This window comes from Pollutimonas subterranea (assembly GCF_002849655.1).
In the GTDB taxonomy this organism is placed as follows: Bacteria; Pseudomonadota; Gammaproteobacteria; order Burkholderiales; family Burkholderiaceae_B; genus Pollutimonas; species Pollutimonas subterranea.
This window is the reverse complement of the sequence record NZ_PDNW01000012.1, coordinates 57,672-115,342: the sequence shown is the minus strand read 5'-3', so window position 1 is coordinate 115,342 and position 57,671 is coordinate 57,672. Positions and strand designations below refer to the sequence as shown.

Annotated in this window: 51 protein-coding genes and 1 pseudogene (2 of these 52 cut by a window edge); 38 read left to right on the top strand and 14 right to left on the bottom strand. The window is 58.3% G+C overall.

Translation table 11 applies throughout. From position 1 onward, the window contains the following. A protein-coding gene (locus tag CR159_RS14465) for an NUDIX hydrolase (protein ID WP_233208327.1) crosses the window boundary here: on the top strand, nt 1-381 show its 3' portion. It extends 315 nt beyond the left edge of the window; only the last 381 of its 696 coding nucleotides appear in the window; the start codon falls outside the window, past its left edge; the stop codon is at nt 379-381. 21 nt (nt 382-402) lie between these two features. Here the strand turns inward: CR159_RS14465 and rsgA are convergent, their stop codons facing one another. Then, entirely contained in the window at nt 403-1,308 is a 906-nt protein-coding gene (rsgA, locus tag CR159_RS14460; protein WP_102074665.1) for a ribosome small subunit-dependent GTPase A, read from the bottom strand. Next, nucleotides 1,301-2,545 (bottom strand): M48 family metallopeptidase, encoded by a 1,245-nt coding sequence (locus tag CR159_RS14455; protein ID WP_102074664.1) that lies wholly within the window; start codon nt 2,543-2,545, stop codon nt 1,301-1,303. Before CR159_RS14455 ends, rsgA begins: the two co-directional genes overlap by 8 nt. A 45-nt stretch (nt 2,546-2,590) precedes the next feature. Here CR159_RS14455 and orn point away from each other — a divergent pair, with 45 nt between their 5' ends. After that, the gene (gene orn / locus CR159_RS14450) at nt 2,591-3,136 is read left to right on the top strand and encodes an oligoribonuclease (protein WP_102074663.1); all 546 of its coding nucleotides are present in this window, start codon (nt 2,591-2,593) and stop codon (nt 3,134-3,136) included. On the opposite strand, the gene paaX is transcribed toward orn, so the two are convergent. Continuing rightward, entirely contained in the window at nt 3,126-4,073 is a 948-nt protein-coding gene (paaX, locus tag CR159_RS14445) for a phenylacetic acid degradation operon negative regulatory protein PaaX (RefSeq protein WP_102074662.1), read from the bottom strand. The genes orn and paaX overlap by 11 nt on opposite strands. 138 nt (nt 4,074-4,211) lie before the next feature. On the opposite strand from paaX, the gene paaA reads away from it, so the two are divergent. The 9 genes from paaA (at nt 4,212) to paaK (ending at nt 12,312) form a co-directional block, all read left to right on the top strand. Continuing rightward, the gene (gene paaA / locus CR159_RS14440) at nt 4,212-5,204 is read left to right on the top strand and encodes a 1,2-phenylacetyl-CoA epoxidase subunit PaaA (protein ID WP_102074661.1); all 993 of its coding nucleotides are present in this window, start codon (nt 4,212-4,214) and stop codon (nt 5,202-5,204) included. A gap of 53 nt (nt 5,205-5,257) precedes the next feature. After that, the gene (paaB, locus tag CR159_RS14435) at nt 5,258-5,545 is read left to right on the top strand and encodes a 1,2-phenylacetyl-CoA epoxidase subunit PaaB (RefSeq protein ID WP_102074711.1); all 288 of its coding nucleotides are present in this window, start codon (nt 5,258-5,260) and stop codon (nt 5,543-5,545) included. 8 nt (nt 5,546-5,553) lie between these two features. After that, nucleotides 5,554-6,318, top strand: coding sequence for a 1,2-phenylacetyl-CoA epoxidase subunit PaaC (paaC, locus tag CR159_RS14430; RefSeq protein WP_102074660.1), 765 nt, complete (start codon nt 5,554-5,556; stop codon nt 6,316-6,318). A gap of 32 nt (nt 6,319-6,350) precedes the next feature. Beyond that, the gene (paaD, locus tag CR159_RS14425; protein ID WP_102074710.1) at nt 6,351-6,821 is read left to right on the top strand and encodes a 1,2-phenylacetyl-CoA epoxidase subunit PaaD; all 471 of its coding nucleotides are present in this window, start codon (nt 6,351-6,353) and stop codon (nt 6,819-6,821) included. A gap of 1 nt (nt 6,822) precedes the next feature. Continuing rightward, nucleotides 6,823-7,905 carry a 1,2-phenylacetyl-CoA epoxidase subunit PaaE gene (paaE, locus tag CR159_RS14420; RefSeq protein ID WP_439650546.1) on the top strand — a complete coding sequence of 361 codons (1,083 nt, stop codon included), beginning with the start codon at nt 6,823-6,825 and terminating at the stop codon, nt 7,903-7,905. 100 nt (nt 7,906-8,005) lie between these two features. Then, on the top strand, nt 8,006-9,670 hold the full coding sequence (paaN, locus tag CR159_RS14415) for a phenylacetic acid degradation protein PaaN (RefSeq protein ID WP_102074659.1): 1,665 nt from the start codon (nt 8,006-8,008) through the stop codon (nt 9,668-9,670). A 24-nt stretch (nt 9,671-9,694) separates the two neighbouring features. Next, nucleotides 9,695-10,483, top strand: coding sequence for a 2-(1,2-epoxy-1,2-dihydrophenyl)acetyl-CoA isomerase PaaG (gene paaG, locus CR159_RS14410; RefSeq protein WP_102074658.1), 789 nt, complete (start codon nt 9,695-9,697; stop codon nt 10,481-10,483). Continuing rightward, nucleotides 10,483-10,956: a hydroxyphenylacetyl-CoA thioesterase PaaI gene (gene paaI / locus CR159_RS14405; protein WP_102074657.1), complete on the top strand. Its 474-nt coding sequence runs from the start codon at nt 10,483-10,485 to the stop codon at nt 10,954-10,956. The genes paaG and paaI overlap by 1 nt, the downstream gene beginning before the upstream one ends. 36 nt (nt 10,957-10,992) lie before the next feature. Next, nucleotides 10,993-12,312 (top strand): phenylacetate--CoA ligase PaaK, encoded by a 1,320-nt coding sequence (gene paaK, locus CR159_RS14400; protein WP_102074656.1) that lies wholly within the window; start codon nt 10,993-10,995, stop codon nt 12,310-12,312. A gap of 149 nt (nt 12,313-12,461) precedes the next feature. Here the strand turns inward: paaK and CR159_RS14395 are convergent, their stop codons facing one another. Beyond that, entirely contained in the window at nt 12,462-12,740 is a 279-nt protein-coding gene (locus CR159_RS14395) for an AbrB/MazE/SpoVT family DNA-binding domain-containing protein (RefSeq protein WP_102074655.1), read from the bottom strand. Between the two features lie 170 nt (nt 12,741-12,910). Here CR159_RS14395 and acpS point away from each other — a divergent pair, with 170 nt between their 5' ends. The 5 genes from acpS to CR159_RS14370 are packed head-to-tail and all read left to right on the top strand — an operon-like array spanning nt 12,911 to nt 18,122. Further along, nucleotides 12,911-13,336 (top strand): holo-ACP synthase, encoded by a 426-nt coding sequence (gene acpS, locus CR159_RS14390; protein ID WP_102074654.1) that lies wholly within the window; start codon nt 12,911-12,913, stop codon nt 13,334-13,336. A 46-nt stretch (nt 13,337-13,382) separates the two neighbouring features. After that, nucleotides 13,383-14,441: a beta-N-acetylhexosaminidase gene (gene nagZ / locus CR159_RS14385; RefSeq protein WP_102074653.1), complete on the top strand. Its 1,059-nt coding sequence runs from the start codon at nt 13,383-13,385 to the stop codon at nt 14,439-14,441. Continuing rightward, nucleotides 14,404-16,227 carry an excinuclease ABC subunit UvrC gene (uvrC, locus tag CR159_RS14380; protein ID WP_102074652.1) on the top strand — a complete coding sequence of 608 codons (1,824 nt, stop codon included), beginning with the start codon at nt 14,404-14,406 and terminating at the stop codon, nt 16,225-16,227. Before nagZ ends, uvrC begins: the two co-directional genes overlap by 38 nt. A gap of 15 nt (nt 16,228-16,242) precedes the next feature. Further along, nucleotides 16,243-16,827, top strand: coding sequence for a CDP-diacylglycerol--glycerol-3-phosphate 3-phosphatidyltransferase (gene pgsA, locus CR159_RS14375; protein ID WP_102074651.1), 585 nt, complete (start codon nt 16,243-16,245; stop codon nt 16,825-16,827). Beyond that, a complete protein-coding gene (locus tag CR159_RS14370; RefSeq protein WP_102074650.1) occupies nt 16,824-18,122 on the top strand; it encodes an MFS transporter in 1,299 nt (432 codons plus the stop codon). Before pgsA ends, CR159_RS14370 begins: the two co-directional genes overlap by 4 nt. Nucleotides 18,123-18,130: 8 nt before the next feature. Here CR159_RS14370 and queF read toward each other — a convergent pair whose 3' ends face one another. After that, on the bottom strand, nt 18,131-18,955 hold the full coding sequence (gene queF, locus CR159_RS14365; protein WP_102074649.1) for an NADPH-dependent 7-cyano-7-deazaguanine reductase QueF: 825 nt from the start codon (nt 18,953-18,955) through the stop codon (nt 18,131-18,133). 293 nt (nt 18,956-19,248) lie between these two features. On the opposite strand from queF, the gene aceA reads away from it, so the two are divergent. The 10 genes and pseudogenes from aceA to CR159_RS14315 all read left to right on the top strand — a co-directional run bounded on the left by aceA (nt 19,249) and on the right by CR159_RS14315 (nt 27,357). Further along, the gene (aceA, locus tag CR159_RS14360; protein ID WP_102074648.1) at nt 19,249-20,574 is read left to right on the top strand and encodes an isocitrate lyase; all 1,326 of its coding nucleotides are present in this window, start codon (nt 19,249-19,251) and stop codon (nt 20,572-20,574) included. A 125-nt stretch (nt 20,575-20,699) separates the two neighbouring features. Then, complete coding sequence (locus CR159_RS14355; RefSeq protein ID WP_102074647.1) at nt 20,700-21,665, top strand: P-type ATPase actuator domain-containing protein; 966 nt, start codon at nt 20,700-20,702, stop codon at nt 21,663-21,665. A 3-nt stretch (nt 21,666-21,668) separates the two neighbouring features. Further along, a pseudogene (gene ccoS, locus CR159_RS22240) lies at nt 21,669-21,809 on the top strand (cbb3-type cytochrome oxidase assembly protein CcoS); the annotation flags it as partial. Nucleotides 21,810-22,053: 244 nt separating this feature from the next. Next, nucleotides 22,054-23,538 carry a cytochrome-c oxidase, cbb3-type subunit I gene (gene ccoN, locus CR159_RS14345; protein ID WP_102074645.1) on the top strand — a complete coding sequence of 495 codons (1,485 nt, stop codon included), beginning with the start codon at nt 22,054-22,056 and terminating at the stop codon, nt 23,536-23,538. An 11-nt stretch (nt 23,539-23,549) separates the two neighbouring features. Next, nucleotides 23,550-24,209 (top strand): cytochrome-c oxidase, cbb3-type subunit II, encoded by a 660-nt coding sequence (ccoO, locus tag CR159_RS14340; protein WP_102074644.1) that lies wholly within the window; start codon nt 23,550-23,552, stop codon nt 24,207-24,209. After that, entirely contained in the window at nt 24,210-24,383 is a 174-nt protein-coding gene (locus CR159_RS14335; protein WP_102074643.1) for a cbb3-type cytochrome oxidase subunit 3, read from the top strand. Beyond that, nucleotides 24,376-25,299, top strand: a complete 924-nt coding sequence (ccoP, locus tag CR159_RS14330; protein WP_102074642.1) for a cytochrome-c oxidase, cbb3-type subunit III — start codon at nt 24,376-24,378, stop codon at nt 25,297-25,299. The genes CR159_RS14335 and ccoP overlap by 8 nt, the downstream gene beginning before the upstream one ends. Nucleotides 25,300-25,308: 9 nt before the next feature. Beyond that, entirely contained in the window at nt 25,309-26,811 is a 1,503-nt protein-coding gene (gene ccoG, locus CR159_RS14325; RefSeq protein ID WP_102074641.1) for a cytochrome c oxidase accessory protein CcoG, read from the top strand. A 21-nt stretch (nt 26,812-26,832) separates the two neighbouring features. Beyond that, entirely contained in the window at nt 26,833-27,078 is a 246-nt protein-coding gene (locus CR159_RS14320; RefSeq protein WP_439650544.1) for a FixH family protein, read from the top strand. A 30-nt stretch (nt 27,079-27,108) separates the two neighbouring features. Continuing rightward, nucleotides 27,109-27,357 (top strand): hypothetical protein, encoded by a 249-nt coding sequence (locus CR159_RS14315; RefSeq protein WP_102074640.1) that lies wholly within the window; start codon nt 27,109-27,111, stop codon nt 27,355-27,357. A gap of 49 nt (nt 27,358-27,406) precedes the next feature. Here the strand turns inward: CR159_RS14315 and fnr are convergent, their stop codons facing one another. The 4 genes from fnr to CR159_RS14295 form a co-directional block, all read right to left on the bottom strand. After that, nucleotides 27,407-28,135: a fumarate/nitrate reduction transcriptional regulator Fnr gene (gene fnr, locus CR159_RS14310; protein WP_102074707.1), complete on the bottom strand. Its 729-nt coding sequence runs from the start codon at nt 28,133-28,135 to the stop codon at nt 27,407-27,409. A 168-nt stretch (nt 28,136-28,303) separates the two neighbouring features. Next, nucleotides 28,304-29,212 carry a LysR family transcriptional regulator gene (locus CR159_RS14305; protein WP_102074639.1) on the bottom strand — a complete coding sequence of 303 codons (909 nt, stop codon included), beginning with the start codon at nt 29,210-29,212 and terminating at the stop codon, nt 28,304-28,306. Between the two features lie 85 nt (nt 29,213-29,297). Further along, a complete protein-coding gene (gene mazF, locus CR159_RS14300; RefSeq protein WP_102074638.1) occupies nt 29,298-29,636 on the bottom strand; it encodes an endoribonuclease MazF in 339 nt (112 codons plus the stop codon). Nucleotides 29,637-29,651: 15 nt separating this feature from the next. Beyond that, a complete protein-coding gene (locus CR159_RS14295) occupies nt 29,652-29,882 on the bottom strand; it encodes an AbrB/MazE/SpoVT family DNA-binding domain-containing protein (RefSeq protein ID WP_102074637.1) in 231 nt (76 codons plus the stop codon). Nucleotides 29,883-30,033: 151 nt separating this feature from the next. Between CR159_RS14295 and clpB the strand changes: the two genes are divergently transcribed. Then, entirely contained in the window at nt 30,034-32,628 is a 2,595-nt protein-coding gene (gene clpB, locus CR159_RS14290) for an ATP-dependent chaperone ClpB (protein WP_102074636.1), read from the top strand. 422 nt (nt 32,629-33,050) lie between these two features. Here clpB and CR159_RS14280 read toward each other — a convergent pair whose 3' ends face one another. Together CR159_RS14280 and glnE are read right to left on the bottom strand one after the other, a co-directional pair. Continuing rightward, nucleotides 33,051-33,740 (bottom strand): epoxyqueuosine reductase QueH, encoded by a 690-nt coding sequence (locus CR159_RS14280; protein WP_102074634.1) that lies wholly within the window; start codon nt 33,738-33,740, stop codon nt 33,051-33,053. A gap of 50 nt (nt 33,741-33,790) precedes the next feature. After that, a complete protein-coding gene (gene glnE / locus CR159_RS14275) occupies nt 33,791-36,571 on the bottom strand; it encodes a bifunctional [glutamate--ammonia ligase]-adenylyl-L-tyrosine phosphorylase/[glutamate--ammonia-ligase] adenylyltransferase (RefSeq protein WP_102074706.1) in 2,781 nt (926 codons plus the stop codon). 104 nt (nt 36,572-36,675) lie between these two features. Between glnE and CR159_RS14270 the strand changes: the two genes are divergently transcribed. Next, nucleotides 36,676-40,371, top strand: coding sequence for a YhdP family protein (locus tag CR159_RS14270; RefSeq protein WP_102074633.1), 3,696 nt, complete (start codon nt 36,676-36,678; stop codon nt 40,369-40,371). Between the two features lie 84 nt (nt 40,372-40,455). Here the strand turns inward: CR159_RS14270 and gdhA are convergent, their stop codons facing one another. The 3 genes from gdhA to trxA all read right to left on the bottom strand — a co-directional run bounded on the left by gdhA (nt 40,456) and on the right by trxA (nt 43,458). Continuing rightward, nucleotides 40,456-41,802, bottom strand: a complete 1,347-nt coding sequence (gene gdhA, locus CR159_RS14265) for an NADP-specific glutamate dehydrogenase (RefSeq protein WP_102074632.1) — start codon at nt 41,800-41,802, stop codon at nt 40,456-40,458. A 5-nt stretch (nt 41,803-41,807) separates the two neighbouring features. Beyond that, a complete protein-coding gene (rho, locus tag CR159_RS14260) occupies nt 41,808-43,064 on the bottom strand; it encodes a transcription termination factor Rho (RefSeq protein ID WP_102074631.1) in 1,257 nt (418 codons plus the stop codon). A 67-nt stretch (nt 43,065-43,131) separates the two neighbouring features. Beyond that, on the bottom strand, nt 43,132-43,458 hold the full coding sequence (gene trxA / locus CR159_RS14255) for a thioredoxin TrxA (RefSeq protein ID WP_102069155.1): 327 nt from the start codon (nt 43,456-43,458) through the stop codon (nt 43,132-43,134). A 236-nt stretch (nt 43,459-43,694) separates the two neighbouring features. Between trxA and CR159_RS14250 the strand changes: the two genes are divergently transcribed. From CR159_RS14250 to CR159_RS14205, 10 genes are all read left to right on the top strand, one after another. Beyond that, on the top strand, nt 43,695-45,656 hold the full coding sequence (locus tag CR159_RS14250) for a DNA topoisomerase IV subunit B (RefSeq protein ID WP_102074630.1): 1,962 nt from the start codon (nt 43,695-43,697) through the stop codon (nt 45,654-45,656). Between the two features lie 18 nt (nt 45,657-45,674). Further along, nucleotides 45,675-47,978, top strand: a complete 2,304-nt coding sequence (parC, locus tag CR159_RS14245; RefSeq protein ID WP_439650543.1) for a DNA topoisomerase IV subunit A — start codon at nt 45,675-45,677, stop codon at nt 47,976-47,978. A gap of 55 nt (nt 47,979-48,033) precedes the next feature. Continuing rightward, nucleotides 48,034-49,068 carry a CDP-6-deoxy-delta-3,4-glucoseen reductase gene (locus tag CR159_RS14240; RefSeq protein WP_102074628.1) on the top strand — a complete coding sequence of 345 codons (1,035 nt, stop codon included), beginning with the start codon at nt 48,034-48,036 and terminating at the stop codon, nt 49,066-49,068. A gap of 77 nt (nt 49,069-49,145) precedes the next feature. Then, nucleotides 49,146-50,399, top strand: coding sequence for a D-amino acid dehydrogenase (locus CR159_RS14235; RefSeq protein ID WP_102074627.1), 1,254 nt, complete (start codon nt 49,146-49,148; stop codon nt 50,397-50,399). A gap of 7 nt (nt 50,400-50,406) precedes the next feature. Continuing rightward, nucleotides 50,407-51,732 (top strand): extracellular solute-binding protein, encoded by a 1,326-nt coding sequence (locus CR159_RS14230; RefSeq protein WP_102074626.1) that lies wholly within the window; start codon nt 50,407-50,409, stop codon nt 51,730-51,732. Nucleotides 51,733-51,916: 184 nt separating this feature from the next. Continuing rightward, nucleotides 51,917-52,846 carry a TrbG/VirB9 family P-type conjugative transfer protein gene (locus CR159_RS14225; RefSeq protein ID WP_439650549.1) on the top strand — a complete coding sequence of 310 codons (930 nt, stop codon included), beginning with the start codon at nt 51,917-51,919 and terminating at the stop codon, nt 52,844-52,846. Further along, a complete protein-coding gene (locus tag CR159_RS14220; protein ID WP_102074624.1) occupies nt 52,846-54,432 on the top strand; it encodes a hypothetical protein in 1,587 nt (528 codons plus the stop codon). The genes CR159_RS14225 and CR159_RS14220 overlap by 1 nt, the downstream gene beginning before the upstream one ends. Nucleotides 54,433-54,436: 4 nt before the next feature. After that, a complete protein-coding gene (locus CR159_RS14215; RefSeq protein WP_102074623.1) occupies nt 54,437-55,810 on the top strand; it encodes a type 4b pilus protein PilO2 in 1,374 nt (457 codons plus the stop codon). Then, the gene (locus tag CR159_RS14210) at nt 55,722-56,243 is read left to right on the top strand and encodes a hypothetical protein (RefSeq protein ID WP_143705468.1); all 522 of its coding nucleotides are present in this window, start codon (nt 55,722-55,724) and stop codon (nt 56,241-56,243) included. The genes CR159_RS14215 and CR159_RS14210 overlap by 89 nt, the downstream gene beginning before the upstream one ends. A 5-nt stretch (nt 56,244-56,248) precedes the next feature. Next, nucleotides 56,249-57,671 carry the 5' portion of a GspE/PulE family protein gene (locus tag CR159_RS14205; protein ID WP_233208326.1) on the top strand. It continues 413 nt past the right edge of the window, so the window shows 1,423 of its 1,836 coding nt (coding positions 1-1,423); the start codon lies at nt 56,249-56,251; its stop codon lies beyond the right edge, outside the window.

Sequence of the window (57,671 nt, the reverse complement as noted above, 5' to 3'; positions counted from 1 at the left end):
ACAGACGCCGACGCTATTGCGGCAGCAGTACGGGAAACCCATGAAGAAATCGGTGTGTCGCCCGAATTTATCGACATCATCGGTACGCAGCCAAGCTTCCTGACCTCCACTCGCTTCACCATGAAGCCGGTCATAGGGTCGATACGTCCGGGATTCACCATCAGTCCCGATCTCACCGAAGTCGCCGAGGTATTCGAGGTGCCACTGTCTGTGCTGATGGATACTGGCTTGCATCGTCTGCATGAGGCCGCGCTGCCGGGTGGCGGACACCGCTTTTATTTTTCGATAACGTGGAAGTCCTATTTCATCTGGGGCGCTACGGCGGCCCTGATACGAAACTTCTACCACTTTCTTGCCGCTGCCCAGGCCCAGCATAGCTAGCTTTGGGGCGGCCTATCGGAATCAGTATCGTCCCTGGGCTTCGTTCTCGGCCAGTATGCGCTTGTAAAGCTCGTGGCGCGCAGCAGTGATGGCGCCTTGCTCCATGGCTGCCAGTACTCCGCATCCCGGCTCATGCCTGTGCGTGCAGTTATAGAAACGGCAGTTCTGAATCGCCTCTGTGAATTCCGGAAAACCACGCTCGATATCCGTCGCGGTCAGGTGATAGAGGCCAAAGGCCTGGAAGCCGGGCGAATCGATGATGTCGCCAGGCTGTTCCGGCAAATGGTATAGGCGGGTACTGGTGGTCGTGTGTTTCCCGGCCCCCAGCGCCTGGGAATGTTCCTGGGTATGTGCGCGGGCGTTTGGCACGAGCGCGTTCAGTATTGTCGATTTCCCCATGCCGCTTTGACCCAGCAGCAGGGTGCAGCGGTCCCGCAGCAGGGGCAAGAGGGCGGTGCGCATCTGCTCAGGCGCGTGCGCGCTGAGCTCGACGATATGAATGCCCAGTTTCGAAAGGGTGGCCAGGCGCTGGCGCGCCTGGCTTATGCTATTAGTGAGATCGATCTTGTTCAGGACGACGATGGGTTCTATTCCGGCGCTCCACGCTGCCACCAGCGAGCGACCGGTCAAGTCGTCGGAAAACGCGGGTTCGGGAGCGACGACGATAAGCAGCTGGTCGACATTGGCCGCAAACTGCTTGGTTCGCATATCGTCGGAGCGGTACAGCAGGTTGCGACGCTCAAGGATACGATCGATGGAGCCTTCGTCGGCCCCCTGGGGGCTGATGACGACGTAATCGCCAACCGTTGCGCCGGCCTTCTTGCCGCGTGGAAAACATTTGCGCAGGCTGCCGTCGGGAAATTCTACTGTGTAGTGGCGTCCATGCGCCGCAATGATGCGCCCTTCGGGCGCGGGCGTGCTAGCCATGCTTCAAGTTCTGTATTCGTATCACGGCGGGTGGGTGGCTATCATAAAACGCCGAGTGTACCGGATCGGGCGTCAAGGTGGCGGCATTGTCGTCATAAAGTTTCACCAGGGCCGATACCAGGGCGTCGGGCGAGCACTGCTGGGCGGCATAGTGGTCGGCCTGGAATTCGTCTTTGCGGGATATCCAGCTGGCAAGCGGAGTGAGCCAGAACGTGAACACCGGCAGGGCGAGAAAAAACAGTATCAAGGCCAGGGCGTCGTTGGGCCGGCCCAGCTGCGGCAGCACGCCCAACTGGACATAAAACCAGACCTGGGTCGATAGCCAGGCCAGTAGCAAGGCAAACAGCAAGGCCACGCTGAAACTGATGGCCATGCGCTTGAGGATGTGCTTATGCTTGAAGTGCCCCAGCTCGTGCGCCAGCACGGCTTCGATTTCGTCGATATTCAGGCGTGCAAGCAAGGTGTCGAAGAAGACGATGCGTCGCGCTTTGCCAAAACCGGTGAAATAGGCATTGCCGTGCGCCGAGCGCTTGGACCCGTCCATGACGAACAAACCGCTAAGCGAAAAACCGCAACGCTGTGCCAGCCGATGGATGCGGTCGGCCATCTCGGGATTGTTCAAGGGGGTGAACTTGTTGAACAGGGGAGCGATGACCGTGGGCAAAAGCCAGAGCACGAGCAGATTGAACGCAACCCATATTCCCCAGGCCCACAAGACCCAGTAGGGGCCTGCATTGCCCATGATCCACAGGATGCTTGCCACCAGAGGGGTGCCCAGCACAAGGCTAAGGACCAGGGTTTTGAACGCATCCAGCATAAACAGCAGTGGCGTCATGCGGTTGAAGCCAAACCGGGCTTCAAGCTTGAATTTCTTCCAGATCGAAAACGGCAGGCCGACGACACCGAGCAAAGCCATCACCACCCCGATCAGGCATAACTGGCGCAGCATTTCGTTGTCGATCAGGTTGCCCAGCTGGACGTCCAGCGCTTGCAGGCCCCCGAGCAGGGTGAATGCGACCAGCACGACCGCTTCGATGACGCGCTCTACCATCGATACCTTCATTTTGGCTGTGGTGTAGTCGGCGGCCCGCTGATGGCTATGAAGGCTTATGCGGTCGGAAAACTCCGCCGGGACGGCCGCCCGATGCCGATGAACGTGACGCAACTGGCGAGATGCCAGCCATAGGCGCATCGCGATATCGGAAAGTAGGAAGACAATGAAGGCCAAGGTAAACATAGAGAGCGCCATTATGCGAAAATCGGTGTTTTAAGGAAGGATTATATGGCGGCGAACGAGCAGCGGTTGGTGTGGCTAGATATGGAAATGACGGGCCTTGATCCCGAAAAAGAACGTATTATCGAGGTGGCTGTGGTCATTACGGAGCCTGACCTGACGTTTGTCGCTGAAGGCCCAGTGTTGGTTATACACCAGAGCAACGAACTATTGGACGCCATGGACAAATGGAATCAGTCCACGCACGGGAAAAGCGGACTGACCGACAAGGTCAAGGCCTCTACCATATCCGAAGAGCAGGCTGAAGAACAACTGCTGGAATTCATGGCTCAGTATGTGCCGGCCGGGAAATCGCCGATGTGCGGTAACACCATCGGTCAGGATCGGCGTTTCATGGTCAAGTACATGCCCAGGCTCGAGGCTTTTTTCCATTATCGCAATCTCGACGTCAGTACATTGAAAGAGCTATCCCTGCGGTGGAAGCCCGAGGTGTACAAAAGCTTTGTCAAGAAAAGCCGGCATGAAGCATTGGCCGATATCTATGAATCAATCGAAGAACTCAAGCATTATCGCGAGCACTTCATCAAGTTGTAGCTTGTGCCATGCGCTGCGGGCCAAACCGTTTGTAGATGGACGGCTTGGCCGGCTGGTAATGCACGGGATCCTTATCCAGCAACTGATCAAGGTGACGTTCCGCTAGGTCAAAAATCGACCAGTACAGCTCGCCGCATAAAACGCGCGCCGCATGACCGGGCCAGTCCGGGGGCAGCATCTGGTTGGGTAATTGGGGATCGTGCAAAACGATGCGGCGCCACTCATGTATGGTCAGGGCACGCACCGCAAAGGCCTGCGATGGCCGGATGTTATCGCCGATGGCCGCCAGCATGGGGCCGAATGTCTCGGAAAATTCCTGATACTGGCGTGCCACCCCTTCCAGATCCCAGCATTGTGAAATCAGCGAACTGATCGCGAGCCCCTTGTTCTCGTTCATGTCATGGGCGCCGAGCACCAGCGCATTGTTCGACAACTTCAGTTTATTGAGCACTTTCTGTGCCACGTCCGCCTGATTGCGGGGCAGGGCGAAAATGCCTGGCGCGATGGCGCCGAATCCCGCCCAGATCAGCTCTCGGCGCACCTCGCTGCGTTTGCTCATGCTGCCGTTTCCAAAGCGGGGCAGGATGACCAGCGTCCAGTCGCCTTCCCATTGCGGTGGCGAACCTTCATAAATACGGCTGGAGGCTTGGCGGGTAAGGTCTTCGCCCTGCTCGCTCAGGCGATACAGGCTGCGCCTGCCATGGCGCTCGGACTGAAGCCAGCCCTGGGCCACCAGGCGAAATACGCTCGTGCGCAGCAGCCGTTCATTGATGCCAAGGGGAGTGACCAGTTCGATGAGATCGCTGAGCCATATGCGGCCCCCGTGGGGACCTATGGCGTCGCCCAGCAGGGTGACGCAAAGTGATTTTGCCCGAGGCGGATCGCGTTCGAGCAGGGAGTGGATCAGGCGCTGCAGGGTGCTGGGCGAGTCTTGCATGAGATGTGTCCGTTGGCAGAGCGCTCATGTTATACGAAGCTGCCCACATCTTATTTGATACTAAAATATGATTGACATCAATATTTTTGTATTAAATAATGAAGGCATAAAGTATTGTCCAGCCGAAAGGAGGCTCTCATGTATGCTCAGCTTGTTGAAACCGGGGTAAAAAGCGTGCGCAGCGTCGAACAACTGACTGGGCCTGAATTGGCTTTCCAGCAGCGCATCGACGAAGGCGTTCGTATCGAGGCAAAAGACTGGATGCCCGAGGCCTATCGAAAAACGCTGGTCAGGCAGATCTCCCAGCATGCGCACTCTGAAATAGTCGGCATGCTGCCCGAGGGCAACTGGATCACCAGGGCGCCTTCGCTCAAGCGCAAGGCCATCTTGCTGGCCAAGGTGCAGGATGAGGCCGGTCATGGACTGTATCTGTACAGCGCGGCCGAGACCTTGGGCGTTTCCCGCGACGACCTGGTCGACGACCTGCATTCGGGCAAGGCCAAATACTCAAGCATTTTCAATTATCCAACCCTTAGCTGGGCCGATATCGGCATGATAGGGTGGCTGGTCGACGGCTCCGCCATCATCAACCAGATTCCACTCTGTCGCTGCTCATATGGGCCTTACGCGCGCGCCATGGTCCGGGTTTGCAAGGAAGAATCTTTTCATCAGCGCCAGGGCTACGACCTGCTGATACAAATGTGCCTGCATGGCACGCAGGCCCAGAAGGACATGTGCCAGGAAGCCTTCAACCGTTGGTGGTGGCCGGCTCTCATGATGTTCGGTCCTTCAGACGCCGACTCCCCCAATAGCGCGCAATCCATGCAGTGGCGCATCAAGTTGTTCTCCAACGACGAGTTGCGCCAGAAAATGGTCGATCAGACGGTGCCGCAGGCTGAGTACCTGGGCCTGAAAGTGCCCGACCCGGACCTTAAATGGAACGAGGAACTCGGCCATTACGACTTCGGGGACATTGACTGGTCGGAATTCTATGCCGTCATCAAGGGCCATGGCCCATGCAACCAGGAGCGCCTGAAGGCCCGCGTCAAGGCGCATGAAGACGGTGCCTGGGTTCGTGATGCCTTTACGGCCTATGCCGACAAGCAGGCTCGCAAAAAAGCCGCTGCCTGACCTTTCTTTTATTCAATGCGTGTCGGCGGCCCGAGCCGGCGAAGGATATGAAAATGAGCCAAAACGGATGGCCCCTCTGGGAAGTCTTTATTCGCAGCCAGCATGGCCTGGCCCACAAGCATGTCGGAAGCCTGCATGCGCCCGACGCAGAAATGGCGATCAACAATGCGCGCGACGTCTATACGCGTCGCAATGAAGGGTTAAGCATCTGGGTGGTCAAGGCGGCCGATGTCGTTGCCAGCAGCCCCGGCGACAAGCAGCCATTGTTCGAACCGGCCAATAGCAAAATCTATCGTCATCCCACTTTCTTTCCGATGCCTGAAGAAATCAAGCACATGTAGGAGATCTCATGGATCAAGCTTTGTTTCAGTATTTGCTGCGCATGGGCGATACGTCCTTGATACTCTCGCACCGTTTGTCCGAGCTGACCGGCCACGGGCCGGCGCTTGAAGAAGATCTTGCCATGACCAATGTGGCGCTCGATCTACTGGGCCAGTCGCGCTTGTGGCTGACCTTGGCCGGCGAGGTCGAAGGCAATTCGCGCGATGAGGACCAATTGGCTTATTTGCGGGATGCGCCTGAGTTTCGCAACTACCTGCTGGCTGAGCGGCCCAACACCCATTACGGTAGCGTGATCGCGCGCCAGTTCTTCTTCGACGTGTGGCATTACTTCCTGCTCAAGGAGTTATGCTCTTCTTCAGACGAACGGGTGGCAGCCATCGCTGAGAAGTCGATCAAGGAAGTCACTTATCACGTGCGCCGCTCGTCGGACATCCTTGTGCGTCTCGGAGACGGAACCGCCGAAAGCCACGCCAGAATGCAAGACTCGGTCAACGACGCGTGGCGTTTTGTCGGCGAACTCTTCCTGGATGACGAGATTACCGAGGCACTGGCCGAACGCAAGGTTGCGCCCTTGCATTCTCAATTGTGGCCGGCCTGGCTCGATCATGTCTCCACCACGCTCCAGGAGTCGACCGTGGCGCTGCCGAATCCCGATGACGCCCATCATCGGGCACATCGAGGCGGAGTTACCGGCCGCCACACCGAAGCGCTGGGTTATATCCTGGCCGAGATGCAACATCTGCAACGTGCTTATCCGGGAGCGGTGTGGTGAGCGGGTTGGTGCAAAGGTCGTCGGACGACGTCATGCAGTGGCTGACCGGCGTTCCAGACCCCGAGATTCCCGTCTTGTCGGTGGTCGACCTGGGCTTGATCCGCCGTATCGGCTGGGATGGGTCGACCTGCGTGGTGACCATAACGCCCACCTATTCGGGATGTCCGGCAATGCATGAAATTTCGGCGGATATCACCAGCACATTGCAGGCGCATGGCATCGAGGACGTTCGAATAGAAACACAGCTGTCACCGGCCTGGACGACCGACTGGATGACACCGGAAGGCCATGCGGCGCTGAAAGGCTACGGCATCGCGCCGCCCGGTGAGAAAGCGATCAATATTTCAGGTATTACAAGGCGCGCCACGGACGTCGTCGTGCCCTGTCCATTATGTGGTTCGAACCATACCCGGCTGGTCAGCCACTTCGGGTCGACATCGTGCAAGGCCTTATACCGTTGTAACGATTGCCGAGAGCCCTTTGATTACTTCAAGGCACATTAAAATGAATCAGTTCTATTCTTTGAAAGTGGCTTCGGTGGCCAAGAACACCCGCGATGCGGTGGTTGTCACCTTCGACGTTCCAGGGCAGCTGAACGACAAGTTTTCATTCCGGCCGGGGCAATACCTTACGCTGCGCACCAGTGTCGACGGTGAAGAGCTGCGCCGCTCGTATTCGATTTGCGCAGCTCCAAGCGACAGGCAGCTGCGCGTTGCGATCAAGCGCCTTAACGACGGAGCGTTCTCCAGCTGGGCAAACCAGCATCTGGAAGCCGGGCAGTCGCTGGATGTCATGCCGCCCGACGGCAATTTCACGGTTGAGTTTTCGCCGGCCAACGCCCGCCGGTATGTGGCCTTTGCAGTGGGCAGCGGTATCACCCCCATATTGTCATTGGTGAAAACCGCGCTCGACACCGAGCCCGAAAGCAGCTTTACTTTGTTTTTCGGCAACCGGGCGTCGTCCGCCGTATTGTTCCGCGAGGAAATCGAAGACATCAAGAACCGCTACATGACGCGGTTTTCGCTGGTTTACGTGATGAGCCGGGAACACCAGGACATCGATTTGTTCAATGGACGCCTGGATGGAGACAAGGTTGCGCAGTTGCTCAACGTATGGATGGATCCGTCCATGATCGACTACGCCTTCGTCTGCGGCCCCCAAGACATGACCGAGTCCGTCACCAAGGCGCTGATGGACAAGGGCCTTGATAAGTCGTCGATCAAGTTTGAGCTGTTCGGGTCGCCCAAAGGTCCGCGCGCCCTGCGCACAGGACACGAGGCACGCAAGGCGCCGGGCAGGGATCTCTGTGAAGTCACTGTCATACAAGACGGCGTGACGCGCACATTAAGCATAGAAAAGAACAAGGACAGCGTGCTCGATTCCGCATTGGCCCAGGGCATCGAGCTGCCTTATTCATGCAAAGGCGGCGTCTGTTCCACCTGTCGCTGCAAAGTCATTGAAGGCGAGGTCGATATGGATGCCAACTTTGCGCTTGAAGACTACGAAGTGGCCCGGGGTTTCGTCCTGTGCTGCCAGAGTTTCCCGGTAACCGATCGTCTTGTCATCGATTTCGACCAGGAAACCTGAATCCGCGTCCAATGGCCCTATCGAAACATAGCGGTTGAACCCTAAAATAGATGTTTGGCGGCCCCGGCCCCGGGAGCGGCCTTTAAAAGGAGTGAGTGCAGTGTCCACTGATTTTTTTACTACCCATGAACAAGTGCTTGAACAGGCCGTGGCTGCCGCCGCGACACGTGGGTACTGGAGTCCTTTTCCAGAGTCCGCCAGCCCGCGCGTTTATGGCGAGAATGCCAAGGACGAAGGACGTACTGCATTCGAAGGCTACCAGGGCAACGATTTTCCTTTGCGGCAGGACGGCGCGACCGGTCGCATCGGCAGCGAAGTCTCGCCATTCGGTATAGCGTTGAATATCGGCTACCCCCAGGTCCCGGCCGAGGTCCTCATTGAACAGTCCGAAGAAGCGCTTGCCTCATGGCGCGAGGCGGGTCCGCGGGCATGGGCGGGGGTATCGCTGGAGATTCTCAAGCGCATCAATCAGCGCAGTTTCGAGATGGCCTATGCGGTGCAGCACACCACCGGGCAAGGTTTCATGATGGCTTTCCAGGCGGGCGGCCCGCACGCGCAAGACCGTGGCCTGGAAGCCGTGGCCTACGCATGGCAGGAAATGGCCCGGATCCCCGGGCTGGTGAGTTGGGAAAAGCCGCAGGGCAAGCATGACCCCATCAAGATGCAGAAGCAGTTCACGGTTGTGCCGCGCGGCATCGCGCTGGTAGTGGGATGCTCCACATTTCCCACCTGGAACGGCTATCCCGGGCTTTTTGCCAGCCTGGCCACCGGAAATACCGTTATCGTAAAGCCGCATCCGGCCGCAATTCTTCCGCTCGCCATTACCGTCAGCATTGCCCGTGATGTACTGGCCGAGGCCGGGTTCGATCCCAATGTCGTCCTGCTGGCCGCCCACTCCGCCAGCGATGACACCGCTCAGGCGCTGGCGTTGAATCCTGCGGTCAAACTCATCGACTTCACCGGCAGCACGACGAACGGCAACTGGCTCGAGGAACACGCCCGTCAGGCTCAGGTCTATACCGAAAAGGCCGGCGTCAACCAGGTGATCATTGATTCCGTTGACGACTTTAAAGGCGTGGCGCGCAACCTGGCCTTTTCATTTGCCTTGTATTCGGGCCAGATGTGTACGGCACCGCAGAACGTTTACGTACCCCGCGACGGCATCAAGACCGCCGACGGCCACATGAGTTTCGACGAGGTGGCTGCCGGCTTGGCGCAAGCCGTCGACAAGCTTACCGCCGACCCTGCCAAAGCCGTGGAGCTCACCGGCGCCATCCAGAGCACGGCTACCTTGCAGCGCATCGACGAGGCCAGGGGCCTGGGCATGCCGGTACTCAGCGATAGCCGCCGTCTCGCCCATCCCGACTTCGGCGATGCCCAGGTGCAAACGCCGTTGCTGCTTCAGGCCGATGCCGGCAACGGGGCAATACTGCGTGAATGGTTCGGGCCTATCGTATTTGTCGTAGCCACCGATTCCACCGACCATAGCATCCAATTGGCCAGGCAGACTGTACTGGACCACGGTGCACTGACCTTGTCGGCCTACACCACTGATGACGCCGTTGCGCGGCAAGTACAAAAGGCCGCCGAACAGTCGGGTGTCTCGCTTTCATTGAATCTGACGGGGCCCGTGTTCGTGAACCAGACAGCCGCCTTCAGCGATTTCCATGGTACCGGGGCGAATCCGGCGGCCAATGCCGCGCTATGTGATTCGGCATACGTATCCAATCGCTTCCGCGTTGTGCAAACGCGCTGGCATGCCTGATTAACACTATAAGAAAGAGACGCAATGAGCTACGAAAATATCGAATACAAAGACGAAGGCGCTATCGCACGTATCACGCTGAACCGGCCGGACAAGCTCAATAGCTTTACCGCGGCCATGCACGCTGAATTGGCCGACGCCCTGACCAAGGCAGAAAACCAGGGGGCGCGCGTGCTGGTATTGACCGGCAGCGGTCGCGGTTTTTGTGCCGGCCAGGATCTGTCCGAGCGCGAAATGAGCGCGGGTTCGGCTGCCGTTGATCTCGGCGCCACAATCGAAAAATACTATGCACCCCTGGTCCGTCGACTGCGGGCTCTCGCGATGCCGGTAGTGGTTGGCGTCAATGGTGTTGCCGCCGGCGCGGGCGCCAACCTGGCATTGGCCGGCGATATCGTCATTGCCAAACAGTCGGCCAGTTTCATTCAGCCGTTCTGCCGCCTGGGATTGCTGCCCGATACCGGTGGTACCTACGCCTTGCCTAGACTGGTGGGTCATGCACGGGCCATGGGCCTTTCCTTGCTGGGGGAAAAGCTCAGCGCCGAACAAGCCGCGCAATGGGGCCTGATCTGGCAGTGCGTCCCCGACGACCAGTTCGATGCCCGCCTCGATGAGCTCGCCCGGCATTTTGCGGCCGCGCCCACCAAAGGCCTGTCCTATACCAAGCGCGCATTGAACCAGAGCCTGTCCAATACGCTGGACGAACAGCTGGACCTCGAGCGCGACTTGATGCGCGAACTCGGCGCCAGCGCCGATTACGCCGAAGGGGTGTCCGCTTTCCTGGGCAAGCGTCAGCCGGTATTCAAAGGAAAGTGATGAACTCATTGCCCCATCCATCTCCGGCGGTGTCGCTAACGCTGCCTGAAGATCCCCAGGCGCTTGCTGAATTGGCCGCCAGAACCATGTACGACAACGATGCGGCATCGCAGGCAATCGGTGCCCGCGTCGTATCGGTGGCACCGGGGCAGGCCAGCATGTCCATGACGGTACGGGCCGACATGTTGAACGGCCACAAGACCTGCCACGGCGGGTTCATCTTCGCCTTGGCGGACAGCACATTCGCCTTCGCCTGCAATTCGCGCAATATGGTCACGGTCGCTTCGGGATGCTCCATCGATTACCTGGCTCCCGGTTTCGAAGGCGATGTGTTGACGGCCGAAGCCCTCGAATATTCGTTGGCCGGTCGCACCGGCGTGTATGACGTCCATGTGAAGAATCAGGATGGCAAACGCATTGCCATTTTTCGAGGGCGCTCATACCGGATAAAAGGCCAGGTTGTAGGCGAATAACGCAAAAACATAGCAAAAACACAGATGGAGTGGAAAATGTCCGAGTTGAAATCATCGAATGCGGGACGCGATGCCATCGAGCACGCCAGCCGTGATGAATTGCTGGCCTTGCAGCTTGAGCGCATGAAGTGGTCGCTCACGCATGCTTATGAAAATGTTCCTCACTATAAGAAGTCATTCGACGCAGCGGGGGTGCATCCCAACGACTTGCAGCAGCTCTCGGATATTTCACGGTTTCCATTCACCACCAAGCAAGATCTGCGTGACAATTATCCATTCAATATGTTCGCGGTGCCGCGCGAACAAGTGTCACGCATTCACGCATCCAGCGGGACCACGGGCAAGCCCACCGTAGTCGGTTATACGGCCAACGACATTGCCAATTGGGCCGATCTTGTTGCGCGCTCAATCTGGGCGGCCGGTGGCCGTCCAGGCGACATCGCACATATTGCGTACGGCTATGGCCTGTTCACCGGAGGCCTGGGCGCTCATTACGGCGCCGAGAGGCTGGGTTGCTCGGTGGTGCCGATGTCCGGCGGCCAGACCGAAAAGCAGGTTCAGCTGATCCAGGATTTCAAGCCCGCCATCATCATGGTGACCCCCTCGTATTTTTGCAATATTCTCGAGCAGATGGAGCGCGAGGGAATCGACCCGCGCGACAGCTCCTTGCGTATAGGCATATTCGGTGCTGAGCCTTGGACCGGGCAAATGCGCGCGGATATCGAACACCGCGCCGGCATCGACGCGCTGGACATCTATGGCTTGTCCGAGGTGATGGGGCCTGGAGTGGCCATGGAGTGCGTCGAATCCAAAGATGGCCCGGTCGTATGGGAAGATCATTTCTATCCGGAAATCGTTGATCCGGATACCGGCGAACCTGTTGCGGACGGCGAAGCCGGCGAATTGGTATTTACATCGCTGACCAAGGAAGCCATGCCGGTGATTCGCTATCGTACGCGCGACCTGACTTCCTTGCTTGCACCCACCTCACGCAGCATGCGCCGTATCGGCAAGATCACGGGTCGAAGCGACGACATGCTCATTGTGCGCGGGGTGAACCTTTTCCCGACACAGGTAGAGGAAGTCGTATTGCGCATCCCCGAGCTTGCCGCCCAGTATCAATTGGTGTTGACGCGCAGCGGCAATCTGGATGAACTTGAAATTCTTACCGAAGTACGTCCCGAATTCGACCACTTGAGCGTGGCCGATCGCGATGTGCTCGCGGCCAAGCTCCGGCATGCTGTCAAGACCTATATCGGGGTCTCGGCGCGCATTACGGTACAGACTTCCGGCCTGGTGGAGCGCACGCTTACCGGCAAGGCCCGGCGCGTGGTGGACAAGCGGCCCAGGCAGTAGAGCATTTTTGGGCGAGGTGTCTACAAGGCTCGCTGAAGCGCGGAGCGTTGGGGACTGCTTTTCGTTCTTGAGAAAGGCAGGTGTGTCGAGGGCTGCCGGCGTCCATGCAGTCAATCCAGACGTTGGTATCGGCAAAAAAAGTCGAGCCGTCATGCTTGGCCAGGTGATGCACCGTCATCGTCGTCCGGGCGCAGGAACGCCATGATGTCTTTGCTGTTCATCTGCCTGAATGGCTCATCCAGGCTCTTGCGTACTTTGGCGGCGGCGGCGCGCAGCGATTTACGCCGGTCGTCCCTTCCCATGCCTGTTTTGCGGATGATGATCTTTCCGTCCTCCAATGAGAAGGAGACCTGGCTGCCAGGCAGGAAACCGGCTGCGTCGCGCAGGCGCTTGGGAATGGTAACTTGGCCTTTGTCAGTGATTTGCATATCGGGGCCCTGAAAGTAAGAATACCTAGTTGGAATTCTACTGCTGCGTGAGATTCAAGTATGGGTAAAGGACGCATCGCGTTCGATCCTATGCATCGCTTATACGATGGGCAAGGTATCATCTAGGGTCTGAGCACGCCGCAGCGGCGTGGAGCTATGCGGATGGTTAGATGATTGTTCAGGCAGCGGAAGGCAAGATCGCGGGCATTGGGGTCGACCTGTTGAAAGTCGACCGCATCGAGCAGGTATTCAAGCGCCACGGTGAAAAATTCGTACGACGCATACTCGGGCCCGAGGAAATCGAGAAATTCAACCAGCGCTACCAACGGGACCCCAAGCGCGGTATGCGTTTCCTGGCTACTCGGTTCGCGGCCAAGGAAGCCTTTTCCAAGGCAATAGGCCTGGGTATGCATAGTCCCATGGCCTGGTCGCGCATGCAGACGCTCAACGATGTCAGCGGCAAGCCGCGTGTGCAGCTGTCCGAGCCGCTGGCTGGTTGGTATCACCAGCGCTTTGGTCCCGCCCATGTTTCAATAACGGATGAAAGCGATTCGGTCCTGGCGTTTGTCATGGTCGAGACCGCCGTAAAGCAATAAATCATCCCATCCCATCCATCAACCGAACGAATAACGGATTACTAGAATGACAGCACAGCAGATGCGTGTGAGCCTCCCGCCAGGACCGGTAATGGTCGATGTCGAAGGCACGGCGCTGACTGACCACGAACGCGCCCGCCTGCGCAACCCCTTGGTGGGCGGGGTGATCCTGTTTGCGCGTAATTTCGACAATCGCGCGCAATTGTCAGACCTGTGCCAGTCCATACACGCCGAACGCGATGAGCCTTTGCTGATTGCCGTGGACCACGAGGGGGGAAGGGTGCAGCGCTTTCGCAGCGACGGCTTTACCGAAATTCCCGCCATGAGCGTGTTTGGTGAACTATGGTTTGAGGATTCGCTGGCGGCCATGCGACTGGCCTCGGAAACCGGCTACGTGCTGGGGGCGGAACTTCGCGCCTGTGGCGTCGATCTCAGCTTTACCCCTGTACTGGACCTTGACTACGGCGTCAGTAAAGTCATAGGTAACCGTTCTTTCCATCGTGACCCGCGGGTGGTTGCCATGCTGGCCCGTTCCTTGATCCAAGGCTTGATGCTTGCCGACATGGCTGCTTGCGGCAAGCACTTTCCCGGCCATGGCGCGGTCGAGGCCGACTCGCATCATGAAATTCCGGTCGATCAGCGCAGCTTCGAGGAAATCATGCAGGAGGACGCCGCCCCTTACGGTTGGCTGGGTGATATGGTCCTGCCTTCGGTGATGCCGGCCCACGTCATCTACCCCAAGGTCGATCCACAGCCGGCAGGATTCTCGTCGCACTGGATCCAGAAGGTTTTACGCCAGGACCTTGGTTACGATGGCGTCGTGTTTTCCGACGATCTGACCATGGAAGGTGCGACGGTTGCCGGTGATATCCTGGCACGCGCCCAGGCCGCCCTGACTGCCGGTTGCGATATGGTCCTTGTGTGTAATCGTCCCGATATGGCCGATGATCTGCTTGCGCGCTTGCAGACCGTGCACAGTGCGGAATCCGTCGAGCGCATACGGCGCCTGATGCCGAAAAAGCCCGCTTGCAATTGGGAAGCACTGCAAGCCGATGAACGTTACCAATATGCCCGACGACTTCAATCTCAAATCGTTTCTGGCTGACCTGCCGCATCTGCCCGGCGTATATCGGCATATCGATGCGCAAGGCGAGGTGCTTTATGTCGGGAAGGCGCGCGACCTGAAAAAGCGCGTGAACTCATACTTCCAGAAAACGCCGGACAGTCCTCGAATTGCGCACATGGTAGCGCGGGTGGCGCGGCTGGAAGTGACGGTCACGCGCTCCGAAGCCGAAGCGCTGCTGCTTGAAAGCAACCTCATCAAGCGCCTGAAGCCGCGCTACAACATCCTTTTCCGGGATGACAAGTCATACCCTTACTTGATGCTCAGTGCCCATGAGGCGCCGCGGATTGCCTATTATCGCGGCAGTACTAGCGGCAAGGGGCGGTTTTTCGGGCCTTATCCCAATGCATGGGCAGTGCGCGAAACCATACAGATTCTGCAACGGGTATTTCGCTTGCGTACGTGTGAAGACAGTGTGTATGCCAATCGGTCGCGGCCTTGCCTGCTGTACCAGATCGGGCGATGCTCGGCGCCTTGTGTGAACCTGATCAGCGATGAAGACTACAAGGCTGACGTCGAGCGCGCGGTGCGGTTTCTTGACGGCCAGGCCAAGGAGGTCATGCAGGATATCGATGCGCGCATGCGCCAGGCATCCGACGCGCTTGATTTCGAAAAGGCCGCCGTGTTGCGCGACCAGATGGGGTCGTTGGCCAAAGTCCTGCAGCAACAATCCATGGAGAAGGTTGGCAATGACGACGTGGATGTCATTGCACTGGCTTCAGCGGGAGGACGGGTATGCGTGAACCTGGCGATGATACGCGGTGGACGGCATCTGGGCGACAAGCCATTTTTTCCGTCGCATGCCAACGATGATAGCCCCGGGGACGTGCTGGCCGCTTTCGTTAGCCAGCACTATGTCGAAAGCAGCATGCCCGCCGTTCTGGTGTGTTCGCATCCTTTGCCTGATCCCGATCTTATTGCGCTGGTGGCCGAGCGGACTGGCGTCAAGGCGCGCGTGATCATCAAGCCCCAGGGCGTACGCAAGACATGGCTGGAGCAAGCCATGAAGAACGCCGAGATGGCGCTGGCACGCCTATTGACGGAGTCCAGCGCACGGGCCGCGCGCAGCCTGGCCCTGGCATCGGCGCTTGAGATGGATACCGACGAAGCCGCGCTGGATGCCTTGCATGTCGAGTGTTTCGACATCAGCCATACCGCCGGCGAAGCAACCCAGGCGTCCTGTGTCGTGTACCGGCATCATGACATGCAGCCGTCCCTGTATCGCCGCTACAACATAGCGGGAATTACACCGGGGGATGACTATGCCGCCATGCGGCAGGTCCTGACCCGCCGGTTCAGCCGGGTGGCCGACGGCTTGGCGGAGATGCCCGACATCGTGCTGATAGACGGCGGCAAGGGGCAGGTCGAGATTGCCAGGCAGGTCTTTGTGGAACTTGGCCTGGATACCCGAAGCATTGTCGGCGTGTCCAAGGGCGAGGGGCGCAAGGTCGGACTCGAAACCCTGGTTTTTGCGGATGGCCGCGAGCCCGTGGCACTGGGCATTGAATCCGCGGCCTTGATGCTGGTAGCGCAGATCCGCGATGAAGCGCACCGGTTTGCCATTACCGGCATGCGCGCGCAGCGGGCCAAGGCGCGCAATGTGTCGCGCCTCGAAGAGATCGAGGGCGTGGGCGCCAGGCGGCGCCAGAAGCTGTTGGCCCGATTTGGCGGCTTTTCAGGTGTGGTGGACGCGAGCGTCGATGACCTGCGTTCGGTGGATGGAATTTCCGCCGATTTGGCGGAACGTATCTATCATGCGCTCCGATAAGGTACTATTCAACTTATGCCATTCAACTTACCCATCGCCCTGACTTGGCTGCGCATAGCCATGATCCCGCTTATCGTGGGACTGTTCTATATCCCCGCCGACTGGATATCCGTTCCGGTGCGCGATATGGTGGGGGCCGCCGCATTTGTCATAGCCGCCCTGACCGACTGGTTCGACGGCTGGCTGGCGCGGCGCTGGAACCAAACCTCGTCGTTCGGCGCCTTTCTCGACCCGGTCGCCGATAAGCTCATGGTGTGCGCCGCGCTGCTGATTTTGCTGGACCTGAATCGCGTCGATTCCTTCATTGCACTGGTCATCATCGGCCGTGAAATCACCATATCGGCATTGCGCGAATGGATGGCCAAGATAGGCGCCAGTGGCAGCGTAGCCGTGCATCGGCTGGGCAAGTTCAAGACCGCGGCCCAAATGATCGCCATTCCTTGCCTGCTCTATTGGCAACCCTTCCAGGGCGTGTCCGTTCAGTTGGTGGGCCAGGTGCTTATCGTGGTGGCTGCCGTGCTTACCGTGTGGTCCATGTGTTATTACCTGCGGCGGGCGTGGCCTGAAATCCGCGACAAAGGCGGCAGGTCGCTCTCATGAGCTCCGCAACCCCGGATCACTCACCCGATACATCGTCCCAGAAACGCCAGGACTGGCTCGTCATCAGCCTGGTGGGCGCTGTTCATTCCAGTTCGCATTTTTTTCAACTGGTGCTGCCCACGCTATACCTGTCATTGGCCAACGAATATGGCTACGACTTCGTCAAGCTGGGCATGCTGGCTTCCGCGTTCTTCCTTGTGTCATGTTTTGGCCAGGCCTCGTCGGGTTTTGTCGTGGACCGCATCGGACCGGCGCCGGTGCTGCGGTTCGGGCTCACGTGCTTTGTCGTATCCGGAATTCTCATTGGCGTCTCTACCTCTTATCCGATGCTGCTGCTGGCGGCCGTCATAGGAGGAATTGGAAATTCTGTCTTTCACCCTGTCGACTTCTCCATTCTGAACCACAGGGTCAGTCCACGGCGGCTGGGGCACGCATTCAGCACGCACGGTCTCACCGGCAATCTTGGCTGGGCCCTTACGCCGGTCTTCATGGCAACCATCATCTATCTGGCGAACTGGCGGGTCGCGGCATTCTCGGCCGCCGCCCTGGTGGCGGTGGTCCTGTTGTTGACATGGCTGGGACGCGACCTGCTCACTGGCAGCAGTCAAGCCGTATCCGCTGACACTGCAAGCAAAGCGGCGACTGCTACCGATGCCGCTGAAGCCGACTTATCCAACCAGACCGCCATGCAGACCTTGACCACTTTGCTCGCACAGCCGGCATTATGGGGCGCCTTCCTGTTTTTTGCTTTCACGTCCATGGCGCTGTCGGCCGTGCAAAACTACACCATCCCGATGCTCAGCGAGGTGTATGCCATCGACAAGATTGTGGCAGGCACCACATTGTCCGCTTATATGGTGGCTGCCGCGCTGGGCATGCTGGCAGGCGGCTTTCTGGTTGGAGCCACGCCGAATACCGAGCGCACGGTAGCGATTTCCCTTGTACTGGCGGGAACGTTATTGCTGGTGCTCGCTTATGGGGCGATACCGCCTTCCTATGCCATCGCGCTCGTCGCAATGGCCGGCTTCTGCTCAGGCGTATCGGCCCCGTCGCGCGACATGCTGATCCGGCGCGTAACCCCTAAAGGAGCCACCGGCGCCGTGTATGGCCTGGTCTATTCGGGTATGGACGTAGGCTCTTCGCTTGCGCCGGTGGGCTTTGGCTTGATGCTGGATGCCGGCTTCGTGCAAGGGCCGTGGTTCGGGGCCGCCATCGGTTTTTGCGTTGCCGCGGTATTGGCCTTGTGGGTTGCCAGAACCGCTACCCGTTCAGTACTTCGCCCGGTCAGCGCCTGATTGTTCCCTTACTGGCGTGGCGTACGCGTCTGGCTGACAGTGGCGGGGCGGCTGCTGCGCCATGGGTTGATGTCCAGGCCACCGCGGCGCGTATAGCGCGCATAGACCAGCAGGGACTCTGGCTGGCAACTTGTCCAGATGTCGCAATACAGCTGCTCTACGCAATGTTCATGAAATTCATTGTGTTGGCGCAGGGAAACGATATATTCCAGCAGGGCGGACCGGTCTATTTGCTGGCCGGTGTATGTAATCTGGACGCTGCCCCAGTCCGGTTGACCCGTGACGGGGCAATTGGATTTCAGCAGATCCGACATCAGGGTTTCACTGATGGTGCTGGCGCCCGCTACGCAGTGCAAGAGTTCGGGCGTAGGCCGGTAAGTGGTGATTTCGATGTCAGCGTCATCGATGCAGATGCCGTCCATGGGCGCACACAAAAAATCCTGTTGCTTGATGTCGGTATTGATCTCGACCTTCACCGGCGCACCCGCTGCAGCGCTCAGATCGGCGGTCATGCGTTCCCGGACCAGGCTCTGCGCGGCAAAACGTTCGTCGTTGTATGAATTCAGGTATAGCTTGAACGATTTGGATTCAATCAGCCTGGGGCTTGCAGCCGGAACGGTAAAGCGGGCCATGCCTACGATAGGCTTGCCCTTGCCATCGAGCCACGATATTTCGTAGGCATTCCAGATATCGTCGCCATACCAATCGTGAGGGATATCGAGCTTCTCGCGATTGAGCTTGCGGTCGATCGGGAAGAGCAGGGTGGCATCGTAGGAATCGGGGTAAGAGACGTCCCGGCCTAGCGGGGCGTTTGGAGGAACAAAAGCAGTCATCGCAAAAGAAATAGAAGAATCAGTACGTCATTGTACCCTCTTGCAGTGTCATTCCCACATTATGAAAAATGACTTTCGACATGTGAAATTGTCGTGCTGCGTTGCACGATAACAGTTTTCACGAGAAAGGATTTCATTTCATATTGCGGAAACAAAATCAGAACTGCTTGAATTTAAACATCTATATTTTTTGTCTTATATAAGACTCAAGGGCTCCTTGCCCTGCAGCAAGAGCGTAGACTTTTCTCAATGGGTTTTCATATGATTTGTCTCACTTCACAAGGAAAAGCATCATGACCACACGAGAAAACGAAGTTCGAAATCTGCAGAAGAGCTGGGCAGAAGATGTGCGCTGGCAAGGCATAAAGCGCGGCTATAACGCGGAAGAAGTCATACGGCTACGCGGCTCTGTGATGGTGGAGCATACGTTGGCCAGGCGAGGAGCCGAAAAACTCTGGGGTCTGTTGCATTCTGAGCCCTTTGTGAACTCGCTGGGGGCGCTCACCGGCAACCAGGCGATGCAGCAAGTGAAAGCAGGATTGAAAGCGATCTATCTTTCTGGCTGGCAAGTCGCTGGCGACGCCAATGGTGCCGGCGAGATGTATCCGGATCAATCGTTATATCCGGCGAACTCAGTGCCGCTGGTGGTAAAGCGCATCAATAACGCGCTTACACGCTGCGACCAGATTCAGTGGATGGAGGGAAAGAATCCGCAGGATGACGATTATCTGGACTATTTCGCTCCTATCGTCGCCGATGCCGAAGCCGGGTTTGGCGGCGTGCTGAATGCATTCGAACTGATGAAGGCCATGATCGAAGCCGGCGCGGCGGGGGTCCATTTCGAGGATCAACTGGCGTCTGTCAAGAAATGTGGCCATATGGGTGGAAAGGTGCTTGTACCCACTCGGGAAGCCGTGGCGAAACTGGTTTCGGCCCGCTTGGCGGCGGACGTCCTCAACGTACCCACCTTGTTGCTGGCACGTACGGATGCCGACGCGGCCGACCTGGTTACCAGCGATGTTGATGAAAATGACAGGGCCTTCATTACCGGTGAGCGTACTGTTGAGGGTTTCTTCCGTACACGGCCCGGCATTGAGCAGGGTATTTCCCGCGGCCTCGCCTATGCCCCGTATGCCGACTTGCTGTGGTGCGAAACATCGACGCCCAATCTTGAATATGCGCGTCAGTTTGCCGAAGCAATCCATCGCCAGTTCCCGGGCAAGATGCTGGCCTATAATTGCTCGCCATCCTTTAATTGGAAAAAGAACCTGGACGACGCCACAGTTGCCAAATTCCAGCGGGAATTGGGCGCCATGGGTTATAAATTCCAATTTATTACGCTTGCTGGCTTCCACGCCCTCAACTACGGAATGTTCGAGCTGGCCCATGGCTATGCCCGACGCCAGATGAGCGCTTTTGTGGAGCTGCAACAAAAAGAGTTTGCAGCCGCCGACCTCGGCTTTACGGCCGTCAAGCATCAGCGTGAGGTAGGCACGGGCTACTTCGATGCGGTAACGCAAGCTATCGAAGGCGGGCAATCTTCAACAACGGCCCTTACGGGTTCCACTGAAGAGGCGCAGTTTGACAATAGCAGCGGCCAAGGCTTGAAAGTAGCCTAAGTACCGCGCGCGGGATGAAAACGGGAGGGAGTCGAGGGGCTACCTCTTGTCACGTATTGATACGTAATCTCTGAACTTGATCTAGATCAATACGTAGAATCCCTAGCCGGGTATAGTTCGTATCCATGCGCGCCTTCTCGATTTTTTCCACACCCCAAGGCCTGTCTGGCTCCGATCGCCAGAAGCGCCGCCACATGCTTGCGCGTATGGGGCTGGCTTGGCTGGGGATGATGCAGGTCATGATGTTTGCGTTCCCGGGCTATCTGCGTAGCGAAAGCATGGCGCCCGATAACCTGGCGCTGCTCGATCAGGCCATCTTTATCATGAACTGGATCAGCCTCGTGCTCACCGTCCCCGTCGTGCTTTATTGCGCGTGGCCGGTCTGGGGCGGGGCGTTCAGCCGCCTGATGCAGGGCAGGGTCAGCATGGACGTGCCGGTGGCGCTTGGAATTATTGCGGCGTTCATTCCCAGTGCCTACGCGACCTGGTTCGACAACGGAGAAGTCTATTTCGACTCTGTCACCATGTTCGTGGCATTTTTATTGACCGCCCGTTATCTCGAGCTCTGTGCACGCCAGGCGGTAGGTGTGGGCAAGGCTCATCGCGTCATCGAGGAATTCCGGCTTGCTGTCACGCAGCGCGCCAATCAGCTGGCATTCTGGTTTGTCGTCATTCAGCTGGCCCTCGCATTCTTGGTGGGGGCGGTCTGGTACGTCTACGCGCCCGAGCATGCCGTAGCGGTAATGGTTTCCTTGCTGGTAATGAGCTGTCCCTGTGCGATGGCCATGGCGGTACCGACTGCCGTCGCTGCGGCGCACGCAAGCCTTTCAGCCGGCGCGCCGGCCCAGGATATCGATATTGTGCGCCTGGTCCAGGCCACTGGCCGTATTTCAAGGCAGAACCTCTATGCCTCCGTCGCGTGGCATCTCCTGATGACGCCTCTTGCCGCATTGGGATTTGTCGCGCCGTGGCTGGCCGCCATATCCATGCTCTTGTCCTCGCTGGCTGTAGCAGCAAATTCGTGGCGTCTGTACCGCTCGCAGATTCGCGTATCCAGCGGCGATTGGCAGTCCGCGGTCGCCCGGAGCTGATGCGTGGCGTCGTCTCTGTTTCTGCTGTTGCCGATATCGCTGGTCTTCGTGATCGTGATAGGAGTGTTTTTCTGGTGGGCGATCTTTTCGGGTCAGTTCGACGATACGCAATCGCGAGGCGAGTCCATACTGAACGATAATGACGCCCCTGGTGAAAACCTCGCCACGACGGAAGATCGCGACGCGGCAAAGCCTGCTTCGCTTGCGGAAAATGGGCGCCAGCGCGAGAAATAGTTCGCTTGGATCGTATCTTTATTTAGTTAGTGTGGTGTGGAAACGTCAACCTGCCCGGCTGTAATTTGACCTTGATGCACATCAAAGTCGGCTTCGTTGCCATGCTGGATCATGCTTGACGTCAAGCATTGTTTATTTGTTTTAGGGGAAACTCATGGGCACTTCCGATACGTTCGGAAAACAGGCCGAAATCTTCAACTATGGTGTGGTTCGTCAGTTCACGATCATGACCATAGTATGGGGTGTGGTAGGCATGGCGGTCGGTGTATGGATCGCCGCACAACTCATATGGCCGCAACTGAATTTCGATATTCCTTGGCTCAGCTACGGCCGCTTGCGGCCATTGCATACCAACGCGGTCATTTTCGCGTTCGGCGGCAGTGCCTTGTTCGCCACAGCCTATTACGTGGTGCAGCGTACCTGTCAGGCACGCCTGTACAGCGACAAGCTGGCGGCGTTCACGTTTTGGGGCTGGCAGGCCGTCATCGTCGCTGCCGTCATCACGCTGCCCATGGGCTACACCAGTACGAAAGAGTATGCCGAACTTGAATGGCCTATCGATATCCTGCTGACCTTGGTGTGGGTTGCCTTCGCGGTGGTGTTCTTCGGCACTATCGTCAAGCGCAGGGTCAAGCATATCTACGTGGCCAACTGGTTCTATGGTTCATACATACTTACCATTGCGGTCCTGCACATATTCAACAACTTTGCGTTGCCGGTCTCAATGTGGAAGTCGTATTCCGCTTACGCCGGCGTCCAGGACGCCATGGTGCAGTGGTGGTATGGCCACAATGCCGTGGGTTTTTTTCTGACCACCAGCTTCCTGGGCATGATGTATTACTTCGTGCCCAAGCAGGCCGAGCGTCCGATCTATTCCTATCGCTTGTCCATCGTCCACTTCTGGGCACTGGCTTTCACTTATATGTGGGCCGGCCCGCATCATCTCCTGTACACCTCGCTGCCTGACTGGACCCAGTCGCTCGGCATGGCACTATCGTTGATCCTGCTTGCGCCATCATGGGGCGGCATGATCAATGGCATCATGACGATGTCGGGCGCCTGGCACAAGCTGCGTACCGATCCTATCTTGAAGTTCCTGGTCGTGGCGCTGTCGTTCTACGGCATGTCCACCTTTGAAGGTTCGATGATGTCCATCCGCACGGTCAACGCCTTGTCGCATTACACCGACTGGACGATCGGACACGTGCATTCAGGTGCCCTGGGCTGGGTGGCCATGATCACCTTCGGGTCGCTGTACTACATGATTCCCCGGCTGTATGGCCGCAGCGCCATGGCCAGCACCAAGCTCATCGAGCTGCATTTCTGGCTGGCGACGCTGGGCGTGGTGATGTATATCAGCGCGATGTGGATCGCCGGGGTGATGCAAGGCTTGATGTGGCGCGCCACGGGCGTCGATGGCACCCTTACCTACAGCTTCGTCGAAGCGGTCAAGGCCACTTATCCCTTCTATGTCATTCGCATGCTGGGCGGCCTGTGCTTCCTGGGCGGCGTCTTCGTCATGGCCTGGAATACATGGTTGACGGTCAAAGGCCAGGTCAAGGTGAATCCGGTCGTGCCTTTGTTCAGTCCCGATGCGCGTGATCCGGCCTTGCTCGGACCTGCGTCGACTACTGCTTGAGGAGAACCGTAATGTCCAAGCAAGATCATGGTTTTTTTTCGCACAAGACATTGGAAAAAAATGTCGGCCTGCTGATTATTTTAAGTATTGCCGTTATTTCGTTTGCGGGTCTGGCGCAGATCGTGCCGCTGTTTTTTCAGCACTCGACAACGACTCCCACTGAAGGCGTCGAGCCCTACGAGCCGCTCAATCTTATCGGGCGCGACATCTACATCCGCGAGGGCTGTGTCAGCTGCCATTCGCAGCAGATCCGGATGCTCAGCTCGGAAGTCCAGCGCTATGGTCCGTATTCACTGGCGGGTGAGTCGCGGTACGACCATCCGTTCCTGTGGGGTTCCAAACGCACGGGCCCCGACCTGGCCCGGGTTGGTCAGCGTTATTCGGATGATTGGCATCGTATCCACCTGCGCAATCCGCGCGATGTGGTGAAAGAATCGAATATGCCCAGCTACCCATGGCTGCAGCATAATTCGGTGACCAATGAAAACGTGCAGGACCGCATGTCAGTGCTGCGCACACTGGGTGTGCCGTACACCGATGAACAGATCGCCAAGGCGCCTGAGCAATTGAAAGGCAAGACCGAAGAAGACGCACTGGTCGCCTACCTGCAAGGTTTGGGCGTGGCGGGCCGTGCTGCGGCCGCCAAGGCTGTTTCGGATGGAGGCCTGTAAATGGCAGTGCTCAACGGAATAATGACGATCGTCGCCATGGCGACTTTCCTTGGCATCGTATGGTGGGCGTTCTCACGCGGCCGTGCCGATGCCAACCACGAGGCTTCGCTCTTGCCCTTTGCCGTGCCGGACGAACGACCAATCAACAAGAATGATGGGGGATCCCATGAGTGATTTCGTCAGTAGCTTCTGGAGCTACTTCATTGGTGTGATTGCCCTGGGCGGAATCGCCTTTTGCATATGGTTGCTGTATAGCCAGCGCGCCTGGCTCAAGCAGGACGTCAAGCAGGTCACGGATACAGGACACATCTGGGACGGCGACCTTACCGAACTCAATAATCCGGTGCCGCGCTGGTGGACCGTTTTCTACCTGGGCTTGTGCGTCGTCGCCCTGGCTCTGCTGTTCTTGTATCCTGGCGTAGGCAGTTACAAGGGCACGCTGGGGTATACGGCCGCCAAGCAAGTCAAGGACGAGCAATTGGCCTTGAACGAACAGATCAAGCCATTGTTCGAACGCTATCAGCAAATGCCGGTCACCCAGGTCGCGCACGATGCCGAGGCTCGTGAAATCGGTCAGCGCCTGTTCCTGAACAACTGTGCACAGTGTCATGGGTCTGACGCCCGGGGTAGTGGAAGCTTTCCGAATCTTGCCGACGGCGATTGGTTATACGGCGGCGATCCAGAGCAGATCATGCAAACGATCACCAAAGGTCGTCATGGCATGATGCCGCCCTGGAGCGCCCAGATCAAGCCCAGCGAAGCCGCCGACATTGCCCAGTATGTGCGCTCGCTCTCGGGCCTGGCCAGCGACTCCTTGCGGGTCGTGCCCGGCAAACGTGGCTTCGATACCTTTTGCGTGGCCTGCCACGGTGTCGAGGGCAAGGGCAATACGGCCATGGGCGCGCCCAACCTGACCGACGGTATCTGGTTGTACGGCAGTTCCGAGGCCTCCATTGTGGAAACCATCCTCAATGGGCGCCAGAACATCATGCCGGCGCAGGAAGGCATTCTGACTGAAGCCCAGATCCGCATGCTCACCGCTTGGGTGTGGGGACTCTCGAATCAGGGTAGTAACGTAGCAGCAAAATAGGGATATATCATGAGTAGCGAACCATCCGTAAACCCGGAACAAGGCCCTGCAACGGCGGCAGCACCGGCCTGGCAGCCGCCGCGGGTCACGAAAGTGGGCGGTGGTTCGTCTCCTCAGGTCGAAAAGGCCCTGGCCGACGTACGCAAGAAGATTTATCCACGTTCGGTGTCGGGCTTGTTTGCGCACTGGCGCATTGCCATGGTCGTGCTGACCCAGCTCATTTTCTACGGTCTTCCATGGTTGCAGTGGAACGGGCGCCAGGCAGTATTGCTGGACCTGGCCGCGCGCAAGTTCTACATATTCGGCATGGTGCTGTGGCCGCAAGACGTGATTTACCTCGCGGTCTTGCTGGTGCTGTCGGCCTTCGCGTTATTTCTCTTTACCGCCATGGCCGGGCGCCTGTTCTGCGGTTACGCCTGTCCACAAACCGTCTACACCGAAATCTTCATGTGGGTCGAACGCCGCATCGAGGGCGATCGGTTAGCGCGCATACGCCTGGACGAACAGCCCTGGACCTGGCGCAAGCTGCGACTGAAAGCCGCCAAGCACACCGTCTGGATTCTCATTGCCTGGTGGACCGGCTCTACCTTCATCGGTTATTTTGCGCCGATACGCGAACTGGGCATGGGCTTGATTACCTTGTCGCTGGGGCCGTGGCAATGGTTCTGGATGGCCTTCTATGCATTCGCCACGTGGGGAAATGCGGGCTTCATGCGTGAAGCGGTTTGCAAGTACATGTGCCCCTACGCGCGATTCCAAAGCGTTATGGTCGATGATGACACCTACGTGGTCACCTACGACTTTGAGCGTGGCGAACCGCGGGGAGGACGCTCGCGCCGTATCGATCACAAAGAAGCGGGCATGGGGGATTGTGTCGATTGCAGCTTGTGTGTGCAGGTCTGTCCTACTGGCATCGACATCCGAGACGGCTTGCAGTACATGTGCATAGGTTGCGGCGCCTGTGTCGATGCATGCGACCAGGTCATGGAAAAAATGGACTATCCGAAAGGATTGATCCGCTATACATCGGGCCGGGCCATTACCGAAGGCCTTACCCAGCCGCAGGTACGCAAGCGCTTGTTCCGGCCGCGTGTTCTCGCGTACATGGCCATTCTCACGCTAATCAGCATTGCCTTTGTCATTTCGCTGGTGACGCGCACTACGCTGCGCGTGGACGTGATCCGGGATCGAGGCGTACTCGGACGCGAGGTGGCCGGCGGAATGATAGAAAACGTGTACCGCCTTCAAATCATCAATACGACAGAATCTCCGTTGACGATCACCCTTGGAGCCAGCGGCGTGCCGGGTCTGTCCATACTCACTGCCGACAGTTCCTCGAACTCGCTGGAAATCGACGCCGCGTCCAATAAACTGGTACCGGTGGTGCTGCGGGCTCCGACCCAGGAAGTCAAGCCAGGACTCTACGACATCAATCTGACGGCGACGGCGACTTCCGCCGAGGGTGACGAGAATGTCGTGGTCGAACGCTCCAGCTTTTTTGTACCCAAGTAAATGTCGACAAAGGAAGGTCTTATGCCGCAAGTCGCTACCAAAGAACAGATGGAACCACGCCCCGCCAAACCGTGGTGGCGTGAACCCTGGCCCTGGATACTGATGGCGGGCCCTGCTGCAGCTATGATTGGCTGTATTATTACCATCTTTCTCGCTGTGCAGAATTTTAGCGATCAGGCAATTACTGATGGCGGCATCAAGCGGGGACTGGTGGTAAGCAAACCGGCGGTAGCAACGAATCCGACGCAAGCGTCGCCGGAACACTGACAATAAATCGACAAGACAAGGGGGGCCGATATGAAGTGGCGTGCGTTAATGTGGGTATTATGGCCATCGTTTCTTATCGCGGGCGCCACCAGTGCTACGGTGTTCGCGCTTGTCGATCCACTCGACATCAATTTTCTGGGCTACGTGCAGATAGGCCGGCAGTTCGCGTATGCGGCGGGTTTCTTCCTGTTCTGGATCATGGCAGCGCTGTCCAGTGCCTTGACCCTGCATATGGCGCCGCGCGGCCAGGTGCTCGACGACTTCGGCGACCCTATTTAAGGCGTCGTGCCCAGGCGACTCCGCCTGGTCAACGCCGTCTACGCGGGAATCAACCGCAATCGGTGCCGGCCAGGGCGCGCAGGGCCTGGATATCGATGATGTGAACCTGGCGTTGCTGGATATGCAGCACGCCTTCGCGGGCGAAGCGCGAAAACAGCCTGCTTACTGTTTCCAAGGTCAGACCCAGGTAGTTGCCGATTTCCTCGCGGCTCATGCGCAGCAGGAATTCGGTGGACGAATAGCCCAGTGCCGCTAGGCGTTGCGACAAATTAATCAGAAAAGCAGCCAGGCGTTGTTCCGAACGCAATGAACCCAGCGACATCACCAATTGATGCGAGCGGTTTATTTCCTTGCTCATCAGGCGTCGAAGCTGCTGGTTCAGAACCGGCAGGTGCTGTGATAGCTGGTCCAGTTCGTCGATGCGTATTACACATACTTCGCTATCTTCAAGCGCAAGGGCGTGGGATACCTGCCGATTTTCCAGCAAGCCGTCCATGCCCAGGATTTCACCTGGAAGGAGGAAGCCGGTGATCTGAACCTGGCCGTTGACATCTTCCAGTTGCGTCTTCAGCGATCCGGATCGTATGCCGTACACCGCCTCAGCCTTGTCACCCAGATGGAAAAGCGCCGACCCCTTCGGGATGCGGATCCGTTCCTTGATCAGTTCGTCCAGTTTGTCGACGTCATGGCGAGCCATGCCCAATGGCAGGCATATCTCGCTAAGCATGCATGTCGAACAACGGGTTGAATCGGGAGTAACGGTAATTTTCTTTTGCATACGGGTACAGCGGCGGAGGGTGAGCTGCTTATGCAGCATTTTCGGGCAGGTTCGGGGAATTTGCGGCGATTTTACTGCACAAGCACGCAATTCCTGCGATTGATCTATATCAAGTATACGGGATCGCCGAAGTCATGCAGGCCAGTGGCCATAAGTGTGGTTTTTCTGCTAATGCGTTTCCCAGTAGGAAGGCGCCGCATAGTGCGCGCGCAACATATCAATAAACAGGCGCACGCGCAATGGCAGATGCTTGCGTTCGGGCAGCATGGCGAAAATCCCATTCGCGGGCGCAGCATATTCGTCTAGTACGCTTACCAGCCGGCCTGTTTCGAGATCTTCACGAACTTCCCACAGGGAGCGCCACGCCAGGCCATAGCCTGCTAAAGCCCATTGATGCAGGATGGAGCCGTCGCTGCATGCAAGGCTGCCTTTCACCCGTATGGCTTTGACCTGGCCGTCTTCCGCCAGCAGCCAGCCTCGGGATTGATTGCCCTGATCGCCGAACGACAGGCAATTGTGCTGCGTGAGGTCTGCCGGCGTGTTGGGCCGGCCATGTTGGCCCAGATACGACGGGGCGGCGACGATTACGCGCTTGTTGTCGGCGATGCGGCGCCCGACTATCTGGGAATCGTCGAGCTCGCCAATGCGGATGGCACAGTCGTAGCCTTCTTCGATAAGATTGACCAACCGGTCGCTCAGGTCCAGGGCAAGCGTTACGTCGGGGTAGGTCGCGATGAAGTCCGGAAGCAGGGGCGCCACATGGCGACGGCCGAAGCCCGCGGGAGCGCTGATGCGCAGATGGCCGCTGGGATTGACGCCGCCTTGTGCAATTCGGGTTTCAGCATCGTGCAGATCGCGCAGGATGCGCTGTGCCTCTTCGAGAAAGGCACTGCCTTCGGAAGTGAGGGTAAGCCGGCGTGTGGTGCGTAGTAAAAGCTTGATGCCCAGGCGAGCTTCCAGGGCATTGATGCGTCGTCCCATCATGGCAGGCGCCACGCCTTCGGCGCGCGCCGCGGCGGAAAGGCTGCCCAGCGTGGCGGCAGCCACAAAGCTCTTGAGTTGTTTGAATTTGTCCATGCGGATGAAGTAAAGGCGGACAGCGTGCGGCCGGTTTTCGGCTATGGGAAGCGAATGATAGCAAAGCCGGCGTCAATGCCAGGGCTCACGCCTTGAAAATGAGCGCGTGCAATTTTGCCCGTACCTGACCGAGTTCGTTCGAGTCGACACGTCCGTGATGGCTTATTTTTGTATTAACCCAATCCAGGCTTTTGACCTGGTCGGCTAGCACCGCCAGACGGTTCTCGGGTGCGATCGACACTTCGAAGGGATAGCCCTTGATGCTAGACGTTATTGCACAGCATACGACAAGACCAGTTTTCTTGTTGTAGGACAAGGGACTGAGCACGAGGGCGGGTTTATAGTCTTGTGCAGTACTGCCTTTGGGTAGGTCGAAGTGCAGCCAGATGATATCGCCTGCATCCGGTACGTAACGTTTATTCATGGCGGCTCCCGGCGATCAGTTATCGGCGATGCCGAAATCGATTTCGGCATGCAGGTTGCTGGGCTTTATGCCGCTGAGCAATTGGGAGAGCAGATATTCCTGTGAACGAATCGGCTCAAGGACGATGCATCCGCGCTCTACCTTGACCTCGACCATGTCTTCCAGGTCGAGCTTGAGCGTTTTCATCATTGAAGAGGGCAGGCGAACTGCCGCGCTGTTGCCCCATTTTTTTATCACTCCACGCATGACGGGCTCCTTTGCACGTTGGAATAAACCGGCTCCTGCGAGCTTAACAGTTTAGACGGTGTGTCAACAAGAGCGGCCCTTGAAATCCCTTGTTATGGCCGCACCTATTCTTCATTCGAGCGTAGCAGCTCTCTTTTCATGTGAAATGATTATGCGATTCGACAAATTAACCACAAAATTCCAACAAGCACTCGCCGATGCGCAGAGCTTGGCCGCCAAGCATGACAATCCCTATATCGAACCCGCGCACGTGCTGGCGGCTTTGCTGGCCGATGGCGATAGCGGCGCGGCAAGCCTGCTGGCGCGCGCCGGCGTGGCGGTAAACCGATTGGGGCCGTCTTTGAACACACTTATCGAAAGCTACCCGCAAGTGCAGGGGGCCGAAGGTAATATCCAGGTGAGCCGGGAACTGCAGGCCGTTTTCACACGCACCGACAAAGAGGCATCGAAGCGGGGCGACAGCTATATTGCCAGCGAATTATTCCTTCTGGCGCTAGCCGACGACAAGGGCGAAACAGCGCGTATCCTGAAGGAGGCTGGCCTGCAGCGCAAGGCGCTGGAAACCGCGATTGATGCAGTACGCGGCGGGGCCGCCGTGTCCGATTCCGAGGGTGAATCCAACCGCGAGGCCTTATCCAAATATACGACCGATCTTACCGATCGTGCCCGCCAGGGCAAGCTGGACCCCGTTATCGGGCGCGACGACGAAATTCGCCGTTCAATCCAGATACTGCAACGCCGGACCAAGAATAATCCGGTACTGATCGGTGAGCCTGGTGTGGGCAAGACGGCCATCGTCGAAGGCCTGGCCCAGCGTATCGTCAACAACGAGGTCCCCGAGACGCTTAAGGGCAAGCGTGTGCTGTCGCTGGACATGGCGGCACTGCTTGCGGGTGCCAAGTACCGCGGCGAGTTCGAGGAGCGGTTGAAAGCGGTACTCAAGGAACTGTCTCAGGACGACGGCAAAACCATCGTCTTCATTGATGAATTGCACACCATGGTGGGCGCCGGCAAGGCCGAAGGCGCCATGGACGCCGGCAATATGCTCAAGCCCGCGCTCTCGCGCGGAGAACTGCATTGCATAGGCGCGACCACGCTGGATGAGTACCGCAAGTACATCGAGAAAGACGCCGCGCTGGAACGCCGCTTCCAGAAGGTGCTGGTCAATGAGCCTGATGTCGAGTCCACCATTGCGATCTTGCGCGGTTTGCAGGAGCGTTACGAGTTGCACCACGGGGTGGCCATTACCGACCCCGCCATTGTTGCGGCGGCGGAATTGTCCCATCGCTATATTACCGACCGTTTCCTTCCGGACAAGGCCATCGATCTGATCGACGAGGCCGCCGCACGCATACGCATGGAGATCGACTCCAAGCCCGAAGTCATGGACAAACTCGATCGACGCATCATCCAATTGAAGATCGAGCGCGAGGCCGTGAACAAAGACACGGACGAGGGATCGCAACGGCGCCTCAAGGCCATTGAGGACGAGCTGCTGAAGCTTCAGCGCGAGTACAACGACTACGAAGAAATCTGGAAGGCTGAGAAGGCCGCTGTACAGGGTTCGCAAGCGATCAAAGAGGAAATCGAGCGCGTCCGTTCCGAAATGGCGGAATTGCAGCGCCGGGGCCAGTTCGACAAGCTCGCCGAGCTCCAGTATGGCAAGCTCCCTGAGCTGGAAGGGCGCCTGGAGGCGGCCGAGGCAGGACAACAAGCGGAACGCGATACGGAAAAGCCGCGACTATTGCGCACTCAGGTCGGCGCCGAGGAAATTGCCGAAGTGGTATCACGTTCCACCGGTATTCCCGTTTCGAAGATGCTGCAGGGCGAGCGGGCCAAATTATTGGGGATGGAAGACTTCCTGCACCAGAGGGTAGTCGGGCAGAACGAAGCCGTCAGCCTGGTCGCCGATGCCATCCGCCGTTCGCGTGCGGGCTTGTCCGACCCTGCGCGCCCTTACGGATCCTTCCTGTTTCTTGGACCAACCGGGGTAGGCAAGACCGAGCTGAGCAAGGCGCTGGCCAATTTCATGTTCGACTCCGACGATCACATGGTCCGTATCGACATGAGCGAATTCATGGAAAAGCACTCGGTGTCGCGCCTGGTCGGCGCGCCGCCGGGATATGTAGGGTATGAAGAGGGTGGTTACCTGACTGAGGCAGTACGCCGCAAGCCGTATAGCGTGATATTGCTGGACGAGGTCGAGAAGGCACACCCCGATGTGTTCAATGTGCTTCTACAGGTGCTGGATGACGGCCGTCTGACCGACGGGCAGGGGCGTACGGTTGATTTTCGCAACACCGTCATCATCATGACGTCGAACCTGGGTTCGCAGCATATCCAGAGCATGGCGGGGCAGCCCTATGACGTCATCAAGGAAGTGATCTGGGATGAGCTGAAAACGTCATTCCGGCCGGAGTTCCTTAACCGGATCGACGAGGTTGTGGTTTTCCACGGACTGGAAGCCAAGCACATCGAGGCGATTGCCCGCATACAGGTGCAGCGGCTGGCGCAGCGGTTGGCCCAGCAAGAGATGCGGCTCGAGGTGTCGGACAGCGCACTGGCGCAGTTGGCTCGGGCCGGCTTCGATCCTGTATTCGGTGCACGGCCTTTGAAACGCGCTATTCAGCAGCACATCGAGAATCCTGTTGCACGTCTGATACTGGAAGGGAAGTTCGGGCCCAAGGACGTGGTGCCGGTAGACTGGCAAAACGACAAGTTCGTGTTTTCCAGGACCTTGCAGTAAGCGGCGAGGCGGCCGGCTTTGGCAGAGAGGTGGGGCACCGTATGCCACACCCCTCCCGATGCCCAAGCGGGCCGGTCGGCGGCCCGTGCAGGGCGAGCGCAAGACCTCTTTCTTCCCAACCAAGCCGCAGCAAACCAATGCCAAGCACAGTCCCTCCTGGCACCGGCACAAAAATCATGATGCAGCCGTTGGCGTGGTGGGGGAAGGTAGCGGGACGGTCGGGGCCGAGCGAGCCGATTATGAAGGGAGCGCGAAGGCGCGGACGAATAAGGCGATGCGGGGTCCGGCGCGCAGGGCGGCGGACCAGGCAACGCGGACCGCTACCTTCCCCCACCACGCCAGCGGCGTGTCAAGACTAAAGTGTGTCAAGACTAAAGCGTGTCAAGAGCCACCGCCTGTTTGACGACGGCGCCATCCCCACTTTACTTCTGTGGCAATGCGGGCGGCGGATTCAATTCCAGCTCGTCCTTGCCGTAGAACTTGATGCCGATCTGTATTCGGTCACGGCCTTGGGCGCGGCGATGCCGGTTGGTGTCCCGCAAGGAATATACGCAGCCGCAGTATTCCTGTTGATAGAACTCTTCACGCTTGCTGATTTCTATCATGCGGGCGGATCCGCCGCCCTTGCGCCAGTTGTATGTCCAGTAGACCAGTTCCGGATAGCGGGCCGCGGCCCGTTCGCCGCAACCATTGATCTGGTTCATGTCTTTCCAGCGTGAAATTCCAAGCGAACTGCATATCGTATCGTAGCCATGCTCGTGCGCGTAGAGCGCGGTACGCTCGAACCGCATATCGAAGCAGACCGTGCAACGCTCTCCACGCTCGGGCTCGTCTTCAAGGCCTTTCACGCGCTCGAACCAGTTGTCGCGATCATAGTCGGCATCGATGAACGGTATGTTGTGTTCGGCCGCGAATCGGATGTTCTCGTTTTTTCGAATTTCGTATTCGCGGTCGGGATGGATATTGGGATTGTAGAAATAGATGGCATAGTCGATGCCCGATGCGGTCATTGCTTCCATGACTTCGCCCGAACAGGGCGCACAGCATGAATGCAAGAGGACTTTCTTGCGGTTATCGGGCAGGACGAGCGTTGGGCGTTCAATATCGGTCATGGTCGGAATGCGTGGATACCAGCGTATCGATGGGTGGTGATTTGGCCATTTTAGTCTCCGATCACGGTATTCCAAAGTTCCTGCACGCAATCGCGTTCCTTGATCAGTGTATCCGGCGGCACCCGGGCCTTCTCGGCCCCTTGCAGACGCAAGGCATGTTGCGATTTCCGGAACTCCCTGTAGGCATCGCCCGCCAGTCGTGCGAGATCGTCGGAAATGAGGCCTGCCTCTGCCGCCAGGCGCAATAGCGTGATATTGCCCAGGTTTTCCAACAACACAGGATGCTGCCGTGCATGGCAAAGTACCAAGTACTGGGTGATGAATTCGACATCCACCATGCCGCCGCGATCGTGCTTCACGTCGAAATTGGGTCCGGGATTGGGATGTCCGGCAATGATCTTTTCGCGCATGCCACGCACTTCCGCCTTGAAGGACTGGGGATCGCGCGGTAGCAGCATGACCTCCTGGCGGATGCGGTCGAAGCGCTCGCCGATTTCCGGGTCTCCGGCCACGAATCGCGCCCGCGTAATGGCCTGATGCTCCCAGGCCCAGGCATGTTTGGTCTGGTACTCGGCAAAGGCCTCGACCGATACGGCGAGCAGGCCGGCATCGCCATCAGGGCGCAGACGCAGGTCGATCTCATAAAGCCGGCCCGACGATGTCATGGTGGACAGCCACGACGACATTCGCCTGCCGAGCTTGGCGTAGATCTCGCCGGCTTCGTCGTCGCCCGGGTCATCGTAAAGAAACACCAGGTCGAGGTCGGAGGCGTAGCCGATTTCCTTGCCGCCGAGCTTGCCATACGCAATGATCGCGAATCGTGGGGGTGTCAGGTTCTTGCGACTCTTACGGCCCTGCACCAATGGCCATACGCGGTGGATGGTTTCAGCGAGCAGCGTGTCAGCCAGGGCGGACAGGCGGTCTGCAAGATGTTCGACCGTTACGACGCCTTCCAGGTCCTGGGCAAGTAATTGAAAAGTGATTTGATGCTGCAGATCGCGCATCAAGTTCATTTGCTGTTCGATGTCCGGCTGCCCGTCCGGCAATGTGCAGGCGTCCAGCTCGCTGTGCAGTTGCTTGGCGATCTGTTGAAAGTCAGGCGGTTCCAGCAGAGAATGCCATTCGATCAGGCTGTCCAGCAAGAGAGGGTAGCGGCTCAGATAGTCGGAGGCCCACGGGCTGGCGCTGACGATGCGGGCCACCCGTGCAAGGGTATCGGGATATTCGGCCAGCAGGGCCAGGTATGCGCTGCGCTGTGCGATGTTTTCAACCAGCGTCAAGAGTCGTATGGTCGTTTCCTGAGCCTGTTTCGTCTGGCCCGCGATACTGATGATCGAAGGCAGCAGCGATTCAACCCGTTTTCGGCTGGTTGCCGGCAGGCTGCGGATGCGATGGCTGTCCATCAACGCGTCGACGCGCTGGCAGATCGCCGGCGCCTGCGTGCCCAGATGAAGACGGATATGGTCGGCCAGATTGCTGCAGGGTGCTTCGGCGTGTGTTGGCGATGTGTCGTCGCCGTTGTCATCATCGCCGCCCATGCCGGCCAGGCGAAAGGCGTTACGGAAATTTTGCTCGACGAAGGCACGATGATCGGACAATCGGGTATCGAAGTCCGATAGCGTCATGCCCATGGATCGCGCCAATCCGACGCGCTGGTCTTCGTCGCGGGGGAGCAGGTGGGTCTGCTCGTCTTCCCGATACTGCAGCCGGTGCTCGACCCGTCGCAGAAAACAATAGGCCGCCTCGAGTGTGTCGGCGACTTCGCTGGAAATGACGCCCGCGTCTTTCTGTGCGTGCAGGGCTGACAGTAGCGAACGCTGCTGCAGCGACGGCATGCGGCCGCCGCGTATCAGTTGGTTCAACTGAACGATGAATTCGATTTCGCGTATGCCGCCATCGCCAAGCTTGATGTTATGGATCGTATCGACGCCTGTGCGCGCCAACGCACGGCGTTGCCAGTCCTGGCGTATCCGTTCGCGCAAGCCTCGTAATGCAGCCAGCGCGTCGAAATCGAAGTACTTGCGGTAGACGAAAGGAGTGCGCAGGGATTCCAGCTGCTCCAGCTGCCCGGTTGGGTCGCTGTCGGGAAATGCCTTGCAAGGAATGACACGGCTTTTCAGCCAGGCGTACCGCTCCCATTCGCGGCCCTGCGTCACCAGATAGTTCTCCAGGGCGTCCAGGCTCCAGGCCAGCGGACCCGAGTCGCCGTCCGGACGCAGGCGCAGGTCGGTACGGAACACTTGCCCGTCGGCATCCAGCTCCGACAGCACCGGCATCATGCGTTGCGTGACGCGTCCATAGAATTCGTGATGGCTGAGTTTTCGCCTGCCGTTGGTTTCGCCTTCCTCTCCGTACAGCATGATGAGGTCTATGTCGGACGACACATTGAGCTCCTCGCCGCCCAGTTTCCCCATGCCGAGGATCAGCAATTCCTGCGGGCGGCCCGTGTGCGGATCCAGCGGCACGCCATGGACTTCGGCCAGGCTGCCCGCGATGCTTTTATAGGCTTCGGCCACGGCCAGGTCGGCCAGGGCGGACATGGCCGTCACCACCTCATGAAGGCCGGCGGAACCGTTGATATCGCGCACCATGGCGGTGAAGAACACGCGTTCGCGCAGCTGGCGCAACACGCGGCGTATTTCCGGCGGGGCAAGTGCAGTGTCCCCGACGCCCGGCCGTAGTTCGTCGAACCAGGCATGGATAAGGACCGGCGTGACAGGCTGTTCGATCGCGCTGATCAGCCATTGCTCAAACGTGCCGTTGGCGCCCAGCTTGCGACGCAGCGCGCCGGACCATTGCAGGGCTGGCTCTAATATAATGGCGAGTGACATAAAGTTTGGAAGAAAGGGTGATGCTGGAAAAAACAGCGAGACGAAAACCGTGAAAGCGGGTACAAGATACTGCAAATAATACTGTTCTGGCTAATTCTCAATCGGTGCTACGAATCGCTTCCTCACTCTTCACATTACTCGCCAGGATAGTACTCCTCATTTATTTTGTAGCGGGAGGCCTGTTTCTGGGCGTCAGGTACTGGCTGCTGCCCAATATTGATCAATGGCGGCCACAAATAGCGCAGCAACTGTCTTCCACCTTGAATGTCACGGTGAGCCTGGGCCGGATCAGTGCCGACTGGAGCGGCCTGCGCCCGCGGTTTGCGGTGTCCGACGTTACATTGACCGACAGGCGTCAACGCAAGGTGCTTGACCTGCCGCATGTGCAGGCGGAACTGAGCTGGCGCAGCCTGGCCATGTTGACGCCTCAGTTTTCCCATATCGAAGCCAGCGGTGTCGATCTCAGTGTGCGGCGCGACCGTTTTGAGCGGTTCTGGGTCATGGGGCGATCGTTCGAGCCAAGCGCCCTGGAACAGCACGATACCGGCGTGAGCGACGAAGTGATGGGCTGGCTGGCGACACAGCGCGAGCTTGTGTTGCGCGATTCCACGTTGCGCTGGCTGGATGAAACGCGTACGAAGATGCCCCTGGTATTCAGCGGCATGACACTGGTCGTGCAGAATCGCGGTACTGACCATCGTTTTTCACTGAGTGCCGTTCTTCCGTCGGAACTGGGGCGTTCGTTGGACCTGCGTGGCGAATTCAAGCAATTGGCCTCCGCGGAAGGGCAGGCCTTCTCGCTGCGAAATAGCGCGGGGCAGCTGTATGCCCATGTGGACAGGATGAGTCCGTTAGGGTGGAGCACCTGGATCGATACTCCCCGGCAACTTTTGTCGGGCGAAGTGTCGGCAAAGGGATGGGTGGAACTGAATGCCGGCAAGATTGAACATTACACATCGGATATGACGGCCTGGAAGGGTCGGTGGGGGCTCAACGATCTCCATGATGGCGCCCACATCGAGGCCGAATCCCTCCGTCTCTATCTGGCAGGCGCGTGGAGCGGCTTCCAGCATGTATTTCCATCGCTTGCCAAGGTTGACGTCGGCGGTCAGCCCGCACCCAGGCCAGCGGGCCCGGCCTTGCCCGGTACGCCGATAGAATTCCGCCTGAGTGCCAGCGGCGTCGGCCTCCTGGCGCCGGACATGTTCGGGCATCCGATGCGTTTTGACGAGTTCGATGCAAAAGGCAGTGCCCGGACCACCCTGGATTCATTCCTGCGGCTGGAGGTCGAGCGCATAAACCTGTCCAATCGCGATATACAAGGCAGCCTGGCCGGCAGTTGGCAAGAGGGCGGGTCCGGCCCTGCCGGACTGATCGACGTCTATGGCCGCTTTCCTCGCGCGCTTATCGCCTCGATTGACGAATACCTGCCGAATGTGGTCAGCCAGGAGGCGCGCGACTGGATGGCCACCGGCTTGCTGGATGGCCAGATCAACAACGCGTCCCTGACGCTCAATGGCGATCTCGCGCACTTTCCGTTTGCGGACGACCCGTCCAAGGGCGCTTTCCGTGTAGCGGGCCTGTTCTCCGGAGGTGTGATCGACTATCTGCCTGCGCAGGGCAAATCGCTGGGCTGGCCCCGCATCACCGATATGCATGGCAGGGTGGCGCTGAGTCGCGCCGATTTGCGCTTGGTGGCCGACGGGGCATTGATGCATCCGGACTCACGCCTTCCTATACAGCTGAGCTCCGTTACCGCCCATATTCCCGACCTCGACGGTGATTCCATCCTAGCCATACAGGGCGCTACGAAGGGCAAGGCAGAAACCTACCTGGCGCTGATGACGCATACCCCGTTGGGGGAACTGCTGGATGAGGAATTGAACGCAGCAACGGGCGATGGCGAATGGGAGGTTCCGTTGATCCTGAGCATTCCCCTGACTCATAGCCGCGATACGACCGTACAGGGCGCAATCCGGTTTTCAGGCAATAGCGTGCGCCTCTCGCCCGCCATACCGCCGTTTACACAGGTGTCCGGCACTCTGAACTTCACCGATACCGGAATCAGTTCAAACGGAATCAAGGCCGCGTTCTTGGGAGGCCCCGTATCGCTGAGCGGTGGGGTAGGGGGGGCATTGAAGGGCTTGCAGATGCAGGGTCAAATGAGTGCCGCCGCGTTGACGAACTTTGTGGGTGTGGAGGGAATGAAACGCCTGCATGGGACAGTGGCGTATAAAGCCTTTCTGCGCCGTCCCGACCGCCAGCCTTTGTCCTTCACGATAGATTCGGATTTATCGGGCCTGTCGCTTGACCTGCCGCCTCCCCTGGGAAAGACCGCAGCCCAGCCGTTACCCTTGCGCGTAGATTGGCGCCCACACAGCGATGGCAAGAGCATGGCGCTGGGGATTTCGCTGGGGAAAAACATGAACGCCACGCTACTGCATGACGAAAGAACGGATACGGGCGCATATTTTTATTCCGCTGCGCTTGGCGTGGATCGGAATCCGGAGCTGCCACAGGCTGGCGTGAGTGTCGATATTCGCTACCCATCGGTCGATGTCGATGTATGGGACCGGGTGGTTACCGAGTTCTCCATACCGTTGCCGGAGACGAAACAGCAGCAGAAGCGCCCCTTGTTGCCGGAACTGCGCCAATTGCGTTTGCAGACCGAAAAAGCCCGCGCACTGGGGCTGGTGCTTGATGAGTTGACCTTTACCGCCCGCCGTCCCGCTGTCGCACAGTGGCGCGTGGACATCAGTTCGTCGCAAACGGCCGGCACCTTGTTTTGGCGTGAAGCCCATCGCCGAATTGCCGGCCGTATTGATGCCCATTTCGACCGCTTGGCGCTTGGGAGCGAGGATACGCATGGCGCTTCCAAGGGCAATGAGCATGATGAGCCCGGCTATCAGATCAGCGACGACCTGGACATCCCTGGCGTAAATTTGTATGTGAAGAGTCTTCGCCTGTACGGTCGTGATGCCGGTGAGCTGTCTGTCGTCGGGGTCAATCAGGCTCGTGGACGATTATGGCAGCTAGAGCAGCTGAAGCTGACCGGTCCGGGCGCGACCTTGACGGGTTCCGGAACGTGGCGGCTCAGTGGCAAGGATCGCGGATTGGCGTTGAATGCCGAGGCGCAGTTCAGCGACCTGGGCAAGTACTTGAAGCACGCCGGTTTCGGGGAAATCATGAAAGGCGGGGGCGGCAAAGCCGTCGGCCAGTTCGAATGGCGCAATATGCCGTGGGATGTGAGCAAGGCCGACCTCAGCGGCAAGGTCGACGTCGACCTGGAAAAAGGGCGTTTCAGCAATGTGAATTCGCGCTCGTCGCGCCTGCTGGAATTGCTGTCCCTGCAGTCGCTGCACAGGTTGGCGCGCATGGACGTGAGCCCAGCGGGGTTAATCAAAGAGGGGTTTCCGTATGACAGGCTTCGCGGCACCTTGCTGCTCGATGACGGCGTCATGAACACCGATGACTACAGGGTGGTGGGTCCCGTGGGCACCATTGTGATTGCCGGCGACGTCAATTTGATCAGTGAACAGCTGGATCTGGAGGCAGTGGTCGTCCCCAACCTGGATGTCAGTGGGGCGGCTATTGCCGCCGGCATCGCCATTAACCCGATAGTAGGGATTGGTGCTTTCCTGACGCAATGGCTCTTGCAAGCGCCTCTGGCCAAGGCTATGACGGTCCAATACCATATCGATGGCGACTGGGATGATCCCAGGATCAGCGATGCCGTCGTGCCAGCCAATCACTCTACCGAGCCCAAGGGCAACAAAGAGTCCGAGCTGGTCCCGCACTGAAGCAATGGACACGGAAAGCAATAATGCCGCGCTGCGCAGCCTGTGAAGGCTGCCGCAGCGCGGCATTATTTACTTGTCAGTTTCTTAACAAACGCCTTGATGCAGCATTGCATCGGCCACTTTCACGAAGCCCGCAATATTGGCGCCGTTAACGTAGTTGACCGTCTTAGCGCCGGAGCACGTACCGTGCTGTACGCAGTTCTCATGAATGTTCCGCATGATGGCGTGCAGCTTGTTGTCAACCTGTTCGCGCGTCCAATGCAGGCGCTGCGAGTTCTGGCTCATTTCAAGACCCGATACCGCTACGCCGCCCGCATTGCTGGCTTTGCCGGGTGCATACAGGATGTTGGCACCAATAAATGCATCGACGGCATCAAGGCTGGTCGGCATGTTGGCGCCTTCGGCGACGCAGCGCACGCCATTCTTGATAAGCATTTTCGCATCGTCGATTTCAAGCTCGTTTTGCGTCGCGCAAGGTAGAGCGACGTCGACCGGCACGTGCCAAGGCCTCTTGCCTGCCTCATAGACCAGGTTGAACTGTTTCGCGTAGTCTTCGACCCGTCCGCGATGCTTGGTTTTGAGTTCGATAAGCGCGGCCAGCTTTTCTGGCGTGAAGCCTGCCTTGTCGATCACTACGCCATGCGAGTCGCTGACCGTGATGACCTTGGCACCCAACTGCATGCATTTTTCGATTGCGTATTGGGCGACGTTCCCGGAGCCCGATACGGATACGGTAAACCCTTCAATCGATTGACGCGCATGCTTGAGCATTTCTTCGGCAAAATAGACCGTGCCGTATCCGGTGGCCTCCGGACGAATGAGGCTACCGCCAAAGCTCAAGCCCTTGCCCGTAAAAACCGAAGCCGCTGAGTTGGACAGCTTTTTCATCATGCCGGCCATGAAACCGACTTCGCGGGCTCCTACGCCAATATCCCCGGCGGGAACGTCGGTGTCGGGACCCAGGTGCCGATACAGCTCGACGATGAGCGCCTGGCAGAAGCGCATGACCTCGCCATCGGACTTGCCTTTGGGGTCGAAGTCGGAGCCGCCTTTTCCGCCGCCCATGGGCAGTGTGGTCAGGGCATTCTTGAACGTCTGCTCGAAGGCCAGGAACTTAAGGATGGACAGGTTCACCGATGGGTGGAACCGCATGCCGCCCTTGTAGGGACCTATGCTGGAACTGTGCTGTATGCGGAAGCCGCGGTTGATCTGTACCTTGCCTTGATCGTCCACCCATGATATGCGGAACTGGATGACGCGTTCCGGTTCGACCAGGCGTTCCAGGATGCCATGTTTGGCGTAATGGGGATTCTGCTCAATAAACGGCCAAAGGCTGTTCATGACTTCTTTGACAGCCTGCATGAACTCCGGTTGATTCGGATCGCGGGCGTGTATCTGGGCGAGAAACTGGTCGAGTGTGGGTAGAGTCATCGTTTTTATTTCTTCATCATGTCGAAAAATTCGGAATTGGTCTTGGTCGCGCGAATTTTATCCAGTATGAATTCCATCGCCTGGAGTTCGTCCATGTCGTGGATGAACTTGCGCAACACCCAGATTTTCTGCAGAAGTTCTGGTTTGATCAAGAGTTCTTCACGACGCGTACCGGACTTGTTCAGGTTGATGGCCGGATAGACGCGTTTTTCGGCCAGGCGGCGTTCCAGATGAACTTCGGAATTGCCGGTGCCCTTGAATTCTTCGTAGATGACTTCATCCATGCGGCTGCCTGTTTCGACCAGGGCTGTGCCGATGATGGTAAGCGAGCCGCCTTCTTCAACGTTGCGGGCAGCCCCGAAAAACCGTTTGGGGCGCTGCAGTGCGTTGGCGTCCACACCGCCGGTAAGGACTTTGCCGGACGCAGGAACCACGGTGTTGTAGGCGCGTGCCAAGCGTGTAATGGAATCAAGCAGGATGACGACGTCTTTCTTGAGTTCGACCAGGCGCTTGGCTTTTTCAATGACCATTTCGGCCACTTGCACGTGGCGGGTAGCCGGCTCGTCGAACGTGGATGCCACGACTTCACCCCGTACGGTGCGCTGCATCTCGGTGACTTCTTCCGGGCGTTCATCGACCAGCAGCACGATCATGACCGCGTCAGGATAGTTGGTGCTGATGGCGTGGGCCATGTGCTGCATGATGACCGTTTTACCGGATTTGGGGCTGGCTACGATGAGGGCGCGCTGACCTTTGCCGATCGGGGCAAAGATATCCATGATGCGGCCGGTCACGTTCTCTTCGCTTTTGATGTCGCGTTCAAGAGTCATGACTTCGTCTGGATGCAGCGGCGTGAGATTCTCAAACATGATGCGATGCTTGATGGCCTCGGGCTGCATGCCATTGACTTTGTCGACCTTGACCAATGCGAAATAGCGTTCGCCGTCTTTGGGAGTACGAACTTCGCCCTCGATGGAGTCACCGGTGTGCAGATTGAAGCGACGGATCTGTGACGGCGAAATGTAGATATCGTCGGTGCTGGCCAGGTAGGAGGTTTCAGGCGAGCGCAGGAAGCCAAAGCCGTCAGGCAGGACTTCAAGAACGCCGTCGCCAAAAATCTGTTCGCCTTGCTTGGCATGCCGCTTCATGATGGCAAACATCAGTTCTTGTTTGCGCAGCCGGCTGGCATTGTCTATGTCAAGGGCGGCGGCCATTTCGAGAAGCTTCGAAACGTGCTGTGCTTTTAATTCGGTGAGATGCATGTGTGGAAAGAGGGGGTATTTGCAAAGTAGTGGCGAGCCTAGAGCAGGCTCGCGCGAAAACGACCTTTTACAGGGATTCGTCTAGGAAGGTATTGAGTTGTGACTTGGACAGTGCGCCAACTTTGGTGGCGGCAGGCTTGCCGTCTTTGAAGAGCATGAGGGTCGGGATTCCGCGAATGCCGAACTTGGCAGCTGTTTCGGGGTTTTCGTCGACATCGACTTTGGCTATGATAACACGCCCCTCGTACTGACCAGCGGCCTCTTCGAGCAGCGGGGCGATCATTTTGCAGGGCCCGCACCATGCAGCCCAGTAGTCGACCAGGACGGGTACGTCGGAGTTCAGGACGTCATTCTCGAAAGACGCGTCGCTCACGTGTTTGATAGATTCGCTCATGATAGGAAAACTAAGAAGATGATAGTGACTTGAATTTGCTGCCGGGAGACAAGACAGCAAGACCATGTATTCTAATAAGTGCAAACGGCGCCTGGCGCCCGTTTTTTTACAAGCATACCACCGACAGCCGGGCTGCGCACAAGACGTTACCTCCATGGCGGTACGAGGCGCATCGGCTGCAATAAAGCGCATACTCCGTAAAATACCGTAATTACTACCGAAAATTCGAGAAAAAATTGGCTACACCACGCTACGACGAAGCATCCATCCGAGTCCTGAAAGGGCTGGAGCCTGTGCGGCAACGCCCGGGCATGTATACACGTACCGACAACCCCCTGCACATTATCCAGGAGGTCATCGATAATGCCGCAGACGAAGCCCTGGCCGGTTTCGTCCAGCAGATAAAGGTGACCCTGCACGCCGATGCGAGTGTGACCGTCGAGGATGACGGCCGCGGGATTCCGGTGGGACTGCACCCCGAAGAGCACGCTCCCGTGGTCGAATTGGTGTTTACGCGACTCCATGCCGGCGGCAAGTTCGACAAGAAAGACGGTGGTGCCTACGCGTTTTCCGGCGGCCTGCATGGCGTCGGGGTTTCAGTCACCAATGCTCTGTCCACGCGACTGGAAGTACGCGTGTGGCGTGACGGCAAGACACATGAACTGGTATTTGCCAATGGCGATGTCATCAAGCCTTTGGAACAGCTCGATCCGGTCGGGCGCAAGAAAACCGGCACGCGGGTGCGGGTCTGGCCCGATCCGAAGTATTTTGACTCGGCCGCCATACCTATGGCCGAGCTTGTGCATGTGTTGCGCAGCAAGGCTGTGCTGCTGAATGGCATCAAGGTTACGCTGACTATAGAAAAAACCGGCGAAACCCGCGAATGGCAGTATGAAGAGGGCTTGCGGGGCTATTTGGAAGAGGCCTTGGGCGATGCCGAGAGAATCATACCGGTCTTCGAGGGCAAGCAATATGCCGCCGATGATGATGATTCCTTTGCTCCGGGCGAAGGCGCGCACTGGGTGGTCGTGTGGACGGCTGACGGCGCGGTGGTACGGGAATCCTACGTGAACCTCATATCGACCACGGCCGGCGGTACCCACGAAGCCGGGCTGCGCGACGGCTTGTTCAATGCCGTCAAGTCGTTTGCCGAGCTGCACAGCCTGGTGCCCAAGGGTGTCAAGTTATTGCCCGAAGACGTCTTTGCGCGGGCCAGTTTCGTCTTGTCCGCCAAGGTCCTCGATCCACAGTTCCAGGGACAGATCAAAGAACGGCTGAATAGCCGGGATGCCGTACGGCTAGTCAGCGGATTCTCCCGGAATGCGCTGGATCTCTGGCTGCATGCCCATGTCGAATACGGCAAGAAGCTGGCCGAGAGCGCCATACGGCAGGCGCAGGCACGCGCCAAGTCGGCGCAGAAGGTCGAGAAGCGGAAAAGCTCCGGTGTGGCGGTATTGCCTGGCAAGTTGACGGATTGCGAATCCAACGATATTTCCCGAACCGAGGTTTTCCTGGTCGAAGGGGATTCGGCCGGCGGTTCGGCAAAAATGGGACGCGACAAGGGATTCCAGGCTGTCTTGCCACTGCGCGGCAAGGTTTTGAATTCCTGGGAGGTCGACCGCGACCGGTTGTTCGCCAATAACGAGATTCACGATATTGCGGTGGCCATTGGCGTGGATCCCCACGGGCCCGACGACAAGGCCGATCTTTCGGGCCTGCGCTATGGGCGCGTCTGCATTTTGTCGGATGCCGACGTGGACGGCTCGCATATCCAGGTGCTGTTGCTGACGCTGTTTTTCCGGCATTTCCCCAAGCTGGTTGAAGCCGGACATGTCTATGTCGCACGCCCCCCATTGTTCCGCCTGGACGTACCTGCTGCCGGCAAGCGACCTGCCCGCAAGGTGTACTGCCTGGACCAGGGCGAACTCGATGCGGCGCAGGACAAGCTTCGCAAGGAAGGCATACGCGAGGCATCGTGGAGCATCAGCCGTTTCAAGGGCCTGGGCGAAATGAGCGCGGAACAGCTATGGGACACGACCATGAACCCGGACACCCGGCGGCTTACGCCCGTGGCGTACGGCGACCTGGGGCTCGCGGCGACGACGCAAATGTTCGACATGCTGATGGGCAAGGGCGAATCGGCGCAACGGCGCATCTGGCTCGAGCAGAAAGGCAATCTGGCCGAAGTCGACGTTTAAATCCACACAGAGATGACAATGGATAGTATACAAACAGGCTTGTTCGATGAAGCACCGAACGGCGACAGTATTACGCTCGCGCATTATGCCGAGCAGGCTTACCTGGATTACGCGGTTTCGGTGGTTCGCGGGCGGGCATTGCCCGATCTGACCGATGGCCAAAAGCCGGTCCAACGCCGCATCCTTTATTCCATGCAGGCCATGGGCCTGACGTCCGGGGCCAAGCCTGTCAAGTCCGCCCGTGTCGTCGGCGATGTGCTGGGTAAGTATCACCCTCACGGGGATCAGGCGGCCTACGATGCCATGGTGCGAATGGCGCAGGACTTCATGTTGCGCTACCCCCTGGTGGATGGCCAGGGTAATTTTGGCTCGCGCGACGGCGATAATGCCGCGGCCATGCGGTATACCGAAGCCCGGCTTACCCCTTTTGCCCGCGTGCTGCTCGACGAGCTCGATGAAGGGACCGTTGATTTCGCACCGAATTACGATGGCAGCCAGAAAGAGCCTATGCTGCTGCCCGCCCGGCTGCCTGTCATGTTGCTCAATGGCGCTTCGGGCATTGCGGTGGGTATGGCCACAGAGATTCCTGCGCATAATCTTCGAGAGATCGCCAGCGCGTGCGTGACCCTCATCAAGAACCCCAAGCTTTCCGATGAAGAGTTCTATGCCCTGGTGCCCGGGCCGGACTTTGCCGGAGGCGGACAGATCATTTCTTCGCCGGCCGATATCGCGCATATCTACAGCGTGGGACGAGGCTCGATCAAGGCCCGTGCACGCTGGCAGTTCGAGGAGCTTGCCCGAGGGCAATGGCAATTGGTGATTACCGAGCTGCCGCCCGGCACCTCGTCGCAGAAGATCCTGGAAGAAATCGAAGACAGGACCAACCCGAAGATCAAGGCCGGCAAGAAAAGCCTGAGTAACGATCAGCAGCAGACCAAGGCCCTGATTCTGGGCTTGCTGGACACGGTGCGCGACGAATCCGGCAAACAGGCTTCCATACGCCTGGTTTTCGAGCCGAAAAGCAGTCGCGTGGATCGTAATGAATTCGTCAACACTCTGCTTGCACAGACCAGCATGGAGACGGGTGTCTCCATCAACCTGGTTTGTATCGGCACCGATGGACGGCCTGGCCAGCGTTCCCTGCGCCAGGTCCTGACCGACTGGCTGGGCTTTCGCGCGCATACCATTACGCGCCGCACCCAGTTCCGATTGGATAAAGTCACCGACCGGATTCATGTGCTGGAAGGCCGGATGGTGGTCTACCTGAACGTGGACGAGGTAATCCAGACCATACGCGAATCCGATGATCCTCGCGCCGCACTGATGCAGCGCTTTGATTTATCCGAGCGCCAGGCTGAAGACATTCTTGAAATGCGGCTGCGCCAACTGGCGCGACTGGAAGGCTTCAAGATAGAGAAGGAATTGGCCGCACAGAAGGAACAGCAGGCCGCACTCCAGGAGTTGCTGGATAATCCCAATGCGTTCAAGCGCCTGATGATCAAGGAAATCGAAGCCGACGCGAAAACGTATGGCGATGACCGCCGCACACTCATCGAAACCGCGGAACGCGCAGTGCTCGAGAATCGGGTTGTCGAGGAACCGGTAACCGTTATTATTTCGCAGCGCGGCTGGCTGCGTACCCGCCAGGGACATGGCCACGATGCAGGGCAGTTCAGCTTCAAGGCGGGCGACGGCCTTTACGATGCCATCGAATGCCGCAGCACCGATGACCTCATTGCTTTCTCGACCAGTGGCCGCGTCTACACCGTGGCCGTGGCCGGCCTGCCTTCAGCACGTGGCGATGGCCAGCCCGTTACGACCATGATAGACATGGAGCCGGGCACCCGGATTACGCACATGGTCGCGGGCCCGCCAACCCAGCGCTATGTGCTGGGTACACAAGCCGGCTATGGCTTCATGACGACGCTCAAGGACCTTGCGTCGCGCCAGCGGGCAGGCAAGCAATTCGTCACGCTGGAAAAGGACGACGTTCTATTGAAGCCCATGGCGCTGCGTGCCACGGATCAATATATTGCCATGCTGTCCAGGAAAGGGCGCTTTCTGGTCGTTGATCTGGCCGAACTCAAATCCCTGTCGGGCGGTGGGCGGGGTACCATTCTGATGGGCCTGGATGCAGGTGATATCCTGGCCCAATGGGTACCCGGAGGCGCGGCTGGCATATTGGCCAGCGGGGTGTACCGCAACAAGGAAACGGTGCTGGAACTCGATACGGCCGCCTTGGAAGAATATGTGGGAAAACGCGCCCGCAAGGGCAAGGCCTTGTCGATAAAGGTCAAGCAGCCCTCACTGTCGCCGGTGTAACACCGCCTTGCCCTTAAAATGGGCCTATTCCCTTTAATTTTTACTATCAGCCACTATGAGTTTCAAGGTCACCGTCCATCCCAGCAATCACGAATTTCAGGTCGAAGACGGACAGTCCGTGCTCGACGGCGCCCTGGCGGCGGGCATAGTGTTGCCTTACAGCTGCCGCAATGGCGCATGCTCTACGTGTAAAGGCAAGGTGGTCTCGGGGGACTACGATGCGGGACCCAGTCCAGCGCAAATATTGTCTCCCGAAGACCTGGCGCAAGGTTATACCTTGTTTTGCCAGGCCAAGCCACACTCCGACCTGCTGATCGAGGCCCATGAGATCCGCATGGCCAGCGATATCCAGATACGCAAGATGCCGTCCCGTGTAATGGCGCTTGATATGGCGACCAGCGACGTCATGATCATCAAGCTGCAGCTGCCTGCCACGGACCCGTTTCGCTTTTATGCGGGACAGTATCTGGAATTTATCCTCAAGGATGGACGTCGGCGCAGCTATTCCATGGCTACGCCGCCGTCCGACAACAACCTGGTTGAGCTGCACGTTCGCCATACCCCCGGAGGCGTCTTCACTGACCACGTATTCGGGGCCGGACCAACGCAAATGAAAGTGCGTGAAATCTTGCGTGTCGAAGGTCCTTTCGGTTCATTCTTCTTGCGTGACGATAGCGATAAACCGGTTATTTTCCTCGCGAGCGGCACGGGCTTTGCCCCCATCAAGGCCATCGTCGAGCGCATGATCGAGTCCGGGAACCAGCGCAAGGCGGTCTTGTACTGGGGTGGGCGCCGCCCAAGCGATCTGTACATGCACGACAAGGCGATGGAATGGGCCGCCAACCTGCCCGATTTCAGCTATGTGCCGGTGGTGTCCGACGCTCAAGCATCGGATGGCTGGAACGGTCGCACCGGGTTTGTGCACCAGGCCGTATTGGAGGACTACCCTGATCTTTCGGGGCACCAGGTATACGTCTGCGGGGCTCCCGTCATGGTGGAAAGCGCTAGAAGGGATTTCATCGGCGGTAGAGGCTTGCCGGAAGACGACTTCTTCGCCGACGCGTTTACGACAGAAGCTGACGTGCCCTAAGCGGTCGCAGGCAAGACGCGGGCCGGCAGTAAAGGCGTTTTGCGGCGCCTATCTTATCAGCGGCAAAGGCAACGACTATGAAAATAGCAGTATTGGGTAGCGGGATTATCGGGACATCCACCGCATGGTGGCTGAACCAGGCTGGGCACGACGTGGTGGTCATAGACCGTGAAACCGGGCCTGCCCAGGAAACCAGTCGGGCCAACGGCTGCCAGATTTCGGTGTCTTATGCCGAGCCGTGGGCAAATCCGCAAGCACCCATGAAATTGGCACGCTGGCTTTTCCGCGACGATGCCCCTTTGCTGTTTCGTCCGAAGTTCGATTTGCGGCAATGGTGGTGGGGCTTGATGTTCTTGCGTGAATGCTTGCCCGGCCGTCTTGCGCCCAACATACGCGCCATGGTGCGGCTCGCCGAATATAGTCGCGGTACGCTGCGTGAGATGCGCAGCGATCTCGACATACAGTACGACCACCTCGAACGGGGCATCATCAATTTCTATCGTGATCCGGCCGAATTCGAAAATTCCCAGGAAATGGCGGGCGTCATGCGCGAGTTCGGCGTAGACCGGCGTATCGTCACGACCGCTGAGATCATCCAGCTCGAGCCGTCACTGGCTCATATGCGCAGCAAAATTGTGGGCGGCGACTATACCGCTGAAGATGAAACAGGCGACGTCTATCTGTTTACAACGGCCTTGGCCGAGCGTGCGCGCAACGCGGGCGTGGAGTTCCGTTACTCGACCCAGCTGAGCCGGCTGATACCTGCAGGCGGACAAATTATAGGAGCCGAGGTTATCCGGCCGGACGGCCTCTACGAAACCATACAGGCCGATGCCTATGTGGCCGCGCTGGGGTCTTATACGCCTCACTTCGTGGCGCCGCTGGGAATTCCTTGCAACGTTTATCCGGCCAAAGGCTATTCCGCTTCGTTTGATATTGTCGACGCTGCGGCGGCGCCGATGGTCAGCCTGACTGACAGCGCGCACAAGGTGGTATACAGTCGCCTGGGCAACCAATTGCGTATGGCGGGCACTGCGGAACTTTCCGGTTACTCGCGTGCTCTTAATACAATCCGTTGCGATAATATGATGCACTTGGCCCGAGAGTTGTTTCCAACGGCTCTGGATTTTGATAACGTACGTTTCTGGTCGGGACTGCGCCCTGCAACCCCTTCAAATGTTCCCCTTATTGGCAAGACAAGAATCCGTAACCTGTACCTCAATACCGGCCACGGTACATTGGGCTGGACCATGGGCGTCGGTTCTGGGCGCGCCTTGGCCGACATTATTTCGGGCCGCCAACCCGAACCCGAATTTCCTTTTCTAGGTTAATTGTTTTATGACACAACATTGGTTTTTCGACGCCCTTGGTTCCGGGCGTCGGTTGGCGTGGGTGAGCGCCGGGTCCTTACTGTTTTCTTCCATGGCCGCCGCGGCCGCAACCGATATCCAGGTCTGGCATTCGCTTAATCCCTACAACAAGAAAGTCTTCGAAGAACTGGTCAAGGATTTCAACAAGGGCCAGAAAGACGTCAACGTAAAGCTGAAGTCATTCGATACTCCGCAAGAGATCGAATCTGCATTGAACAAGGTCAAAAAGCGCGAAGACAAGCCGGCGCTGGTGCAGCTTGATGATTCACGCGCGCCGGACAATATTGCAACACGTTCCTACATTCAACCGCTGCATGCGCTGATCGCCAAGTATCCGGTCAAGGATGCCAAGTGGTTCCTGCCCGAATTCAATACCTTCATGCGGGATGCAAAGGGCCGGCTGGTCGCTTTCCCGTATATGGTTGACGTGCCGGTCATGTATTACAACGTGGATGCGTTCAAGAAAGCGGGCATCAAGCCTGCCGAACCCCAGCGCTCCTGGAAAGGCTTGCAAGACCAGCTGGTGACCATGGCCAATAACGGTTCGCGCAATTGCCCGATGACCAGCGACCAGTCGGTGTCGGTAAACCTTGAAAACCTGGCGGCCGTGAACAAGCAGCCATATACCACGCAAGAGAATGGTCTTGCGTCCAAGGGTAAAGGTACGCCGGTATTCACATTCGATTCGATGTACATACGTCATCTTTCCATGATGATCAGTTGGGTTCGCACCGAACTGCTTGTCAAGCCGGAATTCGATACGATGGCGGCCAAGCGCTTTGCCAACGGCGAATGCGCTGTGTTGATGTCAACGTCCAGCAACCTTGGATGGTTCAAGGATGCCAAAAAACTGGACTTCGCCATCAGCGGCTTGCCGTATTATCCAGAAGTCACTCCGAAGCCGGGAAATCCTTTCGTGGGCGGCTCTGCGCTGTGGGCGATATCGGGGCTGTCCAAGGAAAGCGATGCAGCCAGCGTTCAGCTCTTGTCCTGGCTCAGCCAGCCAAAGCAAGCTGCCGATTGGTTCCAGAATACCGGCTTCCTGCCTTTGACCAAGCAAGCTTTCGACCAGACCGAGAAGTCATACTACAAGAACCTGGGTGACTGGCAGCAGCTCGTAGCCGTCTACGAGACGAAGCCCGCGGTCACATCGCGCGGTTTCCGTATCAAGAACTATCCGCAGATCCGGGCCATGTTCCAGCAGAAACTCGATGGGGCCTTCAATGGCAAGCAGCCGGCGGTGACGGCGCTCAAATCGGCATCTGCTGAAGCGGGCAAGCTCATGCTTCAGTAAAGAAGAAAATGTTGGCGGTTGCGCGCCGCCAACATTTTCACCTAAGACATGAAACACCCCATGGGCAATTCCAGCCCATGGGGTGTTTTGTATTTATGATCGAAGAATCTATCCAAGTGACTGATTTGTATGGAATAGTTTTTCAGCGGCGAGGCGATAAAAGACTCTATTCGTAAAAGTCTGACTGGCGGCATCCCGGAGCGACGCCCAAGATAGCTTCAACGCCAAGGTGGCGTGGACCTCTGTCTTGGATCTGAATATGGCCAGAATGTTTGTCGCTTCGATATTGTCCGGATTCCTGTCGGCGTGCTCCGGCATGCCCGAATGGGCGTTGGTCATTCCCTCCAGGAATCACCAGGTCGTCGACCCGGTTTCACACTACAGCTTCGAATGGCGTTTGTCGGGCGACAGGGCGGTCGCCCCCGTCCAGGTTTTCGACAACGGACAAAAGACCTGGTTGCAGTTCCTGCCACAGCAGCCCCTGCCGGCAGTATTCGAACATACCGCCACAGGCGATCGTCCCTTGACCTATACGCAGGAAGGACCTTATATGGTCTTGAATGGCGTATGGCCCAAGCTGGCCTTACGTGGAGGACGACTGCAAAGCCGGGTCGAACGACTGCATGAGCCTGCGGCCGAACCGCCCGCGGCCGTGGTTCCCGCAGACCTGCCAGCCGCACTGTCGGTGGCTTCGCCTGCTATTTCTTCCGAAATGCCTGTCGATATTTCCACGGTTACGACGGCTGCCACGCCGACGACGACCCCAACGATCACGCCACCAATCACGCTGCCGGTAGCAGGCATGCCGGATGAGTCAACGCAACGTTATGACGTCAGCCCCAAAGACCTCAATCTGCGCTCGGCCCTGTCGCGCTGGGCGCAATCGGTCGGGTGGACGTTTGAGCCCGAACACTGGGCCGTCGATGCCGATATCCCCATTGTGGCCTCGGCGACGTTCGAGCCTGGTTTCAGGCTCGCGGTGCAGGATCTTGTAGCAAGTACCGAGTTGGCGGACCGGCCCTTGCGGCCATGCTTCTACTCCAACCGCGTCTTGCGCATCGTCCCCTATGCCCAACAGTGCAATCGTACCGTCGCCGGCGCGGGGACCTCATGATGTCCCCGATTCGCTGTCTGGCTGCGACGGTGTCATGCATTTTCCTATCGGCCTGTGCGATCGGTGAACGAATGCAGGAAATGGTGGCCGCCATAAGCCAGGTGCGTTCCTCCGTCCAGGGGCAGCATGAAGGGTTTATCCGTTCCGTTGGAAGCCAGGAAGAAAGACGGGCGGCCCAGCTTGTGGACCGGCCGTGGCTTGTGGGCCGGGCCGAGCCATTGGCACGCGAAATAACGTTGCCGCCCGCCCTGAGAGCCAATGTCAGCACCACAATGATGTTCGCCGATGGAGCCATGGATTTATCGCGATTGGCTCAACGCATTACATCCGCAACCGATATTCCGGTTCATGTGGGACCCGACGCCTTGCTGCCTTTGGAGCATTTCTCGCCCCGTCTCGCCGTAACGGCGAAGGGCGGTGCAGTCGCGGCTCCCACCACTGTTGCTCTATCCGGAGGCGCAGAGCCGCTGGCCCGGATACTGGATCGGATCAGTGCCCGGCTGGGAGTCATGTGGCGATACCAGAATGGCCGTATTGAGTTCTATCGCACTGAAACCCGGGTCTTCAATGTGCGCGCCCTGACCCTGAATGCCAGTGCGGAAGCGTCCCTGGGCCTGGGCGGCAGCAGTAAGTCCGAGGGTTTTGTCAGTACCTCGAAAACCGTCCTGAGCAGCAGCAAGCAAGATCTGCTTAGTGTCGTGCGCGCGCGCATTGAACCTTTTCTGTCGCATGCGGGTGTGCTGGTGGCCGAGTCGGGCGGCAGTTCCTCGATTGTCGTGACCGATACGCCTGACGTCTTGCAGCGTATCGGACGATATCTCGACCACGAGAATCGAGCCCTGACTCGCCGGGTGCGCCTGGTGTTCGAAGAGGTCACCGTTGCTGTCAACGACAATGCCGAGGCGGGGTTGGACTGGAACCTGGTGTTCTCCAGTGCCAAAGTTGCGGCCACCCTGGCGGTGCCTGGTTCCAGCTTGGTTGAAACCGCCAGCATGAGCCTGGGCCTCAATGAGGGCCCATTCCAGGGATCCGATGCCATCATCAAGGCACTGAGCCAGGTTGGCCGGGTAGTGCGCCGCAGCAGCATGCCGGTACTTACGCTTAACCGTCGCCCCGTCACCCATGCTGTGAGAACGACTTTCTCATATATCGACAAGGTCCAGACGACTGCGCTCTCTACCAGTTCGGGCATGGCCTTGCCGTCGATCTCGGTCAGCCAGAGTGAGGAGACAGTGGGTTCGTTGATTACGCTGGTACCGGACGCACAGGACGATGGACAGATCCTCCTGTCGGTGGCTTACGACAACACAGTGGCGCAACCGCTCAAGACCGTCACGTTCGGCGACCAAGACAATCCCTTGCAGTTGCAGCAGATCACCATAGACGGGAATGGAACCGTGCAGCAGGTGGTGCTGCAACCCGGACAGCCCCTGGTGATATCCGGCTTTGATCGCAGCCAGGAAGAAACGGAAGGGCGCCGGCTGAATCCCGGCGTTCCTATTGCGCTGGGCGGAAGCGACCGTGTAACGGCCCAGCACCTGACCACGGTGATGGTCGTCACCGCACAGGTTGAAGAAGGATTCTAACGGCATGGTCAGCGATGAACTCCTTGTCATGCCATTGACTACGGCCACACTGGTGTTCGGTCTTCAATGGCTGCCCTTGCTCGGCGGCAAAGTGGAGCGGGCGGGTCTGCGTTTGGCAAGGCATCATCGGGCCACGCATATTGTGCTGGCGGGCGACTCGGCAGGTTCAGTGGGCATCGCAACGATGAAAGCCGGCCGCATCCAGCGTAACGCCAGCCTGCACTCCGCAGCGCAAAACGTGGCCCAGCTTTTTTCCACGGGAACTATTGCTCTGCTGCTGGAGCTGGATGGCGCGGGGTTCTGGCTTGTCGCCGTGCATGAAGGGGCTGTGGTCGCCCGTACAGATCGCCTGTTTGGCTCAAGTGCCGACGCCCAACTCGTCCTTTCCGAACTGCGGCAGTCATATCCGCAGCTCGTCCTGCTGGGCGATGCCCAGGCTCCAGTGCAGCCTGGCCTGGGCGCCATCGAGGCGGCAAGCTCTCACCCTAGCAGTCTGCGGGCATTGCGGCGCTGGACGCCTATCCTGCCTTGGCCGGTACAGGTGTTCTTGCTGGCGCTGGTGCTTGTACTGCTGGTGCCACGTCTTTGGCAGAACTTTCGTCCTGCTCCGCAGTCTCCTGCACAAGAGCTTGATGACCCGGTACAGGCCTGGAAGGCCGCGCGCGATAAAACCATACAGGGCCGTATGGTTCACGGTGTGCAGGGCACACGCAGCTTGCTTGAGACCTTGCATCAATTACCAGTCCGTGTAGGCGGTTGGGCCTTGAAGGAGGCTGAATGCAACCCGCAACCACGAAAGTGGCGATGCCACGCGCGCTACGAAAGAAGCACTGTGCAGGCCAGCAACAGCGAATTTCTGGCCGCTGCGCCGGCAAACTGGCTTGTCGAGTTCACCTCAATCGAGCAGGCGCGGCCAGCATGGGAGGCAGACTCCTTTAGCATTCCGGCCAGTGCCGTCCATTTGAAGACCTTGGCGAATAATGAGCGCGAGCTGTTCAGCTCGCTTCAATCAATACGGACCGCCTTCAATCAGATGCAGATAGGCCGGCCCGCGCCGCTACCCCTGTCCGTGCCCAACGATGAAAAAGGCCGCGCGCTTCCAAAGCCGACCGGACTGCTCATGTACCTGTCCCGATCGCTGCGGCTGAGCGGTCCCTTGCGATCTGCCAGCCTGATGCTGCCGCATACCGGATCCATTGAATGGAACAAGGCCTTGCTGGTAGTACGCGACGTTGATAAACCAAGCTTGAAGAATAGCAGCTTGAACCTGTCCCTCGAAGGAGTGCTCTATGAAACCGAAACGTCTGTTGCGCATGAATCCCGCCCGACCATCGTACCGGCTGACAGCGATGAAGACCACCGCCAAGCCCTTGATTGAGGCAGCTGTCCTGGGCATGTTTCTGGGCCTGTGCGCCGCCGGCCCGCGAGCTGCCTGGGCGTCCGTGGACAGCCTTGCCGCCCAGCAGATGTCCGTGCGGGAGTTGATGCGCATAGAAACTGACCTGGCACTTGGCCGAGCGAGGAAATCGCTGCGCAACGACGACAAGAGGGCGCAGGGCAGCGAAGGGGAAAGCCCGGTGTCGCGTAGCGGGCCATTGAAGCTGGTGGGCATATACGGTGTCGGGAAAAAGCTGCTGGCGGAAGTTGAAATTGGCGCACAGGCGTATGTATATATGCGCGGGCACGCGTTCCCGGTCGGGATGAAGGCCAGCGCAGCCTCGTATCAGCTACGCGGCATTTCGGGTTCATGTGTCCAACTCGAGCGCAAGGACGAAGCTCATACCTTGTGCCTGTCTCCTGCTTGGAGGTAAATCGGATGGCTGTATTCTCTTTGTGGCGGCGCCACCCGGCAGCCGCGCCCGCCGCCTTTCAGGTGATGCCTGAGCGGTTCGATGCCGCCCAAGCGGTCGTCGTGTCCAGTCCTAATGAACTGGCCGATATGAGCCCCGGCTTTGTTCGCTCGCTGAGCGGCCAGTTCAATGTCGACGCACTCGCTGCACGTCTATGCCCGGTTCTATTGACCGACCAGACCGTTGCCATCTTCGCGCTCGGCGAACATGTAGGCAGCGATCAGGCCGACGAACTTGCCCATTTGATCATCAAGTCGGGCCAGGCGCTTGCCAGCCCGTCGCGTTATGTTTTGGCGGCGCCCTTGCTGCTGGCCATTGCGCGCAAGCAGATAACGGCGCAATCGCTTGCCAGTCAGCCCCGCGTCCACCTGGCACAATCCAAGACGGCCCTGGCAGACGCCTTCCACGACCTCGTCGAATGGGGCGTGCGCAACGGCGCCAGTGACCTGCACGTGAATGTGCGCCTGCGCGAGCCGGAGTCTGAAGTCAAGTACACCATTTCAGGACGCTATGTGTCTCCGGAGCGCTTTCGCCGCATGCCCACCAGTCTGCTGGTGGATATGCTGTCCGTGGCATGGATGGATATTGTCGGCGGCAATGGCGCCGTGTTCGACCCAACGATAGAGCAGCAGGGAAGCATCATTCGCCAGGTGGAAGGCCGCGACATCATGCTTCGGTGGGCGTCGCTGTCCTCCGAACGCGGGCCCAGTGTGTGCCTGCGTCTGCTGAAACGGGAAGGGTGTGCGCAGCTGCCTACGCTGGAACAACTCGGCTACCTGCCCGACCAGATCGCGCAGATCGAACGGGTAATGGTGTCTGAGGGTGGCGCAATTGTATTTGCCGGTACGGTGGGCTCGGGAAAATCCACCACCCTGGCTTCCCTGATAGCGGGTCTTCCTTCGCACCGCAAGGTGATTACTATCGAAGACCCCGTGGAATACCTTATTCCCGATGCCATACAGAACACGGTGGCCAGAAACCTCGACACGGCCGCCCATCAAGACTATGCGTCCAAGCTCAGGGCGCTGAAGCGATCGGCCATGAGCGATGTGCTGTTGGGCGAGATACGCGATCAGGAGACCGGTAGGGCATTCATGGATCTCGCCGGTTCAGGCGTCAACGTCTACACCACCGTGCATGCGCCATGCGTAACGCAAGTGCCGGAGCGGCTGGCTTCCGACTTCATTGGTGTCTCGCGCGATTTCCTGGCTGCGCCCGGGATGCTCAAGCTGCTTGTCTGCCAGGCTCTTCTGCCGGTGCTGTGTCCGCATTGTTCTCTTCCGGCCCAGGCGCTGGTCGATGGCGTGGCGGACCACGAAGCCCCATGTCGTAGTGCCGGACAATGGCGCGACTGGCTCTGCCTCATCGAGGATCTGTATAACTTGCCGA

Coding starts and splice junctions, on each gene's coding strand:
- CR159_RS14455 (WP_102074664.1), bottom strand. CDS start 2,545: ATGTTTACCTTGGCCTTCATTGTCTTCCTACTTTCCGATATCGCGATG.
- paaA (WP_102074661.1), top strand. CDS start 4,212: ATGTATGCTCAGCTTGTTGAAACCGGGGTAAAAAGCGTGCGCAGCGTC.
- rho (WP_102074631.1), bottom strand. CDS start 43,064: ATGCATCTCACCGAATTAAAAGCACAGCACGTTTCGAAGCTTCTCGAA.
- CR159_RS14395 (WP_102074655.1), bottom strand. CDS start 12,740: ATGCAAATCACTGACAAAGGCCAAGTTACCATTCCCAAGCGCCTGCGC.
- CR159_RS14295 (WP_102074637.1), bottom strand. CDS start 29,882: ATGCGTGGAGTGATAAAAAAATGGGGCAACAGCGCGGCAGTTCGCCTG.
- glnE (WP_102074706.1), bottom strand. CDS start 36,571: ATGTCACTCGCCATTATATTAGAGCCAGCCCTGCAATGGTCCGGCGCG.
- parC (WP_439650543.1), top strand. CDS start 45,675: ATGGATAGTATACAAACAGGCTTGTTCGATGAAGCACCGAACGGCGAC.
- CR159_RS14370 (WP_102074650.1), top strand. CDS start 16,824: ATGAGCTCCGCAACCCCGGATCACTCACCCGATACATCGTCCCAGAAA.
- fnr (WP_102074707.1), bottom strand. CDS start 28,135: ATGCAAAAGAAAATTACCGTTACTCCCGATTCAACCCGTTGTTCGACA.
- paaC (WP_102074660.1), top strand. CDS start 5,554: ATGGATCAAGCTTTGTTTCAGTATTTGCTGCGCATGGGCGATACGTCC.
- CR159_RS14230 (WP_102074626.1), top strand. CDS start 50,407: ATGACACAACATTGGTTTTTCGACGCCCTTGGTTCCGGGCGTCGGTTG.
- aceA (WP_102074648.1), top strand. CDS start 19,249: ATGACCACACGAGAAAACGAAGTTCGAAATCTGCAGAAGAGCTGGGCA.
- orn (WP_102074663.1), top strand. CDS start 2,591: ATGGCGGCGAACGAGCAGCGGTTGGTGTGGCTAGATATGGAAATGACG.
- CR159_RS14280 (WP_102074634.1), bottom strand. CDS start 33,740: ATGACCGATATTGAACGCCCAACGCTCGTCCTGCCCGATAACCGCAAG.
- rsgA (WP_102074665.1), bottom strand. CDS start 1,308: ATGGCTAGCACGCCCGCGCCCGAAGGGCGCATCATTGCGGCGCATGGA.
- queF (WP_102074649.1), bottom strand. CDS start 18,955: ATGACTGCTTTTGTTCCTCCAAACGCCCCGCTAGGCCGGGACGTCTCT.
- paaG (WP_102074658.1), top strand. CDS start 9,695: ATGAGCTACGAAAATATCGAATACAAAGACGAAGGCGCTATCGCACGT.
- clpB (WP_102074636.1), top strand. CDS start 30,034: ATGCGATTCGACAAATTAACCACAAAATTCCAACAAGCACTCGCCGAT.
- paaI (WP_102074657.1), top strand. CDS start 10,483: ATGAACTCATTGCCCCATCCATCTCCGGCGGTGTCGCTAACGCTGCCT.
- nagZ (WP_102074653.1), top strand. CDS start 13,383: ATGACAGCACAGCAGATGCGTGTGAGCCTCCCGCCAGGACCGGTAATG.
- CR159_RS14320 (WP_439650544.1), top strand. CDS start 26,833: ATGCCGCAAGTCGCTACCAAAGAACAGATGGAACCACGCCCCGCCAAA.
- ccoO (WP_102074644.1), top strand. CDS start 23,550: ATGTCCAAGCAAGATCATGGTTTTTTTTCGCACAAGACATTGGAAAAA.
- paaX (WP_102074662.1), bottom strand. CDS start 4,073: ATGCAAGACTCGCCCAGCACCCTGCAGCGCCTGATCCACTCCCTGCTC.
- CR159_RS14240 (WP_102074628.1), top strand. CDS start 48,034: ATGAGTTTCAAGGTCACCGTCCATCCCAGCAATCACGAATTTCAGGTC.
- CR159_RS14355 (WP_102074647.1), top strand. CDS start 20,700: ATGCGCGCCTTCTCGATTTTTTCCACACCCCAAGGCCTGTCTGGCTCC.
- gdhA (WP_102074632.1), bottom strand. CDS start 41,802: ATGACTCTACCCACACTCGACCAGTTTCTCGCCCAGATACACGCCCGC.
- acpS (WP_102074654.1), top strand. CDS start 12,911: ATGATTGTTCAGGCAGCGGAAGGCAAGATCGCGGGCATTGGGGTCGAC.
- paaE (WP_439650546.1), top strand. CDS start 6,823: ATGAATCAGTTCTATTCTTTGAAAGTGGCTTCGGTGGCCAAGAACACC.
- uvrC (WP_102074652.1), top strand. CDS start 14,404: ATGCCCGACGACTTCAATCTCAAATCGTTTCTGGCTGACCTGCCGCAT.
- paaD (WP_102074710.1), top strand. CDS start 6,351: ATGCAGTGGCTGACCGGCGTTCCAGACCCCGAGATTCCCGTCTTGTCG.
- mazF (WP_102074638.1), bottom strand. CDS start 29,636: ATGAATAAACGTTACGTACCGGATGCAGGCGATATCATCTGGCTGCAC.
- CR159_RS14335 (WP_102074643.1), top strand. CDS start 24,210: ATGGCAGTGCTCAACGGAATAATGACGATCGTCGCCATGGCGACTTTC.
- paaB (WP_102074711.1), top strand. CDS start 5,258: ATGAGCCAAAACGGATGGCCCCTCTGGGAAGTCTTTATTCGCAGCCAG.
- ccoN (WP_102074645.1), top strand. CDS start 22,054: ATGGGCACTTCCGATACGTTCGGAAAACAGGCCGAAATCTTCAACTAT.
- CR159_RS14215 (WP_102074623.1), top strand. CDS start 54,437: ATGGTCAGCGATGAACTCCTTGTCATGCCATTGACTACGGCCACACTG.
- CR159_RS14305 (WP_102074639.1), bottom strand. CDS start 29,212: ATGGACAAATTCAAACAACTCAAGAGCTTTGTGGCTGCCGCCACGCTG.
- pgsA (WP_102074651.1), top strand. CDS start 16,243: ATGCCATTCAACTTACCCATCGCCCTGACTTGGCTGCGCATAGCCATG.
- CR159_RS14315 (WP_102074640.1), top strand. CDS start 27,109: ATGAAGTGGCGTGCGTTAATGTGGGTATTATGGCCATCGTTTCTTATC.
- CR159_RS14220 (WP_102074624.1), top strand. CDS start 52,846: ATGTCCCCGATTCGCTGTCTGGCTGCGACGGTGTCATGCATTTTCCTA.
- CR159_RS14235 (WP_102074627.1), top strand. CDS start 49,146: ATGAAAATAGCAGTATTGGGTAGCGGGATTATCGGGACATCCACCGCA.
- ccoG (WP_102074641.1), top strand. CDS start 25,309: ATGAGTAGCGAACCATCCGTAAACCCGGAACAAGGCCCTGCAACGGCG.
- trxA (WP_102069155.1), bottom strand. CDS start 43,458: ATGAGCGAATCTATCAAACACGTGAGCGACGCGTCTTTCGAGAATGAC.
- CR159_RS14210 (WP_143705468.1), top strand. CDS start 55,722: ATGAAACCGAAACGTCTGTTGCGCATGAATCCCGCCCGACCATCGTAC.
- ccoP (WP_102074642.1), top strand. CDS start 24,376: ATGAGTGATTTCGTCAGTAGCTTCTGGAGCTACTTCATTGGTGTGATT.
- paaK (WP_102074656.1), top strand. CDS start 10,993: ATGTCCGAGTTGAAATCATCGAATGCGGGACGCGATGCCATCGAGCAC.